Here is a 55,942-nt window from a genome sequence, read left to right as displayed (position 1 = left end):
CTGATCTCGACCGGCGGTACCGCAAAGGCGATCGCCGCGGCCGGCCTGAAGGTGAAGGACGTCTCCGAGCTGACCGGCTTCCCCGAAATGATGGATGGCCGCGTCAAGACGCTGCATCCGAAGGTGCATGGCGGCCTGCTCGCGATCCGCGACAACAAGGATCACGCGGACGCGATGGCGGCGCATGGCATCGCGCCGATCGATCTCCTCGTCGTCAATCTCTATCCGTTCGAGGCGACCGTCGACAAAGGCGCGGGCTTCGAGGATTGCATCGAGAACATCGACATCGGCGGCCCCGCGATGATCCGCGCCGCCGCGAAGAACCATGATGACGTCGCCGTCGTGGTCGAGGCGCAGGACTATCAGGCCGTGCTCGACGAGCTCGCGGCCAACAAGGGCGCGACCACGCTGAAGCTGCGCCGGCGCCTTGCCGCCAAAGCCTACGCGCGCACCGCGGCTTACGATGCCGCGATCTCGAACTGGTTCAATCGCCAGCTCGAGATCGACGCGCCCGACTTCCGCGCCTTCGGCGGCAAGCTGATCCAGTCACTGCGCTATGGCGAGAATCCGCACCAGATCGCGGCGTTCTATGCAACGCCCGACAAGCGGCCGGGCGTCTCGACCGCGCGGCAGCTCCAGGGCAAGGAGCTCTCCTACAACAACATCAACGACACCGATGCCGCCTATGAATGCATCGGCGAGTTCGACGCCAAGCGCACCGCGGCCTGCGTCATCGTCAAGCATGCCAACCCCTGCGGCGTCGCAGAGGGCTCCGACCTCGTCAGCGCCTACCGCAAGGCGCTGGCCTGCGATTCCACCTCGGCGTTCGGCGGCATCATCGCGATGAACCGCGCACTCGATGCCGACACCGCGCGCGAGATCACGAAGATCTTCACCGAGGTGATCATCGCGCCCGACGCAAGCGAGGAAGCGATCGCCATCATCGGCGCGCGCAAGAACCTTCGACTTCTGCTCGCCGGCAGCCTGCCCGATCCGCGCGCATCGGGCCTCACCGCCAAAACGGTGGCCGGCGGCCTGCTGGTGCAGAGCCGCGACAATGCGGTGGTCGACGACATGAGCTTCAGGGTTGTCACGAAGCGCGCGCCCACTGATGCCGAGATGCGCGATCTGAAGTTTGCTTTCCGTGTCGCAAAACACGTCAAGTCCAACACCATCATCTACGCCAAGGATCTCGCCACCGTCGGCATCGGCGCCGGCCAGATGAGCCGGGTCGATTCAGCGCGGATCGCGGCACGCAAGGCCCAGGATGCGGCGGCCGAGCTGAAGCTCGCCGAACCGCTCACCAAGGGCTCGGTCGTGGCGTCGGATGCGTTCTTCCCGTTCGCCGACGGCATGCTCGCCTGCATCGAGGCCGGCGCCACCGCCGTGGTGCAGCCCGGCGGCTCCATGCGCGACGATGAGGTCATCAAGGCTGCCGACGAGCACGGCATCGCCATGGTGTTCACGGGCACGCGGCACTTCAGGCACTAGATCTGTCGTGTACTAAACTCTTAACGGGTCGTCCCGGCGAAGGCCGGGACCCATAGCCCAGGAAGTAGTTTGGTGTGCGGTACTAGCCGCGTCGCGGCAACGAGAAATCACGCGGTATGGGTCCCGGCCTTCGCCGGGACGACACTAATTTTCCCGCACCCGCATCAATAGCGCCAGCCCCGCGACGAAGAACACCACCAGCACGGCCATGCCGGCCTTCTGGCTCGCCGTCACCGCGGTGATCACGCCGATCAGCAGCGGGCCGATGAAGGACGTCACTTTTCCCGTCAATGCGAACAGACCGAAATACTGCGCGATGCGGTCCTTCGGTGCGAGACGGATCAGGAGCGTGCGCGAGGCGGCTTGCAGCGGACCGCCGGCTGCACCGATCAGGCAGCCAAGCACCAGATAAGCGCGCTCTGACGCAGCGGCGAACAATGCACCGCCGGGCGTGGGCGGCGCGACCTTGATGAAGAAGATCGAATCCTTGTCGACCAGCAGGATCGCCGCTAGAGCCAGCAGCAGGATCAGCATGCTGCCGGCGATCACGCGCTTCGGCCCGAAGCGATCGTCCAGCTTGCCGCCAAACCACGCGCCGAACGCGCCGGCGATCGCGAGCATGATGCCAAAGGTGCCGATCTGGATCGTGTGCCAGCCGAACGTGCCCGCCGCATAGATGCCGCCGAAGGCAAACAGCGACACCAGACCGTCGGTGTAGATCATGTTGGCGAGCAAAAACGCCGCAAGCGATTTCTGCTGCGGCAGACCCTTGATCGATTTCTTCAGCTCCGACAGGCCTTCGTGCAGTGCCGCGCGCAGCGGACGCTTCGCCGGATAATCCGGCGTGAACAGGAACATCGGCGTCACGAAAATGATGAACCACAGCCCGGTCAACGGTCCGGCGGCGCGGTCGCCCTGATGGCTGACGGGATCGAGCCCGAACAGAGGCGTGAAGCCGAGCAGCGTGCGGCCGGTCTCGGGATTCGCGGCGAGCAGGCCAAGCACGATGATCAGGCTGACGATGCCGCCGACATAGCCCGTTGCCCAGCCGGTGCCGGAAAGGCGCCCGATGCGCTCTGGGGGCACCAATGTCGGCATCATCGCATTGTTGAACAGCGTGGCGAATTCCGCGCCGACGCTGGCGAGCGCGACCGCGATGAGCAGCGGCGGAATGATCGAGGGGTCGCCGGGCTTGCCGATCCACAGCGTGCAGGATGCCAGCACCAGCACTGCGCCGAATCCGGCGATCCATGGCTTCCTGCGGCCCGAAGCATCGGCGATAGCCCCGAGCACCGGCGACATCAGCGCGATCGCGAGGCCGGCGGCAGCCATCGCAAAGCCCCACAGCGATTGCCCGGTGGCGGGATTCGGCGCAATGCCGGTGGCGAAATAGGGCGCGAACACGAAGGTCGTGATCAGCGTGAAATAAGGCTGCGCGGCCCAGTCGAAGAAGATCCAGCTGACGACCGCGCTGCGCGGCGGATAGGTCCGCTGCGCGCCGGCGATGCGCGCATCCGGGGCGATCGTCGTCACTCCACAATCCTCATCACGAACAGTTTTGCCTCTGTCGGGGCGAACCGTATAGCATTGCAGCGCTGCATGTGAACTGCCCATGGCCATTACGGAAGTTTGATGATGTCGTCTTTTTCGACGCGGCGGACATTTTTCGCCTTCCTTGCCACTCTGGCGTTCGGACTTCCGACCGCGACCGCGCAGGATGCGCGGCGAGCCTATGTGCCGCCCGCGCTCGACACGGTGCATGCCGTTCCCGCCGAGCACGGCATGGTGGTGGCGCAGGAGAAAATCTCTGCGCAGGTCGGTGCCGACATCCTGCGGCGCGGCGGCAATGCCGTCGACGCCGCGGTCGCGACCGGCTTTGCGATGGCCGTGACCTATCCGCGCGCCGGCAATATCGGCGGCGGCGGCTTCATGGTGATTCATTCCACGGAGCGCAACGAAGACATCACGATCGATTATCGCGAGACCGCGCCGGCCGCGACCACACCGCAGATCTTTCTCGGGGCCGACGGCAAGCCAGATGCGGCGAAGTCACGGGATTCAGCGCTCGGCGTCGGCGTGCCCGGCACTGTCGCGGGTCTTGCGCTGGCCCTGGAAAAATATGGTTCGGGCCGGTTCACGCTAGCGCAACTACTCCAGCCCGCGATCGCGCTCGCCCGCGATGGCTTCCTTGTCGGCGACGACATCGCCGACACGCTGCCGGGCTGGCACAAGCGGCTGGTGCGCTGGCCCTCCTCAGCCAGGATCTTCTCGCGGCCTGATGGCACGTCGCTTAGTGAAGGCGACCGGCTGGTGCAGAACGACCTCGCCGAGACGCTGTCGGCTGTCGCCGCACAGGGCCCGCGCGGCTTCTATGAGGGGCCGGTCGCGGAGAAACTCGCCAAGGCCGTGGCTGACGCGGGCGGCATCATGACGCCGGCCGATTTGCAATCCTATCGGGCGGTGATCCGCGCGCCAGTGCGCGGCACCTATCGCGGCTATGACATCGTGTCGATGCCATTGCCGTCGTCGGGCGGCGTGGTGCTGGTGGAGACGCTCAATATCCTCGAAGGTTTTCAGCTCGCCGATCTAAAGCAGGGATCGCCGGCCTCGCTGCATCTGCTGATCGAGGCCATGAAGCGCGCCTATGCGGACCGTGCGCGCTATCTCGGCGATCCCGCCTTCGTCAACGCGCCGATCGGGACGCTCACCGCCAAAGACTACGCCGCCAAGCTGCGGGCAACCATCTCCGCCGATCGCGCCACGCCTTCGAAACAGCTCGTTTCCACCGCGACCTCACCGCATGAGGGCAGCAACACCACGCATTTTTCCGTCGTCGACGGCAGCGGTAACGCGGTCAGCAACACCTATACGCTGAACTTCAGTTACGGCCTCGGCCTCGTCGCCGAGGGCACCGGCGTGCTGCTCAACAACGAGCTCGACGATTTCACCGCGGCGGTCGGCGCGTCCAATGCCTATGGCCTCGTCGGCTTCGAGGCCAATTTGCCCGGGCCGGGCAAGCGGCCGCTGTCCTCGATGTCACCGACCATCGTCCTGAAGGACGGCAAGCCGGTTCTGGTGACGGGCTCGCCGGGCGGCAGCCGCATCATCTCGACCGTGCTCCAGGTGATCGTCAACGTCCTCGATTACAAGATGGACGTCGCGGCCGCCGTGGCGGCACCGCGGCTGCATCACCAATGGCTGCCCGACGAAGTCCGGGTCGAGAGCGGCTTTCCCGATAATGTGCTGCTCGAGTTGAAGGCGATGGATCATCTCATCGTCGCGCCGATGGGGCAGACATCGGCGAATTCAATCGCGGTGACCGCCAACGGTCCGCTCGGCGCGCCCGATCCGCGTAGCCGGGGTGCGGAGGCAGCGGGGCAGTAACTCTGTCCTTGCATGGCGCGAAGGCCGGGCGACCGGCTTGCGTGCGCCGCCGCGCGTGCTACCACCGCGAGACCAAAGAAACTACGAAAGAAAACACTGTCGGGAACGCACATGACCACCGTTGATCCGAACCAGCGCATCGAACGCGCCGAGATCGAGGACACCAGCCTTCTCGCCTTCTATCGCGACATGAACGCGCCGGAACGGCGGACGTTCTGGGCCTGCGCAGCAGGCTGGGCGCTCGACGGCATGGACTTCATGATCTATCCGCTGGTGATCGGCACCATCATCGCGCTGTGGAAGGTCGATGCAGGATCGGCCGGGCTCGCCGGCACCGTGACGCTACTGGCCTCCGCGATCGGCGGCTGGCTCGGCGGCTATCTCTCCGACCATATCGGCCGGGTCAGAACGCTCCAGATCACCATCATCTGGTTCTCGTTGTTCTCGCTGGTGTGCGCGGTCGTGCAGAACTTCGAACAGCTCCTGATCGCACGCGCGGTGCTGGGCCTCGGCTTCGGCGGAGAGTGGGCGGCGGGCGCCGTGCTGATGGGTGAAGCGATCCGGCCGCAATATCGCGGGCGTGCGGTCGGCTCGGTGCAGTCGGGCTGGGCGGTCGGCTGGGGCCTCGCGGTATTGTCGCAGGCGATCCTGTTCTCGGCGTTGCCCGCGGAGACAGCGTGGCGCTGGATGTTCGTGATCGGCGCGCTGCCGGCGCTGCTGGTGTTCTACATCCGCCGCTCCGTGACCGAGCCGGAGATAGCGGCTGAGGCTCGCGCCAGGCACGCCTCGAGCGGCAATCGCCCGGCGCTCTGGGAAATCTTTTCAGGCCCGATCCTGAAGACCACCATCCTGGCGTCGCTGATGGCGACGGGCTGCCAGGGCGGCTACTACGCCGTCACCTTCTGGGTGCCGCAGTTCTTGACCAAGGAGCGGCATCTGTCGATCGTCGGCTCGACCGGCTATCTCTCGACCCTGATCATCGGTTCTTTCATCGGCTATCTTACCGGCGCGTGGCTCGCCGACCGGATCGGACGGCGCAATCTGTTCCTGATCTTCTCGATTGGCGCCATCGCGATTGTGCTGCTCTATACGCAGCTGCCGCTGACCAACGAGGTCCTGTGGGTGCTCGGCTTCCCACTCGGCTTTTTCGCTTCGGGCTACTTCTCCGGCGTCGGCGCATTCCTGACCGAGCTTTATCCAACGCGACTGCGCGGCTCGGGCCAGGGATTCTGCTACAATTTCGGCCGCGGCATCGGCGCGCTGTTTCCGTTCCTGGTCGGAGCGCTGTCGGCGACGACGTCGCTTGCGAATGCGATCGCGATCTTCGCGGTGGTGGCGTATGCACTGTTCTTTATCGCCGCCTTCGCGCTGCCGGAGACGCGCGGGCGCGTGCTGCATGCGGACTGATGCAGGCTAACTATCGTCCGACCTGATACGGCCCGCCCTTTTCGAGGGCGCGGCTGTACGCCGGCCGCGCGTGAATGCGCTCCAGGAACGCCATCGCCTTGGGGTGGCCGAGCTCGAGCCCGCCACGCGCCTGGGCCGCTTCGAGCGGAAAGCTCATCTGGATGTCGGCGGCGGTGAACTCGTTACCGGCGAACCACTCGCTCTTGCCGAGCTCGCCTTCCCAATAGTCCATGTGCTGCTTGAGCTGCGGATTGACCAGCGCAGTCAGCGCCTGGTTCGAGACCTTGCGCACCAGCGGGCGGAGCAACGCGGGCGCGCGCTTCGGCATCAGCGTGAACAGCAGCTTGAGCAGCAGCGGCTGCATCGCCGAGCCTTCCGCATAGTGCAGCCAGTAGGTGAAGCGCAGCCGCTCGGGCGTGTTCGGTGGCGGGACCAACCGGCCGTTGCCGTAAGTGGCGATGAGATATTCGATGATCGCGCCGGATTCGGCGATGGTGTTGCCGTTGTCGGTGATGACGGGCGACTTGCCGAGCGGATGGATGGCGCGCAGCTCCTTCGGCGCGCGCATGTCCGGCTGGCGCTGATAGCGCACGATCTCGTAGGGCACGCCCAACTCCTCGAGCAGCCACAGCACGCGCTGCGAGCGGGAATTGTTGAGGTGGTGAACGGTCAGCATCGCGTGGTCCCCGGGGCTAAGCATGGTCGATCGGCCGCGCGTTCGTGCCAGCCCGGGAACACAATGTCGAGCCATCCGGTCGGATATTTTCATCCGGGTATATTGACCTTAGCAATTTACCCGGGTATTAAAGTCTCAAAATGATTCCAATGCAGAAGACTTTCACCGCCTTCCAGGGTTCACGCCGCCTGGTCTCCGGGCCAGCCGGAGAGGTCGCGCTGGTTATCAAGCGGATGGCGGAGCGGCCGGACCAGCCCATCATCATCTTCGAGGACGCCACGGGCCGGTCGATCGACTTCGATCTGCGCGGCGGAGACCGCGAGGTGCTGGCGCGGCTGGCGAAGCTTGTCCCACCCCCGGTTGAGGAGACCGCATCGGCGAGCGAACCGCGAGGTCGCGGCCGGCCGAAGCTCGGCGTGGTCGCGCGCGAGGTGACGCTGCTGCCACGGCACTGGGAGTGGCTCAGCGCGCAAGCTGGCGGCGCTTCGGTCGCGCTACGGAAACTTGTCGAAGAGGCGCGGCGTGCCAGCGGCGACAAGGATCGCGAGCGGCAGGCGCGCGATGCGGCCTATCACTTCATGTCGACCATGGCCGGCAATCTGCCGCAGTTCGAGGAAGCTTCACGCGCGTTGTTTGCGGATGACCGGCGGCGATTCACCGGACTGATCGCAGATTGGCCCGCTGACATCCGCGACCACATCGTCAAGCTCGCCTACAGCGACCGCGCTTGAGCTCAGGCGTTCGTACGTCCGACTCGCGCCCAACGTGTTCGCGCGCTCACAATATTATGACCGTCATTAAACGATGGACCCGCGGCGCGCGCTGCGCCACAATGCGAAAAAGCGACGTCAGGGAGGATGATTTTGACCCGCGCAGCCCCGCAATTCCTGTTCGATTTCGGCAGTCCGAACGCCTATCTCAGTCATCTCGCGATTCCGGCGATCGAGCAGCGCATCGACGTCAAATTCGAATATGTGCCGATCCTGCTCGGCGGCATCTTCAAGTCGACCAACAACAAGTCGCCGGCCGAGACGCTTGCCGGCATCAAGAACAAGCGGGAATTCCAGGCGGTCGAGACCGAGCGCTTCGTCAAGCGCTTCAAGGTGCAGCCCTATGTCTGGAATCCGTTCTTCCCTGTCAACACGCTGAACCTGATGCGCGCGGCAATCGCGGCGCAGCTCGAGGGCGTGTTCGAGCCATATGTCGAGGCCGCCTTCCACCACATGTGGCGCGAGCCGAAGAAGATGGACGATCCGGAAATCGCCGCGAAGGCGCTGGCGTCCTCCGGCCTCGACGCGCAAAAGCTGTTCACCCTCGCGGCGGAACCCGAGGTGAAGGGCAGACTGATCAAGAACACCGAGGAGGCTGTCGCGCGCGGCGCGTTCGGCTCGCCGACCTTCTTCGTCGGCAACGAGATGTTCTTCGGCAAGGAGCAGTTGCGCGAGGTCGAGGAGATGGTCTCGGGGAAGTGATTTTCGTATGATGGACAGAGCGAGCCATCATCTCTGATGTCGTCCTGGCGAAGGCCAGGACGACGGCAAGAAACAAGACGACGGCAAGAAGCAATCAAGAAACAACAAGGACAATCCCATGCGTATCCTCGTGGTCGGCGCTGGCGCCATCGGCGGCTATTTTGGTGGCAGGCTGTTGCAGGCCGGTCGCGACGTCACCTTCCTGGTCCGACCGCGGCGCGCCAGCGAGCTCGCGAGCGCCGGCCTCGTCATCAAGAGCCCGAACGGCGACGTGACCTTGAAAAATCCGCCGACCGTTCAGGCCGACGCGCTCAAGGACAAGTTCGACGTCGTGCTGGTCAGCTGCAAGGCCTTCGACCTCGACGACGCCATCAAGTCGTTCGCGGCAGCAGTCGGACCGAATACCGCGATCATTCCCATGCTCAACGGCATGAAGCATCTCGACATCCTCGACGACAAGTTCGGCAAGGAGCGCGTGCTCGGCGGCCTCTGCGCCATCGCCGCGACGCTCAACGAGAAGCGCGAGGTGGTGCAGCTGCAGCCGATGCAGTCGATCAACTACGGCGAGCGCGATGGCAAGCTATCGGATCGGGTCAAGGCGATCGACGAAGCCTTCAAGAGCGGCATCGCTGGCGCCACCGCGAGCCAGAACATCATGCAGGACATGTGGGAGAAATGGGTGTTCCTCTCCTCGCTGGCGGCGTCCACCAGCCTGATGCGCACCTCCGTCGGCAACATTCTCGCCGCTCCCGGCGGCAGGGATTTCCTGCTCGGCATGCTGGACGAGACCAGTGCGATCGCCGCCGCGTCGGGCTACACGCCGGGCGGGCCGTTCTTCGAGCGCGTGAAGGGCAACCTCACCACCGAGGGCTCACCGATGACGGCCTCGATGTTCCGCGACGTCAAGGCGGGCCTGCCGGTTGAGGCCGATCACGTCATCGGCGACCTCATCGCGCGTGCCGACGCCGCCAAGGTGCCGGTGCCGAAACTGCGCATCGCCTACACGCATTTGAAGGCGTATGAGAAGCAGCGGGCGGGGTAGGCGCACCCCGCGCTATTTGAAATACGCGAGATAGTGCGAGACGGCGGTGATTTCCTCATCGCTCATGTGATAGGCGACATCGGCCATCGCGGCGCCACCGCCGCCGACGCGCTGGCTGCTCTTGTAGTCGTGCAGCGCCTTGACCAGATATTCCTCGCGCTGGCCAGCGAGCCGCGCGACGGCCTTGGTGCCGGCAAAGCTATCCGTATGACATGAGGCGCAGCGGCGGCCGGCGGCAACTTGCGCGCCCTTTTTCGACAGGTCCGGATCCTTGTCCTCCGCCGCTGTCGGCGGCGTCAGCGCGGCGAAATAGGCGCCGAGATTGCGGACGTCCTCGTTGGTGATCTCCTCGGCGATCGGCTGCATCTGGTCGTTCTTGCGCGAGCCGGCGCGAAAAAACACCAGCTGCCATTGCAGGAATTGATCGGGCTGGCCGGCGAGCGAGGGAATGTTCTCGGTTTGCGAGATGCCGTTCTCGCCGTGGCAGCCGGCGCAAACGGCGGCCTTCTCCTTGATCGCGGCATTGTCGGCGGCGCTTGTGGGGAGAGAACCGAGCGCGAGAAGCGCAACCGCGCTGATTGCGTGCGAGATGAACTGCCGGCGCATGATTGGAATTCCGATCTATCGAACGCGTCGTTCCAGGGCAAAGAAGCGCGAGCTATGATGCGCAACTGCGCATCTGAGAACTCGATAACCCGCGTTGGTGGCCAAGGGTTCCGGACTGGCGCGCCAGCGGCGCGCGATCAGGAACGACAGCGTGCGAAACTGAAATGAGAAAGGCTGCGGCGCCCCTCGGCACCGCAGCCTCGTGTCGTCTTGCGCTACTTCTTGCTGTAGCTGATGCGGTAGATCGCGCCGGCCCAATCGTCTGCGACGAGGATCGAGCCGTCCTTCGCGAGGATGATGTCGTCGGGACGGCCGAGATAGCCCTGGTCGCCCTCGATCCAGCCGGAGGCGAACACCTCCTGCTTGGCGTTCTTGCCGTCGGGCCCGACGATCACGCGCATGATGCGGCCGCCTTGGTACTTGTGACGATTCCAGGAGCCGTGCTCGGCGATCAGGATGTTGTTCTTGTACTCGGCCGGAAATTGGTCGCCGGTATAGAACTTCATGCCGAGCGGAGCGACGTGAGCGCCGAGGTTCAGCACCGGCGGCGTGAACTCGGAGCATTTGTGGCCCATCGCGAACTTGGTATCCGGCAGGTCACCCTGGTGGCAGTAGGGATAGCCGAAGTGCTCGCCGATCTTGCTGATCATGTTCAGCTTGTCCGAGGGCAGATCGTCGCTGATCCAGTCGCGGGCATTCTCGGTGAACCAGTACTTGCCGGTGCGCGGATCGACGTCGCCGCCGACCGAGTTGCGAACGCCGAGCGCATAGATTTCCGCATTGCCGGTCTTGGGATCGACGCGGCGGATCTGCGACACGCTGGTCGGGGGCACGCCGATGTTGAAGGGCGGTCCGAACGGAATGTAGAACCAGCCTTCCTTGTCGACCGCGATGTATTTCCAGCCATGCGCGGCATAGGACGGCATGTCGTCATAGACGACCTTGCCCTCGCCGGGATTGTCGAGCTTGTTCTCGATGTCGTCGTAGCGGATCAGCTTGTCGACCGCGATGACGTAGAGCGCACCGTCCTTGACGGCCAGACCGGTGGGCATGTTCAGCCCCTTGAGGATGGTCTTGACCTCTTTCTTTCCGTTGTTGTCCTTGATGGCGTAGACGTTGCCGAGGCCGAACGAGCCAACGAACAGCGTACCCTTGTCACCCCAGGCCATCTGCCGCGCGGCCAGCACGCCGGACGCATAGACCTCCATCTTGAAGCCCGCCGGCAGCTTGACCTTCTTGACGATATTGGCGAGCTCGGCGTCCGACGCGCCGGTGGGCGGACCCGACGGCGGCGCCAGGCCCTTCTGCGCCTCGGTCTCGTCGCCGAGGAACCAGTCGTCCGGCGGATGGGTCCAGAACTCCTTGGTGCCGGATTCGTATTTCTTCAGCGGCTTGTTCTTGTCCTGCTGCTGCGCGTGACCGACGCTTGTCCCCGCGAGAAGGGCAATTGCTGCAAGCGCCAGGACGGATTGAAAGGCGGATTGAAAGACGGATCGATGGAATTTCATCGCGTCACTCCCCTAAGGCAGCCGTCAGGGCTGCACATTTATTTTGTTTTGCTAGTCGAGAGGCGAAGTTCGGACTCTGTCGAGAGGACAGACGCGGAAGGTTAGCACATCTGCGAGCGGTGAGAAGCGCGCCGCGTGCGCCGCGATAGCGCTCAGTAAAAATTGAGACGTAAAGTCAATGATGGCGAATGCGGCGACGACACCGCTCTCGCTGCAGCGCGGAATCAAGATCACGCGCGGCTAATTTGCAGACAGCAGGAAGCCCGGGACAAAAAAACGCGAAAACAACCCCATGCACAGTAGAACGGCTGTAGCCAGCTTGCTGCCGGTGACTCCGGGTAGACATCTGAGGCGTCGAGCGAATTAGCAAAGATCGCGACTACGGGGCGACGGGGTAGGGACCATCGTCGAAAATCGTCTCATGATAGCCTTTCGATCCGACAGCGCGCGCCAGGGTGCTGCGAAAATCGAGGTCATCGCGAAGACAGTTCAGGACATGCGCGAAGTCGAATTCGGGCCGCCAGCCCAGCTCGCGCCGCGCGCGCGCGTTGACATAGACGCGGTCGATCGCGGGGAACAGCCGCCAGCCGCGCGCAGCAAAGAGCTCCGCACAATCCGGATAGAGCTCGCGCACGACACCGGCCGCGTCACGTGCCAGCGCAGACAGGTGGCGCTGCTCAAACGGGCTCGTGGCCGACACGATGGTGCGGGCAAACCCGATGTCCGGCGCGCGCTCGGCGGCGAGCAGATGGGCGCTCACCGCGTCCGCGATATCCAGCCGGCGATAGAGCAGCTCGTTGGCGTGCGCGTTCTCCAGCGCGTAAGCCGACCGCACCGCCGGATCGTCATCGTCTTCCGGGAAGAAGCGCGAGGTCCTCAAGACCACGACGGGCAGGCCGCGCTCGCGACAGAACAGCTCGCAGAGAGTCTCGGCCATCAGCTTGGTCGTGCCGTAGATGTTCTTCGGGATCGGCGGCAGATCTTCGGTCACCCACACCGCAGCCTGTCCCGCGTCGGAGCGGAGCTGCGAGCCGAACGCGCTGGTGGTGCTGGTGAAGACAAAACTGCGCACGCCTGCCGCCATCGCCGCTTCAAGCAGATTGAGCGTGCCGGTGACGTTGGTGTCGATGAAGGCTTGCTTGCTGTGGGTCGCCACATGCGGTTTGTGCAGCGTCGCGGTGTGGATCACCGCGGTGACGCCGTCCATCTGGCGCCGCACGAAATCGAGATCGACGATTGAGCCGACGGCATCGGTGAAGGGCGATGGCTTCAGGTCGATGCCACGCGCAGGCGAACCCCGCCCGCGGAGCGTGCGGAGAACGGCCTCCCCGAGATGGCCCGCGCTGCCTGTGACGAGGATTGTCATGTGAGACCGTTGAACCCGCCCCTCAAAGACAGAAAACAATCCTCCGTTCCGAGGCATTTAGTCGAGGTTCGCCGCGATCTACCAATGCACGTAGAACAAACAGCAAGCAACTGAGTATAACCGTTGTCGGGGAGTGTAGATGTCCCCATTCACTGATGCGGAGGCTCGGGCGGAAAATGGAATAGATTCTCGGCCCGCGCATAGCCAGTTGCATCATAGAGCGCGTTGAAAAATTCCAGCAGGACGCCATTGATCTCGTCGCGGTCTCCCGCGCTCAAAGTCCGCCGGACCGTTACCCGATCCACACTAATAGGACGCCGGATGTCGTCCGTATCGACGGCCAATTTGGCGTCGGTCACCAGATCGGTGCAGCGGGGCGAACGACGGCCAGCCTCGGACTTCTCTTCGGTTTCTTTTCTTTCCGGCCCTTCCGTTTCATGAGCTTGCTCCGAGTACACGTCGCGCGTTGAGCCTGTTCGCGCACTCGCGCGACGCGTCCCACAAAGCCGAGGTTGGGTCTACTTGTCTTTCAGCGCAGCACCTTGCCTGCCCTTGCGCTTAACTTCTTGTGCTTCGTATTGCGCCTTGACCTTTGGATCGGCTGTGTCGCCCGCGACGGTGTCGGCCTCAGTGCCATCCAAACCCGGCGCGGCCTTGATAGCCCCAGCAATGTCTTTCATCTGCGAGCCCTTGCGGATGCACGGCTTCAGATACGTATCCAGCTTGCCCTTGCCCGGCGCTTCGAGTTCTTCGGTCAAAGCGGCGAGGTATTTGTCTTTATCCGTCGCGGCCCAGTCGATCCCGATGCCCGCACGGCGCGCAAGTTCCGCATGGATCAGCATGATGGTGCGGCCATTGCCGTCGAGGAACGGGTGACCATAAGCGAGATAGCCCATCACTTCGCCGGGTTTTTCCGCCATGAAGGCCTTGTCTTGTCCCTTTTCCAGCGCGTAGTCGATCGGTCTGCGAATGTCATTGGGGTGAGCGAAGAAGATTGCGCCCTTTTTCACGTGGATGTGGGACGCGTTTGTGTGTCGGTCTTCTCCAGCCCATGGGAATACGGCCTCGAAGAGCGTTTCATGCGTTTTCAGAACGTCGTCGTAACTCACGGAAGCCCGCGCCTTGAGATGATCCAAGGCCGCGTCGATGCCGGTCAGGAAAGAATTGTGCAGGAGGCGCTGAACGATTACCGGATCTTTGGCTTTTGCGACGTTGCGCAAATAGCCGCGCGTCGCAAAATCCCCGAACGGATCAAACGTCACGGACGGCTTTCGCGAAGATAGCGCGCCTGAAGCCGCACGGCCTGGACACGATCCAAAACCCCGGCGCGCTGAAGCGCGACGATAGTATTCTCGATAGGATCGAAATTCACGTCATCACCGGAGAGCCGCGTCACGTGATGGGCAAAGACATCACTCGGGGTCACGACCACCGTTACGTTGTTGGCGGTCGCCAACCTCTGGATCACCCCAGCCGTATAGTGGGACTTGGTCGCGGATTGTTGGGCGGACATGGCTTCTCCTCGTCCTCCAATATAGTACGCCAAGGCCTGAAAATCCATTAACCTGCAGCGCTTTTGAAGCGTCTAGAGGACCTGTAAGCCACTGAAAATTCAGTACAATTTGTCCTGTCTCGCGCAAGCGAAATTCCGTGCCGGCACGATGGGATCGTTACCCGAAGGGCGGAGACGCCGGACCCCTTTTATCCGGCGGCTCGGTGCGCGTGAGCGCATAGAGCTCGCTCGCGCCGTGCGCGACGTACCCTAAGCGAGAGCGGGCTCCGATGGTTTACGGTGGAGCCTTCGGGTTCGAGAGACCGCGCGGGCAGTTGTCAACGTACCGCCTTCGCCTCGGATGACCGTCGCCAGCACTTTCTCCGGTGTGGCGAGCCGGAATCGGCTTTGTACTTTGCCCGTGGTGTCCCGCCACATTGATCGGCTGGGCGTGCTGCTGCCCCTTCGAAGTACGGCTAACCGAACTTCAAGCTCGCGAGGGCACGAAAGATCGTGCCCGTCGCTTGCTTGAGTCCTATAGCCGCGCGGGACACGCGAAGGCGATTTCAAGCCGGTGTTAGACGTTTGTTGGCCGTTTTGTTAGACGCCGCGAAAGCGCGGACGGCAAAAGGCCGAACGAGACGGCCCAAGCCTAATAGTGGCTTGCGCTTTCCCATTGGAATATTTGGTAATTTCATACGATGCTCTCCGGGGCTGGAGAGCGCTTCTGACGACCAGTCTAGAAAATTGGAGCGGGCGAAGGGGCTCGAACCCTCGACCCCGACCTTGGCAAGGTCGTGCTCTACCACTGAGCTACACCCGCATCCTGTGTCGGTCGCATGACTGCGCCGGCAACGGCTGTCGTATGCCAAAAGCGGGAGGGGAATGCAACAGCTACCGGCGGCATAGATTTGCAATCGGAGGCCCGATACGGACCCGAACGCGGCCAAATGACCCAAAAATGCCCCGGAACCGGCGAATCGGCCCGCATGGATTGAAATTCGGCCGTCCCGGCCCAATTTAGGGCCAACAGCGAAGCATATGAATTGGCGACGTGCTAAAGACCCGCCAATTCCAGACATCAGACGAGGGGATCCCGTGACGATCATCGACCAGGGTAACGGAGCAGCGGGCCCGGCTGCCGCCGATCTGATCAAGGACACGACCACCCAGACCTTCGTGAAGGACGTTATCGAGGAATCGAAGCGCCAGCCGGTGCTGATCGACTTCTGGGCGGAGTGGTGCGGCCCCTGCAAGCAGCTCACGCCTTTGCTGGAAAAGGCGGTCAAGGCCGCCAAGGGCAAGGTCAAGCTGGTCAAGATGAACATCGACCAGCACCCGGCGATCCCGGGCCAGATGGGCATCCAGTCGATTCCGGCGGTGATCGCCTTCGTCAACGGCCAGCCGGCCGACGGCTTCATGGGTGCGGTCCCGGAGAGCCAGCTCAACGCCTTCATCGAAAAACTGACCAAGGGCGTGACCGCGCCGGGTGAGCCGAATATCGCGGAAATCCTCCAGGAAGCCGAGGCCGTGCTCGCCGAGGGCGATGCCGCCGCGGCCGCCCAGATCTACGCGGAAGTGCTGCAGCTCGAATCGACCAATATCGCAGCCCTTGCCGGGCTGGCGAAATGCTACGCCGTCTCCGGTGCGATGGAGCAGGCCAAGCAGACGCTCGCCATGGTGCCGGAATCCAAGCGCAACGACCCGGCTGTGAAAGCCGTGCAGACCGCGATCGATCTCGCCGAGCAGGCGGAGCAGCTCGGGCCCGTCGCCGAGCTGGAACAGAAAGTCGCCGCAAACCCGCTCGATCATCAGGCCCGCTTCGACCTTGCGATCGCGCTCAACGCCCAAGGCAACCGGGCAGCGGCCACCGAGCAACTGCTCGCGATCATCAAGCGCGACCGCAAATGGAACGACGACGGCGCCCGCAAGCAGCTGGTGCAGTTCTTCGAAGCCTGGGGCGGCACGGACGATGCAACCATCGAGGGACGCAAGCGCTTGTCGATCATCCTGTTTTCCTGACGATGATTGATCCATCACAGCCGGCGGAGCGTTAGGCATCGTGACTTGATGCGGACAATGGGGACCAGATGCCGATCAACATCGAATATCGCGGGCCCGCCGACCTTCCGGAGATCCTTCCGGTGTTTCCGTTGCCGGGCGCGCTGCTGCTGCCGCGCGGGCAGATGCCGCTCAACATCTTCGAGCCGCGCTACCTCGCGATGATCGACGATGCCTTCCGCGACGGCCATCGCCTGATCGGCATGATCCAGCCCGACATCGCGCATTCGGCCAAGAACTCCGACAAGCCCTCGCTGTTCAGCGTCGGCTGTGTCGGCCGCATCACCCAGCTCGCCGAATCCGGCGACGGCCGCTACATCCTCGAGCTTACCGGTGTCTCGCGCTTCAAAGTGCTCGAGGAGCTCGAAGTGCTCACCGCCTACCGCCAGTGCAAGGTGGACTTTTTCACCTTCGTCGACGACTTCACGCCGCGCATGGGCGAGGACGAGGTCGATCGCGAGGCACTGCTGACGGTGCTGGCGGATTTTTTGAAGGCCAACAACCTCAAGGTCGACTGGGAGGGCGTCGAGACCGCTCCCAACGAAGCGCTCGTCAACGCGCTGGCGATGATGTCGCCCTATGGCGTGGCCGAGAAGCAAGCGATGCTGGAAGCGCCCGACCTGAAGACCCGCGCCGAAATTTTGATCGCGGTCACCGAGATGGACCTCGCGAAGAAGCGCACCAGCGGCGATCCGCCGCTGCAGTGAGGGCGCGCGTCGTCACGTCAGAAACGCCGTCATGCCCGGGCTCGTCCCGGGCATCCACGTTCTTCGTGCAACAGGTAAGGCGTGGATGGCCGGGCCAAGCCCGGCCATGACCGACAGTGTGCTTGCGCGTTACGAATGACCCCGGATGCGCTTGCGGCCGGTGATCATCGCGCTGATCAGGTTCTCGCGCTGGAGACGTCCCATCATCAGCACGCCCAGGACGTGCAGCACGACCAGGACGATGACCGCGTCCGACGAATAGTGGTGGGTGTCCTCGACCCACCAGACGCCGAAAAAGGTCACCGTCACCGACATCGCGCCTGATATCGTCGAGACCGCGAGCGAGACCAGCAGCGCCACCAGCATCAACGTGCCGGCGGGATTGAGCCCGATATAGCGGCCGGTGATGCCGCGGCGCAGATTCCAGAGATAACCTGGCGCGGCCCGAAGCCTGACGCCGACCATGCGGAAGCGCGAATAGCGGCTTCCCCAAAAACCCCAGACCAGACGGAACGCAACAAGCCCGAGTACGGTATAACCGATGATGCGGTGAAGTCCGTCATAGACGGTCGGCGTGAACCACGCGGCCAGGACGCAAGCCGCGAGCAGCCAATGCCAAAGCCGCAGCGGGAGGTCCCAGACCGCGACTATCCGCGAAGCGGTGCGATCCGCGGGGGTCCGGTTGGCCCCCCCGCGCGCTTGCGGTACCGTTTCTTCGATCAAGCGAGGACCACCCTCAGGCATGACTTTGCGCAGACGTTTGCGCGCAGACCATCGCGCGGCCTACTTTGCAATCGTTTGCTTCAGGCTGAGATCTTCGGGGCTGTAGAACAGCTCGTAAAGCTTGCCTTCCTTGACGCCGTAGACCTCGTAGCACGAGCCTTCGATCTTGGAGCGCCGCACCTCGTAGCCGAGCGCCTTGGCCTTGGCTTCGGCTTCGCTCGCCGGCTTCCACGACGCCTTGTCGAGCTTGGTGCAGTCCTTGAACCCATCGGCCAAGGCCGCCGATCCCATGCCAATCCCGATCGTCAATGCAACGGCAACAACACGAATAACCTTCACGAACTTCTCCTCTTCTGTCGTGGGCGCTACGCCCTAGGGCGAAGCGGGACCGAAGGAAGCAAAGCACATGATGAAGTCAATCCGCAGCTACGGCGGAAGCCTTTAGAGATATTCTAACGATCCGAAAAAGCTCAGCGCCCTCTGTGCGCAACGTGTATTTGGCGCGTCGATGCGGCCTTACGCCTCACAACAGGCATGACTGCAATATGCCGCGCCTAGTAGCCGGCAGCCGCCATCGCGACGACAGCACTGAGCGCCATCCAGCCGAAGTGCCGACCGCGCGTCGCCCATGCGTTGGCGAGAGCGGCGAAGCCGAACACACAGGCCATGGTGACGACGATCCAGTGGCGCGCCGGCTCCGATTGCATCCAGGGCGCCGCGATCAGGAGCACACCCCCGCCGATCCAGGCGACGGTCGAAGCCTGCCAGACCAGGCGGATCAGGGTGCGGAGCCGTTCCGGCTCGATGCGAGCGCGGGCAAAGACCTTGGTCTCGCCGAGAATGCCATGAATGAGGGCCACGGCGATGGTCAGGACCCCGGCGCACTGGAGCAAGAGATCACGCATCGTCAAAGCTCCCTGCAAATCTCATCCATACAGTTATGTATGGTGAGATAGGCGCTGGCCTGTCGGTTGTCAATACACTAGTGTATGGCTTGCATCCGGAACCGGACATGGCCGAACAGCTGAACGCCGACGATTGGATCAAGCAAGGCCTGAAGGCGCTCGCGCGAGACGGCTTCACCGCGCTGAAGGCCGATCCGCTGGCGAAAGCCATTGGGGTCTCGCGCGGCAGCTTCTATTGGCATTTCGCCGATCTCGGCGCGTTCCATGCTGCTCTCTTGAGGCGTTGGCGCGAGATCGCGGCCGAGCAGATCATCGCCGATGTCGAGGCGGACGGCGACGAGCCGCTGAAAGCGCTGCTGCGCAGGACTTTTGGCGCGCGGCTCGACCTCGAGCGCGCGGTCCGGAACTGGGCGGCCTTCGATGCGGCGGCACAATCGGCGGTGCGTGCCATCGACCGGCGCAGGCTCGATTATATCGAGGAGCTGCTGAGGAAGCGCGGGTTCGAGGCGGCGACGGCGCGAGCCCGCGCGCAAATCCTGTACTGGACGTTTCTCGGCTTCGCCCTGTCGGGCCCGCCATCGCCCACCGCGCGGCTCGAGGGTCTGCTCGACGAGACACTGCGGATGGTTTCCGCTTGAGGCGACGCGATGGGCTGCTACGATTCTTTATGCTAGAGGCAACCGACCGCCGGAGACCCCCATGAACGCGCCCACCGAACGCCCCGAAGCCAGCGTCGATCCCAAATTGCTGGAGATTCTGGTCTGCCCGCTGACCAAGGGCCCGCTGGAGTTCGATTCTGCAAAGCAGGAGCTGATCTCGCGCAGCGCCAAGCTCGCCTATCCGATCCGCGACGGCATCCCGATCATGCTGCCGGAAGAGGCGCGTAAGATTGATTGAGGGACTTGTAGCGCGCCGGTCGTTTGGCGTGATGACCGCGCCACACTCCCGCTGTCGCCCCGGCGAAGGCCGGGGCCCATAACCACCGAATTGGGTTGTTGCGCGAGCTGCTCACTCCGAGTCTTCGCAAAACGATTGCTGCGGCGTATGGGTCCCGGCCTTCGCCGGGACGACCGCGGAGAGCTAGTCGGCAGCGAGAACTACAGCGCCTCGCCCTTCAACAGCCGCGGTATCTCGCCGGTCAAACCCGCGGCCTGGCGGATGAACAGGTTCTTCAGCGGCGGGGCGCGGTCGACGAGGCCGAGGCCGATGTCGCGCACGGTACGCAGCAAGGTCGACTGATTGGAGAACAGGAAGTTCAGCGAGTTGGTGGCAACGCCCATGGCCATCGTGTCGAAGCGGCGCCAGCGCTGGTAACGTTCGAGCACGTCGGCAGCGCCGAGATCCATGCCGAGCCTGGCGGCATCGACCACGACCTCGGCCAGCGCGGCGACGTCCTTCAGCCCCATGTTGAGACCCTGGCCCGCGATGGGATGGATGACGTGGGCGGAATCGCCGACCAGCGCGAGGCGCTGGGCAATGAAGGAGCGTGCGACGAAATAGGACAGCGGAAACGCGCGCGGCTTGTCGAGCGCCTTCACCTCGCCGAGATGCAGGCCGAAGCGCTGCTCGAGCTCGCCGTGAAATTCCTCCTCGCTCAACGCAACGATACGCGCGGCTTCGCTGCGGCGCTCGGTCCAGACCAGCGAAGAGCGCTTACCGGAAAGCGGCAGGATCGCGAACGGACCCGCCGGCAGAAAATGCTCTTCGGCGCGGCCCTCGTGATCGCGCTCATGGCCGACGGTGACGACGATGCCGGACTGATCGTATTCCCAGCCATGGGTGGCGATGCCGGCGCGCTCGCGCAGTTTCGACTTCGCACCGTCGGCCGCGACCAGGAGGCTCGCGGCAATCACGCTGCCGTCACCGAGCGTCACGTCAATGCCTTCGGCCCGCGCGTCGTAAGACGACACTGTGGTCGCGCGGAGATCGATGCCCTCGGCCTCGGCGCGCACCACCAGCGCATCGATCAGGCGGCGGTTCTCGACCATGTGCGCGAAGGGCTCGCCCGGCGCGACGTCGCCGGCAAAGTTGAGGAACGCCGGACGGGTGGCGTCTTCCAGCTTTGAATCGGTGACGACCATGTCGAGGATCGGCTGCGCTTCGCCCCTGACCTCGTCCCAGGCGCCGATCGCCTCGAACAGGCGACGGCAGGCTGCCACGATCGCGGTGGCGCGCGGGTCCCGGCTCGGACGTGTGCCGAGCGCGGGGTCGGCGACGATGACGGGGATCTCGGGCCCGAGCCCCTGGCGCAGCGCCAGGGCCAGCGCCAGGCCCGCAAACGCGCCGCCACCGATGACAATGCTACCCTGTACCGACATACCCAATTCCCGGCTAAGTCTTCGCGTTTTCTTGGTCTTGCTACCAGACTTGAGGTGGGCGAAACAGTGCGGTGAAACAAGGGCCGTTTCCTGCTGTCATTCCGGGGCGCGTAAAGCGCGAACCCGGAATCCAGAGGTTTTGGTTCGAGATCCCGGGTTCATCGCTGCGCGATGCCCCGGAATGACGACAATGCGGAAGCACCAGCATGTCCAAGAGCCTGATCGACCTCATCTCGATCCTCGACCTCGAACAGCTCGAGGTGAATCTGTTCCGCGGCAACAGTCCGAAGACCAGCTGGCAGCGGGTGTTCGGCGGCCAGGTGATCGGGCAGGCGATGGTTGCAGCGTGCCGCACCGTCGATGGCCGGCTGCCGCATTCGTTGCATTGCTATTTCATCCTGCCGGGCGATCCGCAGATCCCGATCATCTATCAGGTCGAGCGCCTGCGCGACGGCAAGAGCTACTCGACGCGACGCGTCACCGCGATTCAGCACGGCAACGCGATCTTCTCGATCATGGTGTCGTTCCATGCCGAGGAGGAGAGCGCGTTCGATCACCAGGACAAGATGCCCGACGTGCCGCCGCCGGAAAAGCTCACGGCCGAGGAGGTGGCGAAGCAGCCGATGTTCAAGGAAATGCCGGAGTTCATCCGCCGCTATTACGAATCCGACCGTCCGATCGAGCTGCGCCCGGTCGAGCTCGGCCGCTATTTCGGCCAAAAGATCGAGGACGGCCGCATCCATGTCTGGATCAAGACCGCGGCGACGCTGCCGGACGATCCGGCGCTGCACATGTGCGCGCTGGCCTACGCGTCCGACTTCTCGCTGCTCGACGCGATCATGGCGCGCTACGGCCGCACCCTGTTCGACAAGCGCATGATGCCGGCGAGCCTCGACCACGCGATGTGGTTTCACCGTCCGTTCCGCGCCGACGAATGGCTGCTGTACGCACAGGATTCACCGAGTGCCCGAAGCGGCCGTGGCTTGACCCGCGGTTCGATCTTCAAGCCTGACGGCACGCTGGTGGCCTCGGTGGCGCAAGAAGGCTCGGTACGCGAGCGGAGAGCCTAGGAGGCATAAGCACGATCGATCGCGCTTATGCCTCTCGAGGTCATGCCCTGAGCGATCCGCGCGGAGCCAGAACGGTCTCCGACGCGAACCAGTTCATGATCCAGCGATATACCCACGGGATCGGGATGATGAAGCCGCACAGGAATGCGGCCACGATGCCCCGCCAGAGAATTCCGAGACCGCTGCCGTTGAAGACGATCTCGCGCCGCGTGCCTTCGATGCTGCGGCAGAACCAGCGCATCTGAGCCGCGGCGACCCAGGCCCAGCCGATGATGGTGATGATGGAGATCGCAAACAGCAGGCTATAGCCGACATAGGCCCAGACCGTGCCGGTGAAGCTCAGGCCGAGCGGCTGCCCGTTGGAGGCGAGGTTCGCGACCATCCATTTGATCAGGAGCCAGTACAGAACGATCTGGGCAATGAACAGCAAATTGCTCAGCAAGGGGACGCCGATCAACCCGATCACGATCGCCAGAACGATGAAGCCGAAATACCAGGGCACCAGCGCCATCGCATTGCCGGTGAAGCTGAGATTGGGCCGCCCGGGGACCTTCACGCAGGACACGATCCATTTCGTGTACCAGACGAACACCCACGGCACCGGGATGATGAAGCACATGCCGATCAGCATCACGATGCTGCGCCAGGTGAACTCGAGGATGCCGAAATCGACCGCCAGCGATCCTCCGCCGCCACCGCCGCCGTAGCCCCCGGAGCCCATCATCGGTGGGCCGCCAGCCGGCATCATCGGGGGTGCACCGCCGCCGCTGATCAGGCCGGGGATTTCGGCCGCCTTCTGCCAGCCGGCCATGCCCTCCGACCACACCAGCGTATCCGGGCGCACGACTCCCTGGGCGACGAGGTCGCGGAATTGCCCTTCCTGATAGGGCCCCTGCTGCTTGCCCTCGGATGCGTAGAACCAACTCGCCATGAAGCGTCCCCCTCGAACATAGTTTTGTACCGGCCGCGACGCTTGGGTTCATCGCATCCATGCCAAAAACGCATTGTGGAGGATGAACGGCTGCCCTGTACAGAGGCGGCCGTTCACATGGCCCAACGATTTTCCGCTTCAATCTGCAACTTTTTTATGCCATTTGCCCGGAAAGATGCCAGATTGACGCAGCGCCGGGGACATACGGCGCGGCGCATCCCGGGGAATAGGCCTGACCATGAAACTCGTCGTCGCGATCATCAAACCCTTCAAGCTCGATGAAGTCCGCCAGGCGCTGACGGCGATTGGCGTCCACGGCATGACCGTGACCGAAGTGAAGGGCTATGGCCGCCAGAAGGGCCACACCGAGATCTATCGCGGCGCCGAATATGTCGTGAATTTCCTGCCGAAGCTGCGGATCGAGATCGCGGTTGCCTCCGATATCGCGGAGAAGGCCGTCGCCGTCATCACCGCGACCGCGCGCACCGGCCAGATCGGCGACGGCAAGATCTTCGTCACGCCGATCGATCACGCGACCCGCATTCGCACCGGCGAGACCGACAGCGACGCGCTCTAGATTTTTGCCTTGACGCGTTTTCGTTTCGCGAAGCGGTATCCGCTTCGCTCGAAAACGCTCTTCTTCGATCGCACCGGGCAACGGCGCCACAGCGTGCGACGCAATCAATAGCTGGGGGAAACGACATGGCGGGATTGTTGCGCCGCGCGGCTGCTATTGCCGCGCCGATCGGGCTTGTGTCGATCATGGCTTCGCCGGCGCGTGCCGCGGGCTCCGAGATCAACACCGCCGACACCGCCTGGATGATCGTCGCCACCGCATTGGTGCTGATGATGACGATCCCGGGGCTCGCGCTGTTCTATTCCGGCATGGTGCGCAAGAAGAACGTGCTCGCGACCATGGCGCAGAGCCTCGCCGCGGTGACGATCATCTCCATTCTCTGGGTCGCGTTCGGCTATTCGCTGTGCTTCGTCGGCGACGGCCCGTGGATCGGCACGCTCGACCGCTGGTTTCTCGCCGGCATGACCATGGACAGCGTCAACCCGGCGGCGAAGACGATCCCGGAAGCGCTGTTCATGCTGTACCAGATGACGTTTGCGATCATCACGGTGGCGCTGGTCGCGGGTGCGGTGGCCGACCGGATGCGGTTCTCCGCCTATCTGCTGTTCTCGGTGGCTTGGTTCATCTTCGTCTACATTCCGCTGGCGCATTGGGTCTGGGGCGGCGGCTTCCTCGCCAGCATGGGCGTGCTGGATTTCGCCGGCGGTCTCGTGGTGCATCTGTCGGCCGGCACCGCCGGCCTCGTCGCAGCGAAGGTGATGGGACGCCGCCACGGCTACGGCACCGAAAATCTCTCGCCGTTCGATCTGTCGCTCGCGGTGATGGGCACCGGCCTGTTGTGGGTCGGCTGGTTCGGCTTCAACGGCGGCTCGGCGGGCGCAGCCAATTCGCGCGCGGTGCTGGCGATCATCGCGACCCATCTCGCCGCCTGCTCCGGCGCGCTGACCTGGGGCGCGATCGAATGGTCGACGCGGCGCAAGCCATCCGTGCTCGGCATGATCTCCGGCGCGGTCGCCGGCCTCGGCACCATCACGCCGGCCTCGGGCTTCGTGGCGCCCTGGCACGGCATCGTCATCGGCGTGATCGCGGGCCTCGTCTGCTACTGGGCCTGCACGTGGCTGAAGCATCGCTTCGACTATGACGATTCGCTCGACGTGTTCGGCGTCCACGGCATCGGCGGGCTGACCGGCACCCTGCTGGCGGGCGTGTTCGCAACCAGCGCGATCGGCGGCACCGCCGGCCTGCTCGAAGGCCATCCGCAGCAGCTTCTGAGCCAGCTCTACGGGGTCGCCGTCACGTTCGTCTGGTCGGCGGGCGTGAGCTTCATCCTGCTCAAGCTGGTCAGTCTTTTCGTGCCCCTGCGCGTCTCGCGGGAGCACGAGCTCGAAGGACTGGATATTTCGCAGCACGGCGAGGCGCTGCAGTAATTGGGCTTGCGCAACACATAAGCGTATGCTTATGTGTTGCCATGATCGAAGCCGACATCTTCAAGGCGCTGGCCGACCCGACCCGCCGCAAGGTCTTTGAGAAGCTTGCCGGCGGAAGCCTGAATGCCAGCGCTTTGCGCGACGGATTGGAGATCAGCCAGCCGGCGATGTCGCAGCATCTCGCGGTGCTGCGCGGGGCAGGCCTGGTGCGCGAACAGCGGCAGGGCCGCTTTGTGAATTACGAAGTCGATCCCGAAGGAATCTCCGCCATCGGGACCTGGCTTGCGCGCTACCGCGCCTATTGGCCGAAACGCATGGATGCCCTCGCCGATCTCTTGAAGGAGATGGATCAATGAGTGACGCCGTGAAGCCTGATCCCTCCGACGCAGCGCTCGTGCTCGAATATCAATTCGATGCGCCGCCGGCCAAGGTCTGGCGCGCGGTGACCATTCCGGCTTTGCGCGAGCGCTGGCTGCCGGATTGCGATCTTGCGGGCGCCGAGCCTGAGACATCGGTCCCGGGCCAGGAGGTGCGCTACCGGCTTCGCGATTCCGAGCCGCCGTTTCGCGAAAGCCATGTCATCTTCCGGATCGAGCCGAACGAGGACGGCGGCACCCGCTTCCGCATCATCCAGCAAGCCTGCGAGATCCGCATGAAGCTGCCGCAGCCGGCCAACAGCAATGGCTGCCTGATGCGCGCGGCCGCCTGACACCAACACCACTTCATCACCCGCAGACATGGAGGTCGCCGATGCGCGACATGCTTCAGCTCGTTCCTATGGTCGTCGAACAATCCGCCCGCGGCGAGCGATCCTTCGACATCTATTCGCGCCTGCTGCGCGAGCGCATCATCTTCCTCAACGGCGAGGTCAATGATGCGATGTCCGGACTGGTCTGCGCGCAGCTCTTGTTCCTGGAGGCGGAGAATCCGAACAAGCCGATCAATCTCTACATCAATTCCTATGGCGGCGTGGTCACCAGCGGCCTCGCGATGTACGACACCATGCAATTCATCAAGGCGCCGGTGCATACGCTGTGCATGGGCACCGCGCGCTCGATGGGCTCGTTCCTGCTGATGGCCGGCGAGCCCGGTCACCGCGCCGCCCTGCCCAATGCGAGCCTTCACGTGCATCAGCCGCTCGGCGGCTTTCAGGGCCAGGCGTCCGACATCCTGATCCACGCCACCGAAATGCAGGAAACCAAGCGGCGCCTCATCCGGCTCTATGCCCAGCATTGCGGGCGCCCCGAGCCGGACGTGGAACGGACCCTGGACCGCGACCACTTCATGACCGCACAGCAGGCGGTCGACTGGGGGCTGATCGACCGGGTCTTCGCGGAACGCAGCGCCGCCTGACGGTCTCTGCCGGCGGCCGTCCGGCAAGCCTCGCCCCGCCCAAGCTGTTTGGCCGGTTGCGCGCATTCCGTGAGCACAAGTGCGAGGGGTCCGATATTTCGCAGCACGACAAGCCCTGCAATAGGCGTCCGCCCTACGAAAATACCATTCTGCTGCCCGACGCATGAGCACCAATGTGTCGGCAGCTTGTCATGCCTTTATTTTAATCAGGCATGGTCAGGTATTGAGCGCGACGTAATGGCGCAATGCACCGCAATACGCGTCAAACGTGAAAACACCCGTTTTCATAGTCCGTTAGGCAACACGCCCGATCTGGCACGGCATTTGATTCTATGGGTCCTGGCTGTGCCCGCGTAGTGAACTTTCTCCCTCGTGGCGAACCAGTCGAGAAACGCCCGGCCACGTCCGGACCGGGCCCAAGCGGGGATAGGACCCATGAAAATTGTTATGGCGATTATTAAGCCATTCAAGCTGGAAGAAGTCCGTGACGCCCTGACCGCCATCGGCGTTCACGGTCTCACGGTGACGGAAGTCAAGGGATATGGCCGCCAGAAGGGCCATACGGAAATCTATCGCGGCGCCGAATATGCCGTGAGCTTCCTGCCCAAGATCAAGATCGAGGTCGCTGTCGCCTCCGACCAGGTCGACAAAACCATCGACGCCATCACGACCGCCGCGAAAACCGGACAGATCGGCGACGGCAAGATCTTCGTCATCAATCTCGACCATGCGGTTCGCATCCGCACCGGCGAGGCCGATGCTGCGGCCCTTTGATTTCGCGCTCAATCAAAATTCAATCAGGAGTAAATGAAATGACGTTTAAGCGTCCCTATGGCGCGGGATTGGCGGCTCTCGCAGTCGGCCTGTTCGCTGCGACCGCAGCCTACGCCGAGCCAACGGTCAACAAGGGAGACAACGCCTGGATGCTGACATCGACAGTGCTCGTGCTGTTGATGACGATCCCCGGTCTCGCGCTTTTCTACGGCGGCCTCGTCCGCTCCAAGAACATGCTCTCGGTCCTGATGCAGGTGTTCTACACCGTCTGCGTCGTCACCGTGATCTGGGCCGTGTACGGCTACAGCCTCGCCTTCACCGGCGGCTCCGACTTCATCGGCGGCTTCTCCAAGGCCTTCATGATGGGCGTTACCACCGACTCGAAGGCCGCGACCTTCTCGGTCGACGCTAACATCTCGGAGCTCATCTATATGTGCTTCCAGATGACCTTCGCGGCGATCACGCCCGCCCTCATCGTCGGCGCCTTCGCCGAGCGCATGAAGTTCGCCGCGCTCGCGCTCTTCGTTCCGCTCTGGGTCACGCTGATCTACTTCCCGATCGCGCACATGGTCTGGTACTGGCCCGGCCCGGACATGATCCAGGACGCAGCCAAGGCTCTGGCTGCTGCGGCTGATGGCGCGGCGAAGACCGCGGCGCAGGCCAAGCTCGACGAGATCAACGCCGACGCAGGCTGGATCTTCAAGAAGGGTGCGATCGACTTCGCGGGCGGCACCGTGGTGCACATCAACGCCGGCATCGCAGGCCTCGTCGGCGCCCTGCTGATCGGCAAGCGCGTCGGTTACGGCAAGGAGCTGATGGCTCCGCACTCGCTGACCATGTCGATGATCGGCGCCTCGCTGCTCTGGGTTGGCTGGTTCGGCTTCAACGCCGGCTCCAACCTCGAAGCCAACGGCGGCGCGGCCCTGGCTATGACCAACTCCTTCGTCGCCACCGCAGCCGCCGCGCTGTCGTGGATGTTCGCGGAGTGGATCATCAAGGGTCACCCGTCGGTGCTCGGCGTCATCTCCGGCGCTGTCGCGGGCCTCGTGGCCGTCACGCCTGCCGCGGGCTTCTCCGGCGTGATGGGTGCGATCGTCCTCGGCCTCGTGGTCGGCGTGGTCTGCCTGTTCTTCTGCACCGTCGTGAAGAACGCGCTCGGCTACGACGACTCCCTCGACGTGTTCGGCGTGCACTGCGTCGGCGGCATCATCGGCGCCCTCGGCACCGGCATCCTCGTCAATCCGGCGTTGGGTGGTGCGGGCATCATCGACTACACCGCGATCCCGCCGAAGGTTGCCGATTACGACTTCGCGGCGCAGATGATCTCCCAGGTCTGGGGCGTCGGCACCACGCTGGTCTGGTCGGGTATCGGTTCGGCGATCCTCTACAAGGTCGTCGATGTGATCGTTGGCCTCCGCGCCAATGTCGAGAGCGAGCGTGAAGGCCTCGACATCACCGAGCACACCGAGCGCGCCTACAACATGTAAGTCTCCTCCCGGGCGCGGCCTCCTCGGGGGTCGCGCTCACAACTACGGTTTGGGGCACATACCCGGCAATGTCCCGACCGTTGAGGGGCTCCAGCGCAAGTTGGAGCCCCTTTCTTTTTGTCCGGCTGGGCGGAAAGAAGCGCGAAGAAAAGGATTGCCATTCCGGATAACCGGCGCAGAAATATCGACCACAACAAACAACAAAAGGGAGGTCGTCATGCGTTTGGAAGGCGGATGCTATTGCGGCGAAGTGCGCTATGTCGCCGAGGGCGACCCGATGATGCAGGCGCAGTGTCATTGCCGTGAGTGCCAGTACATCTCGGGCGGCGCGCCCAACACTTTCATCGCGATGCCGGCGGCCGGCTTCAGCTACATCACCGGGCAACCCAAGCAGTTCACGCGCGAGGACCTCGAACGCGCCGTCACGCGCGAATTCTGCGCCGAATGCGGGACCCATCTGGTGACCAAGGTTCCCGGCCTGCCGGCCGCAATCCTGAAGGTCGGCACGCTGGACGACCCTGCGCAGTTCCATCCGCAGATGGCGATCTACACCTGCGACAAGCAGGACTTCCACGCGATCCCCGCGGGCATGGCGACATTCGAGAAGCTGCCGGCGCATTAAAGGCCGCGATGACGGCGCGCTCCCTCCCCCGCATGCGGGGAAGGGCTGGGGAGAGGGTGTCTCAACATCGGGACAGTCCCTGGATGGAGAGAACCCTCACCCGGCGCTACGCGCCGACCTCTCCCGCAAGCGGGAGAGGTGCAAGAACCAGCTCCCCCCGTGGCCCGCATCCCGTATGTTATCCGGCCTCATTATTCCTGCTCTGGACGGCGCCGGCGACCGATGGTTAATCGCGTCTTAACCTCGCCCTATCTATGGTGAACTGAACCGCTTCCCGCCGGCGCCTTGGTCGCGACCGGCTGTTCCAAGAGTGCTGGCGTCCAGAATGGCTATGACCGCTTCATCCCGTGCGCCGCAGGACAGTGGAAGCTCCGATAGTGAACGCTCTCCCTTCGTCCGGCTGAACGAACTGCTGGCGCCGCATCAGCCCGGCAAGCCTTTGATTTCGCTTGCCGTCGGCGAGCCGCAGCATCCTGTGCCCGACTTCGTCGGCCCGGTGCTGGCCAAGCATATCGCCGATTTCGGCCGTTACCCCGCGAACAAGGGAACCGACCCGTTCCGCAAGGCTGCGGGCGCCTGGCTGTCGTCGCGTTTCAAGCTGCCGCGCGCCCTCGATCCCGAGAGCGAGATTCTCGTCCTCAATGGCAGCCGTGAAGGCCTGTTCCTCGCCGCGATCGCGGCGGCGCGCTATGTCGGTCCGCGTCCCGGCAAGCCGGCGATCCTGATGCCGAACCCGTTCTATCCGGTCTATGGCGCCGGTGCCCGCGCCGCCGCCTGCGAGCCGGTCTACCTGCCGACGACGGCCGAGAACGGCTTCCTGCCCGATCTTGACGCCATCGACGAGGCGACGCTGGCGCGCACCGTGGCATTCTATCTGGCCTCGCCCGCCAACCCGCAGGGCTCGGTCGCCTCTCGCGATTATTTCACGCGCCTGAAGCAGCTCGCCGACCGCTACGGCTTCGTGATCCTCAGCGACGAGTGCTATTCGGAGATCTACACCCGCGAAGCGCCCGGCAGTGCGCTCGAATGCGCCGGCCCTGATTTCACCCGCGTGGTTGCGTTCCAGTCGCTGTCGAAGCGCTCGAACCTGCCGGGCCTGCGCGTCGGCTTCGCCGCCGGGGACAAAAAACTCATCGGCATGTTCCTCGAGCTGCGCAACATCGCGGCGCCGCAGGTGCCAGTCCCGTTGCAGCATGTCGCGACCGTCGCCTATGGCGACGAGGCGCATGTCGAGGAGAACCGCAGGCTCTACCGGATCAAGTTCGATCTCGCCGACCAGATCATCGGCAATCGTTACGGCTATCACCGGCCCGACGCCGGCTTCTGCGTCTGGCTCAACACGTCAGAAATCGGCGACGACGTGTCCGTGTGCCTGAAACTCTTCACGGAAGCAGGCGTGCGCGTGGTGCCCGGCAGCTACCTGGCGCGGCTCCAGCCCGACGGCTTCAATCCCGGCGCAGGCTACATTCGCCTTGCGCTGGTGCAGGATGGCGAGACCACGGCGCAGGCGCTGCACCGCCTGGTCGAGACTCTGGGTTAGGCGGGGCCCGTGAGCATGTCGACAATCGAACGTGTCATTCCCCTGGTCGGCCATCTGCCGCCCTCGATCCGCGAGGGTCTGGCGCGGCGTGTGCGCGAGCTCAGCGGGCTCGGCCTGATCGCTTTGTCGGGCGTCGCCTCTGCGGCTCTGATGACCTGGTCGGTGCAGGATCCCAGCCTCAGCCATGCAACGTCGCGGCCGATCCGCAACATTCTCGGCTATGCCGGCGCAATCGGCGCCGACCTTGCGATGCAGATCCTCGGGCTCGGCGCGATCATGCTGGTCCTGACGGTCGCGGTCTGGGGCTGGCGCATGCTGACCCATCGCCCGTTCGACCGCGAGGCGCTGCGGCTCGGCTCCTGGATTCTCTGCACGGTGATCGCGGCGGGCTTCGTCAGCTGCTGGCCCCATGGCGGCGCCTGGCCGCTGCCGACAGGCCTCGGCGGCGTGGTCGGCGATGCGCTGGTTCGCGCGCCCGCGGTGATCTTCGGACCGCCGGGCATGATCTATCGAATCGTGCTCGGCATGATCCTGTTCGCCGCGATGGCGGCGACTTTCCTGATCGCCTGCGGCCTCGGCGCACGCGAGCATGACGACGAACTCGCGGAGATCGAGGACGACGACAAGCCGCTCGACCAGGACGAGGAGAGCGATCGCGGTTCGGTATCGCTAGGCTGGCTGTTCCACGCCTTGATGAGCACGAAAGCACGGCTGATCTGGCTGCTTGGCGCGGCCTACCGCTCGCTGGTCTCGAGCGGACCGAAGACCAAGGCCGTTGCATTCAGCCGCCAGGAGCCGAAGCTCGGTGGCGGCCGCGCCGCGCCGTCGATCTCGCCGCAGGCTCAGGACGAGGACTACGACGACGAGCACGAAGAGGTCGAAGAAGACGAGGAAGAGGAGGAGGAGCCCGCCGCCCGCGCGCCGCGCAAGAAGGCTGCGCCCAAGGCCGCTTCCAAGAAATCCTCCGACAAGTTCGAGCTTCCGTCCGTGTCGGTGCTGGCCGCACCGAAGGCCGGCGATCGCCAGCCGCTCAGTAAGGCCGAGCTGGAAACCAATTCGCGCGCGCTCGAAGGCGTGCTGCAAGATTTCGGCGTTCGCGGCGAGATCGTGAAATCCAATCCTGGTCCTGTGGTCACGCTGTACGAGCTGGAGCCGGCGCCGGGGATCAAATCGTCGCGCGTGATCGGACTGTCCGACGACATCGCGCGTTCGATGAGCGCGCTGTCGGCGCGCGTCGCCGTCGTGCCCGGCCGCAACGCCATCGGCATCGAGCTGCCGAACGCCCATCGCGAGAAGGTCTATCTGCGCGAGCTGCTGGTCGCCAAGGAGACCGTCGATTCGGTTGCGAAGCTGCCGCTCTGCCTCGGCAAGACCATCGGCGGTGATCCCGTCATCATCGACCTCGCACGCACGCCGCACATGCTGATCGCCGGTACCACCGGCTCCGGCAAGTCGGTCGCCATCAACACCATGATCCTCAGCCTGGTCTACCGGCTGCGCCCGGACCAGTGCCGCCTGATCATGGTCGATCCGAAGATGCTCGAACTCTCAGTCTATGACGGTATTCCCCATCTGCTCACGCCCGTCGTGACCGACCCGAAGAAGGCGGTGGTCGCGCTGAAATGGGCCGTGCGCGAGATGGAAGAGCGCTACAAGAACATGGCCAAGCTCGGTGTGCGCAACATCGACGGCTACAACACGCGCTTGCTCGAATTGAAGGCCAAGGGCGAAGAGCCGACCCGCACGGTGCACACCGGCTTCGACAAGGAAACCGGCAAGGCGATCTACGAGGAAGAGAAACTCTCGCTCGACCCGCTGCCCTACATCGTCATCATCGTCGACGAAATGGCCGACCTGATGATGGTTGCCGGCAAGGACATCGAAGGCGCGGTGCAGCGCCTCGCGCAGATGGCGCGCGCCGCCGGGCTGCACGTGATCCTCGCAACGCAGCGTCCATCGGTCGACGTCATCACCGGCACCATCAAGGCGAACTTCCCGACCCGCATCGCCTTCCAGGTGACATCCAAGATCGACAGCCGTACGATTCTCGGCGAGATGGGCGCCGAGCAGCTGCTCGGCCAGGGCGACATGCTCTACATGGCCGGCGGCGGTCGCATCAGCCGCGTGCACGGACCTTTCGCCTCGGACGAGGAAGTCGAGAAGGTGGTGCGCCACCTCAAGACTCAGGGACAGCCGGAATATCTCGAAGCCGTCACGGCCGAAGAACCCAGCGAGGACGAGGACGGCGCGGTGTTCGACGCGTCCGCCATGGGCGCGGATGGCGGCGGCGATTTGTTCTCGCAGGCCGTTGCGATCGTCAAACGCGACCGCAAGGCTTCGACCAGCTACATCCAGCGCCGCCTGCAGATCGGCTATAACCGCGCCGCATCGCTGATGGAGCGCATGGAACTGGAGGGCATCGTCGGACCCGCCAACCACGCCGGCAAGCGCGAGATTCTGGTCGAGGAAGAAGACAGCCATATGTGAGGCGAGCCGCCCCAGACCACCATTTCACGCAAAAACGTTATCTGCTTTTGGCCGAAATCACGCTAAAAGGGCGCCCAGCCACACAGGACGACGCGTTGATCAGACATCCGGACATTCGATTCGCTGCCATCGTCGCCGCGCGAAGCGCGCGCATGGCCGGCGTGATTCTAGTCACCGCCGCGATGGTGAGTGCAGCGTCCTTTGCGCAGACCGTTCCCGTGCCGAAGCCCGCGCCGAAGGGCCGCGATGGTGGTCCGGCAGGTGGAGGGCCCGCGGTCACCGGCGCGACCCAGACGCCGCCGAATCCGGTGATCCCGGATCCGCGCCGCAATGTGCCGAGCAGCATCTTCCAGACCTTCGATGCGAACCAGAAGGCCCAGGCCGCCAAGGTCAGCGCCTATTTGTCGTCATTGTCGACGCTGGTCGGAAATTTCGTCCAGGTCGGCCCCGACGGCAGCAAGACGCAAGGCGACTTCTACATCCAGAAGCCGGGCAAGGTGCGCTTCGAATATGACGCGCCTAGCCCGATCGACATCGTCGCCGACGGATCGTCGCTGGTGGTGCGCGACCGCAAGCTGGCGACGCAGGACGTCTATCCGCTGTCGCAAACACCGCTGCGTTTCCTGCTGTCCGACCGCATCGACCTGATGAAGGACACCAACGTCGTCAACGTCTCGGCCGACGACGTCTTCGTCAGCGTCACCATCGAGGAGAAGCAGGCGCTGGTCGGCACCAGTCGCCTTCTGCTGATGTTCGGCGCCAAGGACGGCCAGTTGAAGCAGTGGACCGTCACAGATCCGCAGGGCTACGACACCACGATCGCGGTCTATAATCTGGATACGAGCAAGAAGCTCGATCCCGGCATGTTCAAGATCGACTTCACCAATTACGGCCCGTCGCCGGGCTAGGTGCCGTAGGGTGGGTTAGCCGAAGACGTACCCACCATCTCGGTCCGCAAATGTGGAAGCATGGTGGGTTACGCTGCGCTAACCCACCATACGATTCCGCCCCTGTGGACAAGCATTTTCCCCACGCCAATCCATGCTAAGACGCATCCCTCATGCGTTTTTCCCTGACAACCTGGAACATCAATTCGGTGCGGCTACGCATCGATCTGGTCGCAAAATTTCTCAAGAGCGCACGGCCGGACGTGCTGTGTCTCCAGGAGACCAAGTGCATCGACGACGCTTTTCCGCTGAAGCGCTTCAAGCGGCTCGGCTACGAGCATGTCGCGTTGAACGGTCAGAAGGGTTATCACGGCGTCGCCATCGTCTCGAAGATACCGTTCGAGTCGAAGGACATCCGAACCTTCTGCGACAAGGTGGATTCACGCCACATCTCGGTATCGTTCGGTGAGAAGGCCGGGATCGCGAAGCCCCTGGTGGTGCATAATTTCTACGTGCCGGCCGGCGGCGACATTCCCGATCCCGCGCTGAACGAGAAATTCGATCACAAGCTCCGCTTCCTCGACGAGATGAAGGCGTGCGAGCCGTTGCATCCGCGCGGCGAGGATCGCCACATCCTGGTCGGCGATCTCAACGTCGCCCCGCATGAGAACGACGTCTGGTCGCACAAGCAGCTTCTCAAAGTGGTGTCGCACACGCCCGTCGAAACCGAGAAGCTGCAAGCCGCGCTCGCCGCCGGCGAGTGGGTCGACGTCGCGCGCGAGCGCATTCCAATGTCGGAGAAGGTCTACACCTGGTGGAGCTACCGCTCCGCCGATTGGACCGTCGGCGACCGCGGCCGCAGGCTCGACCACATCTGGGTCTCGCGCGCGCTGAAAGATGCAGTCAGTGATTTCAGGATTTTGCGCGATGCGCGCAGCTGGGAGCGGCCGTCGGACCATGTGCCGGTGACAGTGACGCTCGAGGTGTGATCTGTAGCCCAGATGGAGCGCAGCGTAATCCGGGGCAGTTTTTCCGTAGGCGAGAATCCCGGATTACGCTGCGCTCCATCCGGGCTACTGCACTGCTAGCTCGTCAACTTCGCACCAGCCATCAATATATCGCTGGCGATCTGGCTGGAGCGCACCGCGAACTCGTCGCGCAGGCGAACGGCGGCGGGCGGGTCGCTTTCGAGCACGCGCTGAAACAGGCTGCGCGCGACGCGGATGACGGAGGCGTGCTCGATCGCGATCGCGCTCGACGGCCGCTTCATCGGCACGATCAGCGCGAGCTCGCCGATCAGCGCACCGGGACTTGCGATCATCTCCGCGCCGGCGCCGTCGTCGACCCGGAAGGCGCCGCGCTGGACCACGAAGCCGGCATCGGCATCGTCGCCGAGATTGAACAAGACGTCGCCGCGGACGAAGTTACGCTGCTCGGAACCGATCGCCAGCATGCGCAACGAAGCGTCTCCCAACAGGCGCAGTGTCGGGACACGCTCGAGAAGCGCTACATCGTCGTCGATTGACATTCAGGTCCGGGGCTCAAGGGCACGCAATCTAAAACGATTCGCACGCCCCAAAGCGTATCACGGCACCAGCTTGTAGCCACCGGCTTCCGTGACCAGGATCTCCGGGTTGGCGGCGTCCTTCTCGATCTTCTGGCGAAGCCGGTAGATGTGGGTTTCCAACGTGTGGGTGGTGACGCCGGAATTGTAGCCCCAGACCTCCTGGAGCAGGGTCTCGCGTGAGACCGGCATCTGGCCGGCCCGGTAGAGGAAGCGAAGGATGGCGGTTTCCTTCTCCGTCAACCGGACCTTGCGCGCATTGGCGGCGGTCAGCATCTTGGAGCCGGGCCGGAAAGAGTAGGGGCCGACCGAGAACACCGCGTCCTCGCTGGCTTCGTGCTGCCGGAGCTGGGCGCGGATGCGCGCCAGCAGCACGGCGAAGCGGAAGGGTTTTGCGACATAGTCGTTAGCGCCGGATTCCAGCCCCAAAATCGTGTCGGAATCGGTGTCATGCCCGGTGAGCATGATGATCGGAGCCTTGAACCCGCCCTTGCGCAATGAACGGACCACTTCGCGGCCATCCGTGTCGGGCAGGCCAACATCCATCAGAACGAGATCGGGGGCATTGGCCTTCGCGGCGCTCGCGCCCTTGGCGCCGGTATCGACCGCGGAGGCTTCAAACTCTTCGTGCAGCGACAATTGCTCCACCAACGTATCGCGCAGATCGGTATCGTCATCCACGATCAGGATCTTGCGGGCATTGGCCATAGGGGGTCATCCTTTTGGGGTCCGGCGCGGCGCGCATCCATGCTGCACCCAGCCGAGAGGGAAGTTTAGGGGTCGCAATTATTATTGTTGTTCGTCTTGAAGTAGTGGGCTGTTACCGATTCACAAGCCAGAACCACTCTAACCCAGAATAGCAGGCCGTTTTGATGAATGTCCTGTAATGAATTCGACATCGCACGTTCATATGAAAAATAAAGCTGCTTCAGCTAGTTACACCATGAACCGAAGCGCCGGGCCGCTCTCGGCGATCCGCGTTAAGGCTGCCGCCGGGAATCCGCGCCGGGGCTGGCTGACCGCCGGAGCGCTGACGATTCCGGTGGCGCTCGGACGTGGCGGCATTCTGGCGAACAAGCGCGAGGGCGATGGCGGCACCCCGAGGGGCAGCTTCCGTCCCAGGCGATTGTGGTGGCGGGGCGACCGGTACAGCCGCCCGCAGACCTTCCTGCCGGCCCGGATCATCACCGGCGAGGACGCCTGGTGCGAGGATCCCAAGGACCGTCACTACAATCAGGGAATCCGCCTCGGCGAGGGGCAGGGCGGCGACAGGCTGAAGCGGGCCGACCATCTCTATGACTTCATCATCGAAATCGACCACAATACGAGGCCGCGGATCGCCGGCCGGGGCAGCGCGGTGTTCTTGCATCTCGCGCGCGACAATTTCGGCCCGACCGCAGGCTGCGTCTCGATGACCCAAGCGGCGATGCGACAATTGCTGCGGCGGCTGGGACCAAAAACAAAAATCATCATCGGGTGAGGACACATGCTCGACAGGGATCAGATCGCCGCCGCATCGCGCGTCCTCATCCGACATTGGCGCGACGGCACCAAGATTGACGCGCTGGAGGCGGGGTTGCGGCCTCAGAACCGGACCGAGGGTTACGCCGTACAGGCAGCGCTCGGCGGGACCTTGTTCGGCTGGAAGATCGCGGCGACGAGCGAGTCCGGACAGAAGCACATCAATGTCGCGGGACCGCTGGCCGGTCGGATCATGAGCGACACCGTGATCGCCGATGGCGGCACCGCCTCGATGAAGGGCAACGCAATGCGCGTCGGCGAACCCGAGTTCGCTTTCCGCATGGGACGCGATCTGCCGCCGCGCACGGCACCTTATACTGTCGACGAGGTGCTCGCCGCCGTGGACAGCTTGCATCCCGCGATCGAGATTCCCGATTCACGCTTTGCCGATTTCGCCAGCGCCGGCGAGGCGCAGCTGATCGCCGACAACGCCTGTGCGCATCTGTTCGTGCTGGGCGCAGCGACGAACGCGAACTGGCGCGCCATGGATCTCGTCGAGCAGCGGCCGCAGATCACGCTGCGTGGCCAGCGCTATCTCGGCCACGGCAAGAACGTGCTCGGCGATCCCCGCATTGCGCTCGCCTGGCTGGCCAACGAGCTGCGTGGGCTCGGCATCAGCTTGCGGGCAGGAGAGGTGGTGACCACGGGCACGTGCCATCCGCCGCTGCCGATCCAGGCCGGCGATCATCTCGCCGCGGATTTCGGCGTGCTGGGGACGGTGTCGGTGAGGTTCGAATAGGCTCATCCCCACTGTCGTCCTGGCGAAAGCCAGGACCCATACCGCGTGATCTACGCAAAGGGCAGAACGGTCGTTGCCACGGTCTTGGTCAAACAGACTATCGGGGTAATGGGTCCTGGCTTTCGCCAGGACGACCAAAAACAAATTCGCCTATGATCACCGGTGCCCGAAGATCGCACTGCCCACGCGCACATGAGTGGCGCCGAGCATGATCGCGGTCGCATAATCCGCGCTCATGCCCATCGAGAGCTTCTTCAATCCATTGCGCGCGGCGATCTTGGCGGTCAACGCGAAATGCGCGGCCGGCGGCTCGTCCACCGGCGGGATGCACATCAACCCCGAGATCGTCAGCCCGTAGGTGTCGCGGCAGCTCGCGATGAAGGCATCGGCCTCGCCGGGGGCGATGCCCGCCTTCTGCGGCTCCTCACCGATATTGATCTGGACGAACAATTCCGGGTGCTTGTTCTGGGATTTGATTTCCTTGGCTAACGCCTGGCAAATGCTCGGGCGGTCGACCGAATGGATGGCATCGAACAGCGCGACCGCCTCTTTCGCCTTGTTGGATTGCAGCGGCCCGATCAGATGCAGCGCGATTTCGGAGTAAACAGACGTTAACGCGGGCCATTTGGCTTTGGCCTCCTGCACGCGATTTTCACCGAATACGCGCTGTCCGGCGTCGATGACCGGGGTAATTGCATCCGCGGCGAAAGTTTTCGACACCGCGATCAAGGTCACGGAGCCACGTTCGCGCCGCGCATCCTTGCAGGCGCGCGCGATTTCGGCTTCGACCGCGGCGAGCGCGTTTGGTGAATGGCCGGTTAGCGGCGCGGCGTTGGCTTCGGTCATGATGTCGCATCGGAGCTGATTGTTGCGGAGGTAGTTCTAATTTTACCGAGTTCAAGAAAGAGTTTTTGAACCCTTCGCTTTACCTTAGCCGCGGGGTGGGCAGCGAAGATGGCAAACGTCAGTTTCAACCGCAAACGAGTGAAACTCAAGCAGGTTCTCGGAATCCGGGCGCGGCTTGCGTTGCTCGCGGTCATTCTGGTGACGCCTTTGATGTTCGAGCGCATCCGTTCGCTCGAAGACACGCGCACGCGGCAGATCGCGCAGGCCACGGCCGAATTCACCACCGTCGCAAGACACAGCGCCGACGCGCAGCGCGAGGTGATCTCGTCGGTCGAGACCATCCTGAAATCGGAAGCTTTCATCCGCGCCTCCGCCGGCGGCATCAGCAAAAGCTGCGACGTGCTGCGCGCGAGCCTGCCGTCGAATCTCCCCTGGATCCGCACGCTTCTGATCGCCGGCCAGGACGGACGCATCCAGTGCGCCACCAACAACATGTATGTCGGCCTCGACCTCAGTGACCGGCCGTACTTCCAGCAGGCGCAGGAAACCGGCCGCTTCGTGCTGAGCGACTTCATCATGTCGCGCCCGGTGCCGACACCGACCGTCATGGCGGTTTACCCGGTATCCGCCTTCAGCGGCGCAGCAGATGCCGTCGTGCTCGCCACCGTCAACCTCGACTGGATGTCGAAGGTCATGAGCAATCTGGGGGGTCGCGCCGGCATCACGGCCGTGCTGGTCGACAGCACCGGCACCGTGCTGGCCGCACCGGCCGACCAGCATAGTGCAATCGGACGTCCACTCGACAACATGCCGCTGATGTCCGCGATCGCCGACAAGGCGCTGAGGTCGGATCAGGACGAAGGTTCCCTCTCTTTCCTCGCTGCCGACGGCTCCCGCCGCGCGGTCAGCTATATCCGCATTGCCGGAACCAATGCCCGCCTGATCGCCAGCATCGACGAGGACAAGGTGTCCGCCGCCGTGAGCCGCGACATCCGCACCGCCTATCTCCAGCTTGCTTTCGTCGTCGTATTCGTGCTGCTCGGCGCGCTGATCGCAGCCGAGAAACTGGTGATCAAGCCGATCAGGATGCTCGCCGACATGGCCAAGCGTCTGGGCGAGGGCGATCTCTCGGCGCGTGCCGCGCGCAACCGCCTGCCGTCCGAGTTCGTGCCGCTGGCCCGTGCGTTCAACGCGATGGCCGCGCAGCTCAGCCAGCGCGAACGCGAGCTGATGGCGAGCAATGACCGGCTCACGGTGATGGCCTCGATCGACATGTTGTCGGGACTTGCCAACCGCCGCGGCTTCCAGAGCCGCCTCGACTTCGAATGGATGCGCGCGCAGCAATATGGCAGCGACCTCGCACTGTTGATGATCGACGTCGACCATTTCAAGCTGTTCAACGACACCTACGGCCATCTCGAAGGCGATTCCTGCCTGACCAGGCTCGGCGAATCGCTGTCCGGCATCGCCGCCGACACGATGGGCTTCGCGGCCCGCTACGGCGGCGAGGAATTCTGCCTGTTGTTGCCGAACACCGACGTCGCGCGCGCCGTCGAAATCGGCGAACAGGCGCGCGCGGCCGTGCTGAAGCTGTGCCTGCCGCACATCACCTCCGACCACATGATCGTCACCGTCTCGATCGGCGTTGCCGCGACAAAGCCCAACGAGAGCTTGCGCCCGGGCGATTTGATCGAAGCCGCCGACGCCGCGCTCTACGCCGCCAAACATCGCGGCCGCAACAACGTCGTCGAGCACGGCATCACGGTGATCGACAACGGCGCGGCGGAAATGATGATGGCGGGCTGAGGGGTAACCCGTAGCAACCTTTTAATCACACCCCAATGGCGGCCCCACTATTTACCCGGGACGGTCGCGGAGGTTCCCAAATTGCGGCAACCCATTGACCCCTTGAGGACTTCTATGGCCTAGTCCGCCGTCTTTAGCCGGCCCAGATCCACGAAAACCCAACGATTCCATGACCTCCGAACGCTACAACGCCCGCGACGCCGAACCGCGCTGGCAAGCCGCCTGGGACCAACAGGCGATCTTCGTCTCCAGGAACGACGATCCGCGGCCGAAATATTATGTGCTCGAGATGTTCCCCTACCCGTCGGGGCGCATCCATATTGGCCATGTCCGCAATTACACGCTCGGCGACGTACTGGCCCGCTTCATGCGCGCCAAGGGTTTCAACGTGCTGCACCCGATGGGCTGGGACGCTTTCGGCCTGCCGGCCGAGAACGCCGCGATCGAGCGCAAGGTGGCGCCGAAGGCCTGGACCTACGACAACATCGCCGCGATGAAGAAGCAGCTCCGTTCGATCGGGCTGTCGCTGGACTGGAGCCGTGAGATCGCGACCTGCGATCCCTCCTATTACAAGCACCAGCAGAAGATGTTTCTGGACTTCCTGCGCGAAGGCCTCGCCGAGCGCGAGAAGCGCAAGGTGAACTGGGACCCCGTCGACATGACCGTGCTCGCCAATGAGCAAGTGATCGACGGGAAGGGCTGGCGTTCGGGTGCCGTTGTCGAACAACGGGAAATGAACCAGTGGGTCTTCAAGATCACGAAGTACTCGCAGGAGCTGCTGTCGGCACTGGATACGCTGGATCGCTGGCCCGACAAGGTGCGGCTGATGCAGCGCAACTGGATCGGCCGGTCCGAGGGGCTGCTGATCCGCTTCGCGCTCGATACGGCGACAACACCGGCCGGTGAGAGCGAGCTGAAGATTTTCACGACGCGCCCGGACACGTTGTTCGGCGCGAAGTTCATGGCGATCTCGGCCGATCATCCGCTGGCGCAGGCCGCCGCCGCCAAAAACCCTGCGCTCGCCGAGTTCATCGGCGAGATCAAGCGGATGGGCACGGCGCAGGAGATCATCGACACCGCCGAGAAGCAGGGATTCGATACCGGCATCCGCGCGGTTCACCCGTTCGATCCGAGCTGGAAGCTGCCGGTCTATGTCGCCAACTTCGTGCTGATGGAATACGGCACCGGCGCCATTTTCGGCTGTCCCGCACACGACCAGCGCGACCTCGACTTCGTCAACAAGTACGCTCTCGGCAACACGCCGGTGGTGTGCCCTGAGGGCCAGGATCCGAAATCGTTCGTCATCACCGATACCGCCTATGACGGTGACGGCCGCATGATCAATTCGCGCTTCCTCGACGGCATGACAATCGATCAGGCCAAGGACGAGGTGGCGAAGCGTCTCGAGACCGAGCTGCGCGGCAACGCGCCGGTCGGCGAGCGTCAGGTCAATTTCCGCCTGCGCGACTGGGGTATTTCGCGCCAGCGCTATTGGGGCTGCCCGATCCCCGTCATCCATTGTCCCAAATGCGATGTGGTGCCAGTGCCTGACGCAGACCTGCCGGTGAAGCTGCCGGACGATGCAACCTTCGACAAGCCCGGCAACGCGCTCGACCATCACCCGACCTGGAAGCACGTCAGCTGCCCCAAATGCGGCGGCAAGGCGCAGCGTGAAACCGACACCATGGACACCTTCGTGGATTCGTCCTGGTACTTTGCGCGCTTCACCGATCCCTGGAACGAGAACGCGCCGACGACGCCAGAGGTCGCCAACCGGATGCTGCCGGTCGACCAGTATATCGGCGGCGTCGAGCACGCGATCCTGCATCTGCTCTACAGCCGCTTCTTCACGCGCGCCATGAAGGCGACCGGTCACATCGCACTGGACGAGCCGTTCGCCGGCATGTTCACGCAGGGCATGGTGGTGCACGAGACCTATCAGAAGGCCGACGGCACCTACGTCCAGCCGGTCGAGGTGAAGGTCGAGACCGGCGCCAACGGCCGCCGCGCGACGCTGCTGACGTCAGGCGAAGACATCCAGATCGGCCCGATCGAGAAGATGTCGAAGTCGAAGAAGAATACGGTCGACCCCGACGACATCATCGAGACCTATGGCGCCGACGTCGCCCGCTGGTTCATGCTGTCGGACTCCCCGCCCGAGCGCGACGTGATCTGGAGCGATGAGCGCGTCCAAGGCGCCTCGCGCTTCGTGCAGCGGCTGTGGCGGCTGGTGAACGACTCTGTCGAAGGCGGCAAGGCCGCGCCGGCGGCCCGGCCCGCCAGCTTCGGCCCGGACGCCACCGCCTTGCGCAAGGCCGCCCATGGGGCGCTGGACAAGGTCACCACCGGAATCGAGCGGCTGCACTTCAACGTCTGCCTCGCCCATATCCGCGAATTCACCAATGCGTTTGCGGAGATCTTGCAGCGTCCCGGCCAGCCGGCTCCAGATTTGGCCTGGGCGATCCGGGAGGCCAGCCAGATCCTGGTCCAGCTGTTCTCCCCGATGATGCCGCATTTGGCCGAGGAGTGTTGGCAGGTTCTCGGCCACGGCGGGTTGGTTTCCGAGGCCAATTGGCCCCAAATCGAACGCGATTTGCTGGTTGAAGACAGTGTGACCCTGGTGGTCCAGGTCAACGGCAAGAAGCGGGGCGAGGTCACAGTTGCAACAGGGGCCGAGAATCCGGAAATCGAGGCTGCCGTTTTGGCCCTCGATGCGGTAAAACTGGCGCTGGACGGCAAGCCCGTCCGCAAGGTGATTATCGTCCCCAAGAGGATCGTGAATGTTGTCGGCTAGGATCCGCATCGCAGCCCGCTTGCTGGCGGTCGCCGCACTGGCGGCCATGACGGCCGGCTGCTTCCAGCCGATGTATGCCGAGCATACCGACGGAACCCCCGGCCTGCGCGAGAAGCTGATGGGGGTCGAGCTGCCTCCTGTCGACAAGCCAAATGCCTCCCGCGAGGCCCGCGTCGGCGTCGAGGTCCGCAATGCTCTGGCCTTCAAGCTCTATGGCACCGCCACCGGCATGCCGCCGACCCACCGCCTGGTGATCCGCTTCAACTCGAGCAAATCGTCCCTGATCGTCGATCCCAGCACCGGTCTGCCGAGCAGCGAAAACTACGGCATCGACTGTCAGTACAATCTGGTCGAGGTCGCGACTGGCAAATCGGTGATGACCGGCACCACGTTCTCGCGCGTGTCCTATGACATGCCCGGCTCCTATCAGCGCTTCTCCCGCAACCGCGCGGTGCGCGATGCCGAGGATCGTGCCGCCAACGAGATCGCCGAGAACATCAATACCCGGCTCGCCTCGTTCTTCACCGCGGGCACTTAATTCATCCCGCCCTTCCGGTTCGCCCGGAATGACGATTCCCAGGCACCATGGTCGCGCTGCGCGGAAAAGAGATCGACGCCTTTCTCGCCCGCCCCGATGTGGGCCGTCCGATTATCCTGCTCTATGGTCCTGACGCCGGCCTGGTCCGCGAACGCGCGGATGCGCTGATCGCCTCGGCCGTCGACGATCCCAACGATCCGTTCTCACTGGTCAAGGTCGATGGCGACGAGCTCTCCGCCGAGCCGTCGCGCCTCGTCGACGAAGCCATGACGGTGCCGCTGTTCGGCGGCCGTCGCGCCATCCGCGTGCGCGCCGGCTCGCGCAGCTTTGCCAGCGCTATCGACACGCTGGCGGAGATGGGCGTGAAGGATTGCCGCATCGTGATCGAGGCCGGCGAGCTGCGCCCGGAATCGCCACTGCGCAAGGCTTGCGAACGCGCCAAGACGGCCGTCGCGATCGCCTGCTATCCCGATACCGAGCGCGACCTCGCCAAGCTGATGGAAGACGAGCTCCGCATCGCCAATTTGCGCATCGCGCAGGATGCCCGCGCGGCGCTGATGTCGTTCCTCGGCGGCGACCGCCAGGCCTCCCGCAACGAGCTGCGCAAGCTCACGCTCTATTCCCACGGCAAGGGCGAGATCACGCTGGATGACGTGATGGCCGTGGTCGCCGATGCGTCGGAGCTGAAACTCGATCCGATCGTCGATGGCGCCTTCGCCGGCCGACCCGAGATCGTCGAGAACGAGTTTGCCAAGGCCATGATCGCCGGCACCTACCCCGGGGTGATCATCTCCGCGGCGCAGCGTCAGGCGGCGTGGCTGCACAAATCGGCGCTCGCGATCGCCGACGGCACGCCCGCTTCCGCGGTGCTCGACAGCGGCTATCCGCGCCTGCATTTTTCGCGGAAACCCGCGGTCGAAACCGCACTGCGCAATTTCAGCGTGGCGAGGCTCGCCGCCATCATCGAGCAGCTCGCGACCGCCGCGCTCGACACCCGCAAGCAATCGACGCTAGCCGCCGCCATCGCCCAGCGCACGCTGATGGCGATCGCGGCGAACGCGAAGCGGCGGGGCTGAGTCTCCCAATGTCGTCCTGGCGAAAGCCAGGACCCATTACCCCAAGGAGAGGTTTGGGGAAGATTCGTAGTCCGGTATTGCGACCAGCTCCAATCGAGACAACACGCGGTATGGGTCCTGGCCTTCGCCAGGACGACATCGAGGGTGCGTCTAGATCGCGCCCTTCGCCAGCCGCCGCATCACCTCATCGAGTTGATCGAGGTTGCGGTAGTTGATCTGCACGGAGCCACCGGGGTCGCGGTGACTGACGGCGACCTTGAGTCCCAGCGCATCGCTGACGCGCTTCTCGAGGTCGACCGTGTCGGGGTCCTTTTCCTTCGCCCCCGTGCGCGCCTTCTGCGGCTTGCGCTCCGGCACGCCCTCTTCATGCGCCAGCGCCTCGGTCTGGCGGACGTTGAGGCCTTCTTCGACGATGCGCTTGGCGGCCGCGAGCGGATCAGGCACGCCGATCAGCGCGCGGGCGTGACCGGCGGTCAGCTTCCCGCTCGTGATCAAGGCTTGCACCTCCGCGGGAAGCTTCGTCAGCCGCATCATGTTGGCGATGTGGCTGCGGCTCTTGCCGACGACCTTGGCGATGTCGTCCTGGCTGCGTTTGAACTCGTTGGCGAGCGCGTGATAGCCGAGCGCCTCTTCCATCGGGTTGAGGTCTTCGCGCTGCACGTTCTCGACGATCGCGAACTCCAGCGCATCGCTGTCGCTGATGTCGACGGGAACGATCGGCACTTCGTGCAGGCCGGCCATTTGCGAGGCGCGCCAGCGCCGCTCGCCGGCGATGATCTCGAAGCGGTCCTGCGCCCCCTTCACCGGGCGGACCACGATCGGCTGGATCACGCCGTGCTGCCTGATCGAATCGCTGAGCTCCCTAAGCTCGCCTTCCGAAAAGGTGCGGCGCGGGTTGCGCGGATTGGGCTTGATGAACTCGATCGGCACCTTGCGTTGCGCGCGCGGGCGATCGACATGCTGGGCCTCGCCACCGACATCACCGATCAGACTCGCAAGACCCCGGCCCAATCGCGAACGCGCTTCGTCGGCCATCGCCAGCTCCCTTGGATTCACGCTGCAGCACTCCAGAACTGAATTGTCGTAGGGTGGGCAAAGCGAAGCGTGCCCACCAGTTAGTTATGTGCGGAAGATGGTGAGTACGGCGAGACGCCTTTGCCCACCCTACAGCACCTCTAATGCGTCGTTCGCAGCTCGCGCTCGCGCTGGATAACTTCGGTGGCGAGCCGCAGGTAAGCTTCGCTGCCGACGCATTTGAGATCGTAGACCAGCACCGGCTTGCCGTAGGACGGTGCCTCCGAGATGCGCACGTTGCGCGGGATCATGGTCTTGTAGACCTTCTCGCCCATGAACTGCCGGACGTCGGCAACGACCTGGTTCGAGAGATTGTTGCGCGAGTCGAACATGGTCAGCACGATGCCGTGGATCGACAGGTTCGGATTAAGCGTCGAGCGCACCTGCTCGACCGTCTGGAGCAATTGCGACAGACCTTCGAGCGCGAAGAATTCGCACTGCAGCGGCACCAGGATCGCGTCGGAAGCCGCCATCGCGTTCACGGTGATCAGATTGAGCGAGGGCGGACAGTCGATCAGCACGTAGGTGTAATCGGCGTCGGGCGAGACGTTGTTGTTGAGCGCGCTGATCGCGTCACGCAGCTTGTACGCACGACCGGGCGTGGTGCCGAGCTCGAGCTCGAGGCCGGAGAGATCCATGGTCGAGGGCGCGATATGCAGCCGCGGCACTGCCGTCGACACTACCGCTTCCCGCAGGCTCGCCTCGCCCACCAGAACGTCATAGGTCGAGCAGGAGCGGTTGCGGCGATCGATGCCGAGTCCGGTCGAGGCGTTGCCCTGCGGATCGAGATCGACGATCAGGACACGTTCGCCGATCGCAGCGAGCGCCGTGCCGAGATTGATCGCCGTGGTTGTTTTTCCCACGCCGCCCTTCTGATTCGCCAGCGCCAGGATGCGCGGATGGCCCTGCGGGACGGCGGCGGTCTGTTCCTGCTGCGGTTCGTCAATCACGCTCATCGCAAATTCCCCACTCGGCCCCTGACGCCTCACCCGCGCCGTTCGACAGAAGCCAGCTCAACGATCCAACCGTCGCCTGTTCGGCTTCGGTGGAGCTGCGGCTGAACATTCCAATATTTAGTGGCTTCGGTCAATTCAGACTCTACATCTTGACCCTTGAGAAACAACGCCTTTGCGCCTTGGCGCATCAGCGGCTCCGCAAAGCCGATGAGTTGGTGTAGCGGAGCCAGCGCACGCGCGGTGACGCAATCGACCGGGCCGGTGATTCTATCCACATTATCCCCGATCTCAGCGAGATGTACGACTCCTGGAGATGTCGTGACGCGGACGGCTTCGCGCAGGAAGGCGGCCTTTTTGGCGATTCGCTCGACCAGATGGACGCTCGCCCCGGCCGTTCCTGCCATAGCGCAGGCCAGCACTACGCCGGGGAAGCCGCCGCCGCTACCAAGGTCGGCCCAGCGTTTGGCCGACGGGGCAAGAGCGACGAGCTGAAGTGAATCGGCGATGTGCCGGGTCCAGAGATGCGGCAACGTCGAGGGCGCGACCAGGTTGGTCTTGGCCTGCCACTCCCGGAGCAGTGCGATGTAGCGATCAAGCCGGGCCTCCGTTTCATGTGAAACGGGTGCGAGCTTGAGCGCTGCAATCTTGTCGGCCGCGATGACGGAGTCCAAAGACCGGTCGTTGGCGCTGGCCTTGTCGATCTTCGGTCTGGTCGGCGCCGGTTCGGGGCGACCGCCGGCGCCCTCACCCGCCGAGGATTTTCTCGATGACGATCCGCCGCCGCCCGGCGCGCGCTGTTTCACGTGAAACCTATGCGATTGCTTTGGAAGTCTTCCGCGCTTCGCGGCGGAGATAGGCCGCAAGGATGCCGAGCGCGGCCGGCGTCATGCCGTCGATTCGGCCGGCTTGGCCAACAGTGAACGGACGTGCGTTCTCCAGCTTGGCCCGGACCTCATTGGAGAGACCGGGGACCTGCTGGTAATCGACGTCCGACAGCACCATCCCCTCGTCCCGCCTGAAGGCTTCAACGTCGGCGCTCTGGCGCTCCAGATAGACGTCGTACTTCGCGTCGATCTCGAGATGGGTGGCAATGGCGGGATCAATGGCAGCGAGCTCCGGCCAGATCGCACGGACCTGGCTCCAGCCGATCTCGGGATACGCCATCAGCTCGAAGGCCGAGCGACGCTGACCATCCCGGTTCAGGGTGAGACCCTGCTTGATAGCCTCGTTCGGGGTGATCGTCAGCGACTTCGACAGCGCTCGAGCCGCATTCAGGGCATTCATCTTGGCGCGATGATGCACGGTCCGGGCGCTCCCAACACATCCCAGGGCGATGCCCTTCTCGGTCAAACGCTGATCGGCATTGTCCGCCCGCAGCGTCAGCCGGTACTCGGCCCTGGAGGTGAACATCCGATAGGGTTCGCTGATGCCGCGGGTGACAAGGTCGTCGATCATCACACCAAGATAGCCATCGGCCCGGTCGAACACCGTCAACGGGGACCCGCTCGCAGCCAAAGCCGCGTTCAGGCCGGCCACGATGCCCTGGCCGGCGGCTTCCTCGTATCCGGTCGTGCCGTTGATCTGCCCGGCCAGGAAGAGGCCGCGCAGACGCTTGGTCTGGAGGGTCGGATCGAGCTCACGCGGATCGATGTGGTCGTATTCGATGGCATAGCCCGGCCGGACCATCTTCACCCGCTCCAGGCCGGGAATGGTTGCGAGGATGGCGAGCTGGACCTCCTCCGGCAGCGAGGTCGAGATGCCGTTGGGATAGACTGTGCTGTCGTCGAGCCCTTCCGGCTCCAGAAAGATCTGGTGACCGTCGCGATCGCCGAAGCGAACGATCTTGTCCTCGATCGAGGGGCAATAGCGCGGTCCGGAGCTCTTGATCTGGCCGGAGTACATCGGAGAGCGATGGACGTTGGCCCGGATCACCTCGTGGGTCGCTGAATTGGTTCGGGTGATCCCGCACTGGATCTGCGGGGTCGTGATCCGCTGGGTCATCACCGAAAACGGCTCCGGGGGCTCGTCCCCCGGCTGCATTTCGACCGCGGACCAGTCGATCGTCGAGCCGTCCAGTCGCGGCGGGGTCCCTGTCTTGAGCCGTCCAAGGGTGAACCCGGCACGCTCGAAGGAGGTCGAAAGACCCATCGCAGGCGCCTCGCCAGCCCTGCCGGCCGGCCAGTTCTTCTCTCCAAGATGGATCAGACCGCGGAGGAAGGTGCCGGTGGTGACGACGACAGCCCCTGCCCGAAGTTCGCGGCCATCTGCCAGGCGCAGGCCGATCACCCGTCCCTCGACCACGATCAGCTCGTCGGCCTCGCCTTCGATCACCGAAAGACCGTCGGTCTCCCGAATCGCCGACTGCATCGCGGCGGCATAGAGCTTCCGGTCGGCCTGCGCGCGCGGACCACGGACCGCGGGGCCCTTACGGCGATTGAGGACGCGAAACTGGATGCCGCCGGCATCGCCGACCCGGCCCATCAGACCATCGAGCGCGTCGACCTCGCGAACCAGATGGCCCTTGCCGAGGCCGCCGATGGCGGGATTGCAGGACATCGCGCCGACCGTGGAGAAACGGTGCGTCACCAGGGCCGTGGCCGCGCCCATCCGGGCAGACGTAGAAGCGGCCTCACAGCCGGCGTGGCCGCCGCCAATCACGATGACGTCGAAGCTCTCTCGCTCTGTTCGCATGGGCGGACTTCTAACTCAGAGGCGGGCAAGCCGGAAGTGGAAACTGGAGAGGCGGCTGTTTCACGTGAAACGGGGCAAGCGATGCCCGAGTGTTTTCGCGAAAACAACCCCATGCACAGTAGAATGGCCCTTGGAAAGATTGCGGTTTTCAGTGCGAGAAAACGGGACTCTCGAAGGATAAGGACATGGACCGGAGGTCGTAATGCCCAGATGCCGGCCGGTCTCCGAAGCGATGGCAGCGGCATACCCCTATCGGCGCGAGAGGGGTGATCCCGGATCTCTCCGCTCACCCGCTCCTTAGCTGCCACGTTTCACGCCAGAAGGTCTTGGTGATGGTGCCACGTTTCACGTGAAACATCCCGGAACCGACCCAGTGTGTTTCACGTGAAACGCCAAGAAGTGGAACAAAGGCTAATTCTACAATGAAGAACTAGCGCTACTTTCCAACACAGAATTTCTGGAAAATAGCCCCCAGGACGTCCTCAACGTCCACCCGACCCAGCAGCCGGCCCAAGGCATAGGCGGCAGCCCGCAGCTCTTCGGCGGCAAGCTCCTCGCCGTGTTCTACAAGCTCCAGACTCCGACGCAAGCTGTCCGACGCCCGGCGCAGCAGATCCCGCTGCCGGGCCCGGGTCACCAATGCCCCCTCGGTCGTTCCGAAGAAATCGGCAGCGAATTTCACGAGGGCATCGACCAGTTCGGGAATGCCGTCGCCCCGGCTCGCTGCGATTCGGAACTCACCGCGCGGTCCGACGTCCTCGACCCCGCCGAGATCGACCTTGTTGCGCACGGTCCAGACCGAGCCGGAGCGATTGCCTGCGTTGCCGGACTTCCCCGGCAACGGTATCGCAGCCGGATCGACAGCGCGCCTCGCCTCCACCAGCCACAACACGAGGTCGGCGTCTTCGGCTCGGGCTCGCGCCCGGCGTACACCCTCCTGCTCGACCGGATCGTCGGTCTCCCGAATGCCGGCGGTGTCGATCACCGTGACGGGATAGCCGTCGAGATCAAGCTGCACCTCGATTACATCGCGTGTCGTGCCGGCATGCGGCGAGACGATTGCCACGTCGCGACGCGCGAGCTGGTTGATCAGCGTCGATTTGCCGACATTCGGCTCGCCCGCGATCGCAACCACGAGGCCGTCGCGCAAGCGTTCAGCTTGTCCCTGTGCCGCAAGGACTTCTGCGATTTCGTCGTGCAGCGCACTGATCGCCTTGACCGCAGGCGCCATCAACTCGGCGGGCACATCGCCCTCATCGGAGAAATCGATGCCGGCCTCGATCAAGGCCGAGGCCTCGATGATGCGCTCGCGCCAGTCGCGCGCGCGATCGCCGAGCAGACCCTGCAGCTGCCGTAACGCCTGGCGGCGCTGCCGGTCGGTGTCGGCGTGAATGAGATCGTCGAGGCCCTCCGCTTCGGTCAGGTCGAGCTTGCCGTTCTCGAAGGCACGCCGGGTGAATTCGCCGGGCTCGGCGGTACGCGTATTCGGAATTGCGGAAATAGCGGCGAAGAGTGCCGCCAGCACCGCGCGGCCGCCATGGACGTGGAATTCGGCGACGTCCTCGCCGGTCGCGCTGGCGGGGCCTGGAAACCACAACACCACCGAATCGTCGATCGGCTGGCCCGCGTCGTCATGAAGGAGCCGGCGACTGGCCTGCCTCGGCGCCGACAGCTTGCCCGCCAGCGTCGTCAGCACCAGGCTGGCGCCTGGCCCGGAGACGCGCACCACCGCGAGCGCGCTTGGCGGACGGCCGGACGACAGCGCAAAGATGGTGTGGTCTCGCGGATGCATGACCTATTTGTCCGGCTGAAAGCGAAAAGGCAAACATCTGTTTCGGCAGACAAATCGCGCGATTTGCTGCACCGATTCCCGCAGCAAAACCTATAGTGCGATGCAATAAACTCGCGAGCGTCTGCTGCAAAAAGCACTTCCCACGGAATGAGCGGCGTCCCTCGGTCCAGATATTCATAAATAATATCGAAGTCTTATACGGCCCCTACTCCAGACGACAAACGCCGCACCATGCTGCAGCTCCGCTGCAACAAAGCCGCACAAAGAAAAGGGCGCCCGAAGGCGCCCTTTGATCATGCTGCACTGCAATCAGGTGTTCATCGAGTCGAAGAACTCGGAATTGCTCTTGGTCGAGCGCAGTTTGTCGAGCAGGAAGTCGATTCCGTCCATCGTTCCCATCGGATTCAGGATGCGGCGGAGCACGTACATTTTCTTCAGGACTACCGGATCGGTGATCAGCTCTTCCTTCCGGGTGCCGGAGCGCGAAATGTCGATCGCCGGGAAGGTCCGCTTGTCCGAAACCTTGCGATCGAGGATCAGCTCGGAATTACCGGTGCCCTTGAACTCTTCGAAGATGACTTCGTCCATGCGGCTGCCGGTATCGACCAGCGCGGTCGCGATGATCGTCAGCGAGCCGCCCTCTTCGATGTTGCGGGCGGCTCCGAAGAAGCGCTTCGGCCGCTGCAGCGCGTTGGCGTCGACACCGCCGGTCAGCACCTTGCCGGATGACGGCACCACCGTGTTGTAGGCGCGGCCGAGGCGCGTGATGGAGTCGAGCAGGATCACGACGTCGCGGCCATGCTCGACCAGACGCTTGGCTTTCTCGATCACCATCTCGGCGACCTGAACGTGACGCACCGCCGGCTCGTCGAAGGTCGAGGAGACGACCTCGCCCTTCACCGAGCGCTGCATGTCCGTGACTTCTTCCGGACGTTCGTCGATCAAGAGAACGATCAGATAGCATTCGGGATGATTATGCGCGATCGAGTGCGCGATGTTCTGCATCAGCACGGTCTTGCCCGTGCGCGGCGGCGCCACGATCAGAGCGCGCTGGCCCTTGCCGATCGGCGCCACGATGTCGATCACCCTTGCAGAAAGGTCTTTTCTGGTCGGATCGTCGATTTCCATACGGAAACGCTGATTCGGAAACAACGGCGTGAGGTTGTCGAAATTGACCTTGTGCTTGGCCTTTTCCGGGTCCTCGAAATTGAGCGTGTTGACCTTCAGCAGCGCGAAATAGCGCTCGCCTTCTTTCGGGCTGCGGATGTGGCCTTCGATGGTATCGCCGGTGCGCAGGCCGAAACGGCGGATCTGCGACGGCGAGACGTAGATGTCGTCCGGGCCCGGCAGATAATTGGCATCGGGCGAGCGCAGGAAGCCGAAGCCGTCGGAGAGCACCTCGACGACGCCTTCGCCGACGATGTCGGTCTCGGCGAGCGCAAGCTGCTTGAGGATGGCGAACAGCAGCTCCTGCTTGCGCATGGTGCTGGCATTCTCGACCCCGTTCTCTTCCGCGAACGAGACGAGCTCGGCCGGCGTCTTCGACTTGAGGTCCTGGAGTTTGATTTCCCGCATTGGGGTGGTCCTGTGGGGTAACCTGGGAGGGGGTGCGAGGAGGCTCTGAAATGCGGACGCGAAAAGGTGAGGTCCGCAGGTCTGGCAAGGAAAGCGCCGGTGAGGCTTCAAACCTGATGGGGTGTCCGGCCTCTGGAAAGCTCAGACACGACCACATCCGCCTGCGTTGGGTGGGATATTGCTAATATAGAAAATCGCCTCTCACTCCGCAAGCAGAAGCACTGAGCGATTGTTCGCGACCCCTGCCTAGAACGGCTTCACGATCACCATGATGACGATCAGAATCATCAAGGCAGTAGGTACCTCATTGATAATTCGATAGAATTTTTGGCTCCGGGGGCGCCGGTCCGCCGCGAAATCCTTCAGCCAGCGCGAAAAAAAGCCGTGGACCGCGGACATCGCCAGGACCAGTGCCAGTTTTACGTGCAGCCAGCCGAAACTGAACCAGTGTCCAGCCCAGGCGAGATAGAGCCCGGCGAGCCAGGTCACGATCATGGCGGGGTTGATGATCGCCTTGAACAGCCGCCGTTCCATGATCTTGAACGTTTCCGACTGCTTCGAGCCGATTTCGGCCTCGCAATGATAAACGAACAGCCGCGGCAGATAGAGCATGCCGGCCATCCAGGAGATGACCGCGATCACATGCAGCGCCTTGATCCAGAGATAGACGTCTTCAAACATGTCTGGGGTCCGGATTTCTACCCAGCCGAGGGGGAACGCTGGGGATAGTAAGAACTCGTTAAGGTCTTGCCTGCACACATATCCGTCCGTAGCGCCCTTCTCCAATAAGAATCTTAGATTCTTAAGGTTTGAGTCTATGTGACGGTGAATTGGACTCACACAATTCCGTCCGCCCGTTCACACGCGCTTGTTCACATCCATCAACATATCCCTGATTGCGCTGGCCGCTTTCGATAAGGCGGTCAGCTTCAAAGGCTTGCGCGTTTCTGTCGGCAGCTTATCAAGAGGGTTATCGGCACAATCCCGTTTCTCTTTCGACGGGGCGCCGAACTTGTTCTCACGGGCAGTGGTGTGAAGAAAATTGGCACTTGTCCCGCCCGCGGTGTCGCACATCCCTTTCCGAGGGGTTAAGGTCCACAGAAATCCACAAACCACACGGGTTTCATACAAAGGTCTTTTGTGCCGACCTCGAGCAATTATTTCCATCTGCACCTCGTGTCCGACTCCACCGGTGAGACGCTGATCACGGTCGCGCGGGCCGTTGCCGCCCAATACGCCAACGTGACGCCGGTCGAGCACGTCTATCCGCTGGTGCGCAGCCAGAAACAGCTCGATCGTGTGCTCGACGAGATCGAGGAAGCGCCGGGAATCGTGCTGTTCACGCTGCTCGAGAAGGATCTGGTCTCCAGGCTCGAGGACAAGTGCAAGGGGATCAATGTTCCGAGCCTGTCGATCATCGGCCCGGTGATGCAGCTGTTCGAGGCGTATCTCGGAGCTGCCACGACCGGCCGGGTCGGCGCCCAGCACGTGCTCAATGCCGAATACTTCAAGCGCATCGACGCGCTGAACTACACGATGATCCATGATGACGGCCAGCATGTCGAAGGGCTCGACGACGCGGACGTGGTGCTCGTCGGTGTCTCCCGCACCTCCAAGACCCCGACGTCGATCTACCTTGCCAACCGTGGCATCCGCACTGCCAACGTGCCGCTGGTTCCAGGCATTCCGGTGCCGTCGCAGTTGGAAACGTTGACGCGACCGCTGGTGGTGAGCCTGCATGCGACGCCGGAACGCTTGATTCAGGTGCGCACGAACCGCCTGCTCTCCATGGGCGCCGATTCCAGCGGCGACACCTACACGGACAAGCAGTCGGTCGCCGAGGAGGTCGCATTTGCCCGCAAGCTGAGCGCCAAGCACGATTGGCCGCTGCTTGACGTGACGCGGCGCTCGATCGAGGAAACCGCCGCGGCGATCATGAAACTCTACAGCGATCGCCAGCGTAACCGGCCGTCTGAATAAATTTGAGAACAGTCTTTGGAATATCCTTGGGAATAGTCTTGGGAATAGTTTCGCAATGGGTCTGTGGCTCGGCAAATCCTCGTTGATCCTGGCCTCGCAGAGCAGCGCGCGAAAGATGCTGCTGGCCAATGCCGGGCTCGAGTTCAAGGCGATCACGGCTGATATCGACGAGCGCGGTATCCAGGCCGCCTCCGGGCTTTCAGATCCGCGCGAGATTGCGTTGCTTTTGGCGCGCGAAAAGGCCAGAGCGGTCTCGGTCCATCACGCTGGAAGCACCGTCATCGGTGCGGATCAAACGCTGGCGCTTGGCGATCGGCTCTTCAACAAGCCTGCGGGCCGTGCCCAGGCGTTGGCGCAACTGCGCGATCTCTCCGGCCAATGCCATGAGCTGAATTCCGCCGTGGCGATAGCACGTAATGGTGAGATCATCTTCGAGGAGGTCTCGGTCGCCCGCCTCACCATGCGGCAGATGACCGAGGCCGAGCTTTCGGCCTATCTCGACATCGCCGGCGATGCCGTCACCACCAGCGTCGGCGGCTATCAGCTCGAAAGCCTGGGCATTCATTTGTTCGAGCGTATCGAGGGCGACCACTTCACCATTCTCGGCTTGCCGTTGCTGCCGCTGCTTGCGTTCCTGCGGCGCGAGCGGCTAGTTGCAGTGTAATTGGCAGAGATGG

The 55,942-nt window shown here is 63.6% G+C and carries 55 protein-coding genes and 1 tRNA gene (1 of these 56 cut by a window edge); 31 read left to right on the top strand and 25 right to left on the bottom strand.

What is annotated here, in order from left to right:
* Nucleotides 1-1,491, top strand: the 3' portion of a protein-coding gene (gene purH / locus AC0L3S_RS24090) for a bifunctional phosphoribosylaminoimidazolecarboxamide formyltransferase/IMP cyclohydrolase (protein ID WP_473265596.1). Its footprint begins 102 nt before the window's first position; the window shows 1,491 of its 1,593 coding nt (coding positions 103-1,593); its start codon lies beyond the left edge, outside the window; it ends in the stop codon at nt 1,489-1,491.
* 144 nt (nt 1,492-1,635) lie between these two features.
* Here the strand turns inward: purH and AC0L3S_RS24085 are convergent, their stop codons facing one another.
* Nucleotides 1,636-3,024, bottom strand: coding sequence for an MFS transporter (locus AC0L3S_RS24085; protein WP_473281706.1), 1,389 nt, complete (start codon nt 3,022-3,024; stop codon nt 1,636-1,638).
* 99 nt (nt 3,025-3,123) lie between these two features.
* Here AC0L3S_RS24085 and ggt point away from each other — a divergent pair, with 99 nt between their 5' ends.
* Together ggt and AC0L3S_RS24075 are read left to right on the top strand one after the other, a co-directional pair.
* The gene (gene ggt / locus AC0L3S_RS24080) at nt 3,124-4,875 is read left to right on the top strand and encodes a gamma-glutamyltransferase (RefSeq protein ID WP_473281704.1); all 1,752 of its coding nucleotides are present in this window, start codon (nt 3,124-3,126) and stop codon (nt 4,873-4,875) included.
* A gap of 111 nt (nt 4,876-4,986) precedes the next feature.
* Nucleotides 4,987-6,282 carry an MFS transporter gene (locus AC0L3S_RS24075; protein WP_473281702.1) on the top strand — a complete coding sequence of 432 codons (1,296 nt, stop codon included), beginning with the start codon at nt 4,987-4,989 and terminating at the stop codon, nt 6,280-6,282.
* Between the two features lie 10 nt (nt 6,283-6,292).
* Here the strand turns inward: AC0L3S_RS24075 and AC0L3S_RS24070 are convergent, their stop codons facing one another.
* Nucleotides 6,293-6,958 (bottom strand): glutathione S-transferase family protein, encoded by a 666-nt coding sequence (locus tag AC0L3S_RS24070; RefSeq protein ID WP_063992271.1) that lies wholly within the window; start codon nt 6,956-6,958, stop codon nt 6,293-6,295.
* Nucleotides 6,959-7,107: 149 nt separating this feature from the next.
* On the opposite strand from AC0L3S_RS24070, the gene AC0L3S_RS24065 reads away from it, so the two are divergent.
* The 3 genes from AC0L3S_RS24065 (at nt 7,108) to panE (ending at nt 9,472) form a co-directional block, all read left to right on the top strand.
* Nucleotides 7,108-7,689, top strand: coding sequence for a DUF2239 family protein (locus AC0L3S_RS24065; protein ID WP_473281700.1), 582 nt, complete (start codon nt 7,108-7,110; stop codon nt 7,687-7,689).
* Nucleotides 7,690-7,815: 126 nt separating this feature from the next.
* Complete coding sequence (locus AC0L3S_RS24060) at nt 7,816-8,430, top strand: 2-hydroxychromene-2-carboxylate isomerase (protein WP_473281698.1); 615 nt, start codon at nt 7,816-7,818, stop codon at nt 8,428-8,430.
* A 118-nt stretch (nt 8,431-8,548) separates the two neighbouring features.
* On the top strand, nt 8,549-9,472 hold the full coding sequence (panE, locus tag AC0L3S_RS24055; RefSeq protein ID WP_473281696.1) for a 2-dehydropantoate 2-reductase: 924 nt from the start codon (nt 8,549-8,551) through the stop codon (nt 9,470-9,472).
* A 12-nt stretch (nt 9,473-9,484) separates the two neighbouring features.
* Here the strand turns inward: panE and AC0L3S_RS24050 are convergent, their stop codons facing one another.
* From AC0L3S_RS24050 to AC0L3S_RS24020, 7 genes are all read right to left on the bottom strand, one after another.
* Nucleotides 9,485-10,078, bottom strand: a complete 594-nt coding sequence (locus AC0L3S_RS24050) for a c-type cytochrome (protein WP_018459679.1) — start codon at nt 10,076-10,078, stop codon at nt 9,485-9,487.
* A 215-nt stretch (nt 10,079-10,293) separates the two neighbouring features.
* A complete protein-coding gene (locus AC0L3S_RS24045) occupies nt 10,294-11,586 on the bottom strand; it encodes a PQQ-dependent sugar dehydrogenase (protein ID WP_473265605.1) in 1,293 nt (430 codons plus the stop codon).
* Nucleotides 11,587-11,965: 379 nt separating this feature from the next.
* Nucleotides 11,966-12,952 carry an NAD-dependent epimerase/dehydratase family protein gene (locus AC0L3S_RS24040; RefSeq protein ID WP_473281693.1) on the bottom strand — a complete coding sequence of 329 codons (987 nt, stop codon included), beginning with the start codon at nt 12,950-12,952 and terminating at the stop codon, nt 11,966-11,968.
* A gap of 149 nt (nt 12,953-13,101) precedes the next feature.
* On the bottom strand, nt 13,102-13,410 hold the full coding sequence (locus AC0L3S_RS24035) for a hypothetical protein (RefSeq protein WP_473281691.1): 309 nt from the start codon (nt 13,408-13,410) through the stop codon (nt 13,102-13,104).
* A 60-nt stretch (nt 13,411-13,470) separates the two neighbouring features.
* Nucleotides 13,471-14,214 (bottom strand): Fic/DOC family protein, encoded by a 744-nt coding sequence (locus tag AC0L3S_RS24030; protein ID WP_473281689.1) that lies wholly within the window; start codon nt 14,212-14,214, stop codon nt 13,471-13,473.
* Nucleotides 14,211-14,465: a hypothetical protein gene (locus tag AC0L3S_RS24025; RefSeq protein ID WP_473281687.1), complete on the bottom strand. Its 255-nt coding sequence runs from the start codon at nt 14,463-14,465 to the stop codon at nt 14,211-14,213. The genes AC0L3S_RS24030 and AC0L3S_RS24025 overlap by 4 nt, the downstream gene beginning before the upstream one ends.
* Nucleotides 14,466-15,192: 727 nt before the next feature.
* Nucleotides 15,193-15,267, bottom strand: a tRNA-Gly gene (locus tag AC0L3S_RS24020).
* 275 nt (nt 15,268-15,542) lie between these two features.
* Between AC0L3S_RS24020 and trxA the strand changes: the two genes are divergently transcribed.
* Both trxA and AC0L3S_RS24010 read left to right on the top strand, forming a co-directional pair.
* Nucleotides 15,543-16,466, top strand: a complete 924-nt coding sequence (gene trxA / locus AC0L3S_RS24015) for a thioredoxin (RefSeq protein ID WP_473265607.1) — start codon at nt 15,543-15,545, stop codon at nt 16,464-16,466.
* 68 nt (nt 16,467-16,534) lie between these two features.
* Nucleotides 16,535-17,212 carry an LON peptidase substrate-binding domain-containing protein gene (locus AC0L3S_RS24010; protein ID WP_473281685.1) on the top strand — a complete coding sequence of 226 codons (678 nt, stop codon included), beginning with the start codon at nt 16,535-16,537 and terminating at the stop codon, nt 17,210-17,212.
* A 129-nt stretch (nt 17,213-17,341) separates the two neighbouring features.
* Here the strand turns inward: AC0L3S_RS24010 and AC0L3S_RS24005 are convergent, their stop codons facing one another.
* The 3 genes from AC0L3S_RS24005 to AC0L3S_RS23995 all read right to left on the bottom strand — a co-directional run bounded on the left by AC0L3S_RS24005 (nt 17,342) and on the right by AC0L3S_RS23995 (nt 18,840).
* Nucleotides 17,342-17,935: a cytochrome b/b6 domain-containing protein gene (locus AC0L3S_RS24005; protein WP_473281683.1), complete on the bottom strand. Its 594-nt coding sequence runs from the start codon at nt 17,933-17,935 to the stop codon at nt 17,342-17,344.
* Nucleotides 17,936-17,995: 60 nt separating this feature from the next.
* Complete coding sequence (locus tag AC0L3S_RS24000; protein WP_473281681.1) at nt 17,996-18,274, bottom strand: PepSY domain-containing protein; 279 nt, start codon at nt 18,272-18,274, stop codon at nt 17,996-17,998.
* A 215-nt stretch (nt 18,275-18,489) separates the two neighbouring features.
* A complete protein-coding gene (locus tag AC0L3S_RS23995; protein ID WP_473281679.1) occupies nt 18,490-18,840 on the bottom strand; it encodes a hypothetical protein in 351 nt (116 codons plus the stop codon).
* 107 nt (nt 18,841-18,947) lie between these two features.
* Between AC0L3S_RS23995 and AC0L3S_RS23990 the strand changes: the two genes are divergently transcribed.
* Nucleotides 18,948-19,478, top strand: coding sequence for a TetR/AcrR family transcriptional regulator (locus tag AC0L3S_RS23990; RefSeq protein ID WP_473281677.1), 531 nt, complete (start codon nt 18,948-18,950; stop codon nt 19,476-19,478).
* A gap of 61 nt (nt 19,479-19,539) precedes the next feature.
* The gene (locus tag AC0L3S_RS23985) at nt 19,540-19,737 is read left to right on the top strand and encodes a Trm112 family protein (protein WP_007598651.1); all 198 of its coding nucleotides are present in this window, start codon (nt 19,540-19,542) and stop codon (nt 19,735-19,737) included.
* Between the two features lie 200 nt (nt 19,738-19,937).
* Here the strand turns inward: AC0L3S_RS23985 and AC0L3S_RS23980 are convergent, their stop codons facing one another.
* A complete protein-coding gene (locus tag AC0L3S_RS23980) occupies nt 19,938-21,158 on the bottom strand; it encodes a ubiquinone biosynthesis hydroxylase (RefSeq protein WP_473281675.1) in 1,221 nt (406 codons plus the stop codon).
* A gap of 206 nt (nt 21,159-21,364) precedes the next feature.
* On the opposite strand from AC0L3S_RS23980, the gene tesB reads away from it, so the two are divergent.
* The gene (tesB, locus tag AC0L3S_RS23975; protein WP_473281673.1) at nt 21,365-22,228 is read left to right on the top strand and encodes an acyl-CoA thioesterase II; all 864 of its coding nucleotides are present in this window, start codon (nt 21,365-21,367) and stop codon (nt 22,226-22,228) included.
* 40 nt (nt 22,229-22,268) lie between these two features.
* Here tesB and AC0L3S_RS23970 read toward each other — a convergent pair whose 3' ends face one another.
* Nucleotides 22,269-23,159, bottom strand: a complete 891-nt coding sequence (locus AC0L3S_RS23970) for a DUF4339 domain-containing protein (RefSeq protein ID WP_473264264.1) — start codon at nt 23,157-23,159, stop codon at nt 22,269-22,271.
* 238 nt (nt 23,160-23,397) lie between these two features.
* Here AC0L3S_RS23970 and AC0L3S_RS23965 point away from each other — a divergent pair, with 238 nt between their 5' ends.
* The 12 genes from AC0L3S_RS23965 (at nt 23,398) to xth (ending at nt 35,302) form a co-directional block, all read left to right on the top strand.
* Nucleotides 23,398-23,736 carry a P-II family nitrogen regulator gene (locus tag AC0L3S_RS23965; protein ID WP_007598647.1) on the top strand — a complete coding sequence of 113 codons (339 nt, stop codon included), beginning with the start codon at nt 23,398-23,400 and terminating at the stop codon, nt 23,734-23,736.
* A 125-nt stretch (nt 23,737-23,861) separates the two neighbouring features.
* Nucleotides 23,862-25,163, top strand: a complete 1,302-nt coding sequence (locus AC0L3S_RS23960; RefSeq protein WP_473264265.1) for an ammonium transporter — start codon at nt 23,862-23,864, stop codon at nt 25,161-25,163.
* 41 nt (nt 25,164-25,204) lie between these two features.
* Nucleotides 25,205-25,519, top strand: a complete 315-nt coding sequence (locus tag AC0L3S_RS23955; protein WP_247285017.1) for an ArsR/SmtB family transcription factor — start codon at nt 25,205-25,207, stop codon at nt 25,517-25,519.
* Nucleotides 25,516-25,872 (top strand): SRPBCC family protein, encoded by a 357-nt coding sequence (locus tag AC0L3S_RS23950; RefSeq protein WP_473281671.1) that lies wholly within the window; start codon nt 25,516-25,518, stop codon nt 25,870-25,872. The genes AC0L3S_RS23955 and AC0L3S_RS23950 overlap by 4 nt, the downstream gene beginning before the upstream one ends.
* Before the next feature lie 41 nt (nt 25,873-25,913).
* On the top strand, nt 25,914-26,516 hold the full coding sequence (locus AC0L3S_RS23945) for an ATP-dependent Clp protease proteolytic subunit (protein WP_473281669.1): 603 nt from the start codon (nt 25,914-25,916) through the stop codon (nt 26,514-26,516).
* 435 nt (nt 26,517-26,951) lie between these two features.
* Entirely contained in the window at nt 26,952-27,290 is a 339-nt protein-coding gene (locus tag AC0L3S_RS23940; protein ID WP_007598642.1) for a P-II family nitrogen regulator, read from the top strand.
* A gap of 38 nt (nt 27,291-27,328) precedes the next feature.
* A complete protein-coding gene (locus AC0L3S_RS23935) occupies nt 27,329-28,777 on the top strand; it encodes an ammonium transporter (RefSeq protein ID WP_473248850.1) in 1,449 nt (482 codons plus the stop codon).
* A 217-nt stretch (nt 28,778-28,994) separates the two neighbouring features.
* Nucleotides 28,995-29,399 carry a GFA family protein gene (locus tag AC0L3S_RS23930; RefSeq protein WP_473281667.1) on the top strand — a complete coding sequence of 135 codons (405 nt, stop codon included), beginning with the start codon at nt 28,995-28,997 and terminating at the stop codon, nt 29,397-29,399.
* 325 nt (nt 29,400-29,724) lie between these two features.
* Complete coding sequence (locus AC0L3S_RS23925; RefSeq protein ID WP_473281665.1) at nt 29,725-30,939, top strand: aminotransferase class I/II-fold pyridoxal phosphate-dependent enzyme; 1,215 nt, start codon at nt 29,725-29,727, stop codon at nt 30,937-30,939.
* 9 nt (nt 30,940-30,948) lie between these two features.
* Nucleotides 30,949-33,426: a DNA translocase FtsK gene (locus tag AC0L3S_RS23920; RefSeq protein ID WP_473281663.1), complete on the top strand. Its 2,478-nt coding sequence runs from the start codon at nt 30,949-30,951 to the stop codon at nt 33,424-33,426.
* 152 nt (nt 33,427-33,578) lie between these two features.
* The gene (locus tag AC0L3S_RS23915; RefSeq protein WP_456769767.1) at nt 33,579-34,334 is read left to right on the top strand and encodes an outer membrane lipoprotein carrier protein LolA; all 756 of its coding nucleotides are present in this window, start codon (nt 33,579-33,581) and stop codon (nt 34,332-34,334) included.
* A gap of 152 nt (nt 34,335-34,486) precedes the next feature.
* On the top strand, nt 34,487-35,302 hold the full coding sequence (xth, locus tag AC0L3S_RS23910) for an exodeoxyribonuclease III (RefSeq protein WP_473264270.1): 816 nt from the start codon (nt 34,487-34,489) through the stop codon (nt 35,300-35,302).
* A gap of 95 nt (nt 35,303-35,397) precedes the next feature.
* Here the strand turns inward: xth and AC0L3S_RS23905 are convergent, their stop codons facing one another.
* Entirely contained in the window at nt 35,398-35,841 is a 444-nt protein-coding gene (locus tag AC0L3S_RS23905; protein ID WP_473264271.1) for a cyclic nucleotide-binding domain-containing protein, read from the bottom strand.
* Nucleotides 35,842-35,898: 57 nt separating this feature from the next.
* On the bottom strand, nt 35,899-36,585 hold the full coding sequence (locus tag AC0L3S_RS23900; RefSeq protein WP_007598630.1) for a response regulator transcription factor: 687 nt from the start codon (nt 36,583-36,585) through the stop codon (nt 35,899-35,901).
* Between the two features lie 235 nt (nt 36,586-36,820).
* On the opposite strand from AC0L3S_RS23900, the gene AC0L3S_RS23895 reads away from it, so the two are divergent.
* On the top strand, nt 36,821-37,357 hold the full coding sequence (locus AC0L3S_RS23895) for a L,D-transpeptidase family protein (RefSeq protein ID WP_473281661.1): 537 nt from the start codon (nt 36,821-36,823) through the stop codon (nt 37,355-37,357).
* Nucleotides 37,358-37,363: 6 nt separating this feature from the next.
* Nucleotides 37,364-38,137 carry a 2-keto-4-pentenoate hydratase gene (locus AC0L3S_RS23890; RefSeq protein WP_473264273.1) on the top strand — a complete coding sequence of 258 codons (774 nt, stop codon included), beginning with the start codon at nt 37,364-37,366 and terminating at the stop codon, nt 38,135-38,137.
* 156 nt (nt 38,138-38,293) lie between these two features.
* Here the strand turns inward: AC0L3S_RS23890 and AC0L3S_RS23885 are convergent, their stop codons facing one another.
* Nucleotides 38,294-38,983, bottom strand: a complete 690-nt coding sequence (locus AC0L3S_RS23885) for a YggS family pyridoxal phosphate-dependent enzyme (protein WP_473281659.1) — start codon at nt 38,981-38,983, stop codon at nt 38,294-38,296.
* Between the two features lie 108 nt (nt 38,984-39,091).
* Here AC0L3S_RS23885 and AC0L3S_RS23880 point away from each other — a divergent pair, with 108 nt between their 5' ends.
* The 4 genes from AC0L3S_RS23880 (at nt 39,092) to holA (ending at nt 45,197) form a co-directional block, all read left to right on the top strand.
* The gene (locus tag AC0L3S_RS23880; RefSeq protein ID WP_473264275.1) at nt 39,092-40,789 is read left to right on the top strand and encodes a diguanylate cyclase domain-containing protein; all 1,698 of its coding nucleotides are present in this window, start codon (nt 39,092-39,094) and stop codon (nt 40,787-40,789) included.
* Between the two features lie 169 nt (nt 40,790-40,958).
* Nucleotides 40,959-43,583 carry a leucine--tRNA ligase gene (gene leuS / locus AC0L3S_RS23875; RefSeq protein WP_473281657.1) on the top strand — a complete coding sequence of 875 codons (2,625 nt, stop codon included), beginning with the start codon at nt 40,959-40,961 and terminating at the stop codon, nt 43,581-43,583.
* Entirely contained in the window at nt 43,570-44,121 is a 552-nt protein-coding gene (gene lptE, locus AC0L3S_RS23870) for an LPS assembly lipoprotein LptE (protein WP_473264277.1), read from the top strand. The genes leuS and lptE overlap by 14 nt, the downstream gene beginning before the upstream one ends.
* 47 nt (nt 44,122-44,168) lie before the next feature.
* Nucleotides 44,169-45,197, top strand: coding sequence for a DNA polymerase III subunit delta (gene holA, locus AC0L3S_RS23865; protein WP_473281654.1), 1,029 nt, complete (start codon nt 44,169-44,171; stop codon nt 45,195-45,197).
* A 150-nt stretch (nt 45,198-45,347) separates the two neighbouring features.
* On the opposite strand, the gene AC0L3S_RS23860 is transcribed toward holA, so the two are convergent.
* The 8 genes from AC0L3S_RS23860 to AC0L3S_RS23825 all read right to left on the bottom strand — a co-directional run bounded on the left by AC0L3S_RS23860 (nt 45,348) and on the right by AC0L3S_RS23825 (nt 54,359).
* Nucleotides 45,348-46,232: a ParB/RepB/Spo0J family partition protein gene (locus AC0L3S_RS23860; protein ID WP_473281652.1), complete on the bottom strand. Its 885-nt coding sequence runs from the start codon at nt 46,230-46,232 to the stop codon at nt 45,348-45,350.
* Nucleotides 46,233-46,372: 140 nt separating this feature from the next.
* A complete protein-coding gene (locus AC0L3S_RS23855) occupies nt 46,373-47,227 on the bottom strand; it encodes a ParA family protein (protein WP_007598621.1) in 855 nt (284 codons plus the stop codon).
* A 29-nt stretch (nt 47,228-47,256) separates the two neighbouring features.
* Nucleotides 47,257-48,030, bottom strand: coding sequence for a 16S rRNA (guanine(527)-N(7))-methyltransferase RsmG (gene rsmG, locus AC0L3S_RS23850; RefSeq protein ID WP_473281650.1), 774 nt, complete (start codon nt 48,028-48,030; stop codon nt 47,257-47,259).
* Nucleotides 48,031-48,037: 7 nt separating this feature from the next.
* Nucleotides 48,038-49,918, bottom strand: coding sequence for a tRNA uridine-5-carboxymethylaminomethyl(34) synthesis enzyme MnmG (gene mnmG, locus AC0L3S_RS23845; RefSeq protein WP_473281648.1), 1,881 nt, complete (start codon nt 49,916-49,918; stop codon nt 48,038-48,040).
* A 436-nt stretch (nt 49,919-50,354) separates the two neighbouring features.
* Nucleotides 50,355-51,710 (bottom strand): tRNA uridine-5-carboxymethylaminomethyl(34) synthesis GTPase MnmE, encoded by a 1,356-nt coding sequence (gene mnmE, locus AC0L3S_RS23840; RefSeq protein ID WP_473281646.1) that lies wholly within the window; start codon nt 51,708-51,710, stop codon nt 50,355-50,357.
* A 309-nt stretch (nt 51,711-52,019) separates the two neighbouring features.
* Nucleotides 52,020-53,285, bottom strand: a complete 1,266-nt coding sequence (rho, locus tag AC0L3S_RS23835) for a transcription termination factor Rho (protein WP_007598612.1) — start codon at nt 53,283-53,285, stop codon at nt 52,020-52,022.
* Between the two features lie 246 nt (nt 53,286-53,531).
* Nucleotides 53,532-53,966, bottom strand: a complete 435-nt coding sequence (gene hemJ, locus AC0L3S_RS23830; protein ID WP_473264284.1) for a protoporphyrinogen oxidase HemJ — start codon at nt 53,964-53,966, stop codon at nt 53,532-53,534.
* A gap of 177 nt (nt 53,967-54,143) precedes the next feature.
* Nucleotides 54,144-54,359 (bottom strand): hypothetical protein, encoded by a 216-nt coding sequence (locus tag AC0L3S_RS23825; protein ID WP_473264285.1) that lies wholly within the window; start codon nt 54,357-54,359, stop codon nt 54,144-54,146.
* Between the two features lie 66 nt (nt 54,360-54,425).
* Here AC0L3S_RS23825 and AC0L3S_RS23820 point away from each other — a divergent pair, with 66 nt between their 5' ends.
* Both AC0L3S_RS23820 and AC0L3S_RS23815 read left to right on the top strand, forming a co-directional pair.
* Nucleotides 54,426-55,265, top strand: coding sequence for a pyruvate, water dikinase regulatory protein (locus tag AC0L3S_RS23820; RefSeq protein WP_473264286.1), 840 nt, complete (start codon nt 54,426-54,428; stop codon nt 55,263-55,265).
* Between the two features lie 55 nt (nt 55,266-55,320).
* Entirely contained in the window at nt 55,321-55,929 is a 609-nt protein-coding gene (locus tag AC0L3S_RS23815) for a Maf family nucleotide pyrophosphatase (RefSeq protein WP_473264287.1), read from the top strand.
* Nucleotides 55,930-55,942: the final 13 nt, after the last annotated feature.

The organism is Bradyrhizobium sp. Ken01 (genome assembly GCF_055807355.1).
This window is presented reverse-complemented; position numbering and strand designations above follow the sequence as displayed.

What these genes read in the sequence shown, in the direction of transcription:
- AC0L3S_RS24045 (WP_473265605.1), bottom strand. Translation starts at nt 11,586, where the DNA reads ATGAAATTCCATCGATCCGTCTTTCAATCCGCCTTTCAATCCGTCCTG.
- mnmG (WP_473281648.1), bottom strand. Translation starts at nt 49,918, where the DNA reads ATGCGAACAGAGCGAGAGAGCTTCGACGTCATCGTGATTGGCGGCGGC.
- lptE (WP_473264277.1), top strand. Translation starts at nt 43,570, where the DNA reads ATGTTGTCGGCTAGGATCCGCATCGCAGCCCGCTTGCTGGCGGTCGCC.
- AC0L3S_RS23935 (WP_473248850.1), top strand. Translation starts at nt 27,329, where the DNA reads ATGACGTTTAAGCGTCCCTATGGCGCGGGATTGGCGGCTCTCGCAGTC.
- AC0L3S_RS23960 (WP_473264265.1), top strand. Translation starts at nt 23,862, where the DNA reads ATGGCGGGATTGTTGCGCCGCGCGGCTGCTATTGCCGCGCCGATCGGG.
- tesB (WP_473281673.1), top strand. Translation starts at nt 21,365, where the DNA reads ATGTCCAAGAGCCTGATCGACCTCATCTCGATCCTCGACCTCGAACAG.
- rho (WP_007598612.1), bottom strand. Translation starts at nt 53,285, where the DNA reads ATGCGGGAAATCAAACTCCAGGACCTCAAGTCGAAGACGCCGGCCGAG.
- AC0L3S_RS23860 (WP_473281652.1), bottom strand. Translation starts at nt 46,232, where the DNA reads ATGGCCGACGAAGCGCGTTCGCGATTGGGCCGGGGTCTTGCGAGTCTG.
- AC0L3S_RS24010 (WP_473281685.1), top strand. Translation starts at nt 16,535, where the DNA reads ATGCCGATCAACATCGAATATCGCGGGCCCGCCGACCTTCCGGAGATC.
- AC0L3S_RS24040 (WP_473281693.1), bottom strand. Translation starts at nt 12,952, where the DNA reads ATGACAATCCTCGTCACAGGCAGCGCGGGCCATCTCGGGGAGGCCGTT.
- leuS (WP_473281657.1), top strand. Translation starts at nt 40,959, where the DNA reads ATGACCTCCGAACGCTACAACGCCCGCGACGCCGAACCGCGCTGGCAA.
- holA (WP_473281654.1), top strand. Translation starts at nt 44,169, where the DNA reads ATGGTCGCGCTGCGCGGAAAAGAGATCGACGCCTTTCTCGCCCGCCCC.
- AC0L3S_RS23990 (WP_473281677.1), top strand. Translation starts at nt 18,948, where the DNA reads ATGGCCGAACAGCTGAACGCCGACGATTGGATCAAGCAAGGCCTGAAG.
- AC0L3S_RS23900 (WP_007598630.1), bottom strand. Translation starts at nt 36,585, where the DNA reads ATGGCCAATGCCCGCAAGATCCTGATCGTGGATGACGATACCGATCTG.
- AC0L3S_RS24050 (WP_018459679.1), bottom strand. Translation starts at nt 10,078, where the DNA reads ATGCGCCGGCAGTTCATCTCGCACGCAATCAGCGCGGTTGCGCTTCTC.
- AC0L3S_RS23890 (WP_473264273.1), top strand. Translation starts at nt 37,364, where the DNA reads ATGCTCGACAGGGATCAGATCGCCGCCGCATCGCGCGTCCTCATCCGA.
- AC0L3S_RS24065 (WP_473281700.1), top strand. Translation starts at nt 7,108, where the DNA reads ATGCAGAAGACTTTCACCGCCTTCCAGGGTTCACGCCGCCTGGTCTCC.
- AC0L3S_RS23825 (WP_473264285.1), bottom strand. Translation starts at nt 54,359, where the DNA reads ATGTGCGACACCGCGGGCGGGACAAGTGCCAATTTTCTTCACACCACT.
- mnmE (WP_473281646.1), bottom strand. Translation starts at nt 51,710, where the DNA reads ATGCATCCGCGAGACCACACCATCTTTGCGCTGTCGTCCGGCCGTCCG.
- AC0L3S_RS23950 (WP_473281671.1), top strand. Translation starts at nt 25,516, where the DNA reads ATGAGTGACGCCGTGAAGCCTGATCCCTCCGACGCAGCGCTCGTGCTC.
- panE (WP_473281696.1), top strand. Translation starts at nt 8,549, where the DNA reads ATGCGTATCCTCGTGGTCGGCGCTGGCGCCATCGGCGGCTATTTTGGT.
- AC0L3S_RS23915 (WP_456769767.1), top strand. Translation starts at nt 33,579, where the DNA reads ATGGCCGGCGTGATTCTAGTCACCGCCGCGATGGTGAGTGCAGCGTCC.
- AC0L3S_RS23885 (WP_473281659.1), bottom strand. Translation starts at nt 38,983, where the DNA reads ATGACCGAAGCCAACGCCGCGCCGCTAACCGGCCATTCACCAAACGCG.
- AC0L3S_RS23955 (WP_247285017.1), top strand. Translation starts at nt 25,205, where the DNA reads ATGATCGAAGCCGACATCTTCAAGGCGCTGGCCGACCCGACCCGCCGC.
- AC0L3S_RS24060 (WP_473281698.1), top strand. Translation starts at nt 7,816, where the DNA reads ATGATTTTGACCCGCGCAGCCCCGCAATTCCTGTTCGATTTCGGCAGT.
- AC0L3S_RS23925 (WP_473281665.1), top strand. Translation starts at nt 29,725, where the DNA reads ATGGCTATGACCGCTTCATCCCGTGCGCCGCAGGACAGTGGAAGCTCC.
- AC0L3S_RS23980 (WP_473281675.1), bottom strand. Translation starts at nt 21,158, where the DNA reads ATGTCGGTACAGGGTAGCATTGTCATCGGTGGCGGCGCGTTTGCGGGC.
- AC0L3S_RS23895 (WP_473281661.1), top strand. Translation starts at nt 36,821, where the DNA reads ATGAACCGAAGCGCCGGGCCGCTCTCGGCGATCCGCGTTAAGGCTGCC.
- AC0L3S_RS23970 (WP_473264264.1), bottom strand. Translation starts at nt 23,159, where the DNA reads ATGGCGAGTTGGTTCTACGCATCCGAGGGCAAGCAGCAGGGGCCCTAT.
- AC0L3S_RS24070 (WP_063992271.1), bottom strand. Translation starts at nt 6,958, where the DNA reads ATGCTGACCGTTCACCACCTCAACAATTCCCGCTCGCAGCGCGTGCTG.
- ggt (WP_473281704.1), top strand. Translation starts at nt 3,124, where the DNA reads ATGATGTCGTCTTTTTCGACGCGGCGGACATTTTTCGCCTTCCTTGCC.
- AC0L3S_RS23985 (WP_007598651.1), top strand. Translation starts at nt 19,540, where the DNA reads ATGAACGCGCCCACCGAACGCCCCGAAGCCAGCGTCGATCCCAAATTG.
- AC0L3S_RS23855 (WP_007598621.1), bottom strand. Translation starts at nt 47,227, where the DNA reads ATGAGCGTGATTGACGAACCGCAGCAGGAACAGACCGCCGCCGTCCCG.
- AC0L3S_RS23815 (WP_473264287.1), top strand. Translation starts at nt 55,321, where the DNA reads ATGGGTCTGTGGCTCGGCAAATCCTCGTTGATCCTGGCCTCGCAGAGC.
- AC0L3S_RS24025 (WP_473281687.1), bottom strand. Translation starts at nt 14,465, where the DNA reads ATGTCCGCCCAACAATCCGCGACCAAGTCCCACTATACGGCTGGGGTG.
- AC0L3S_RS23940 (WP_007598642.1), top strand. Translation starts at nt 26,952, where the DNA reads ATGAAAATTGTTATGGCGATTATTAAGCCATTCAAGCTGGAAGAAGTC.
- xth (WP_473264270.1), top strand. Translation starts at nt 34,487, where the DNA reads ATGCGTTTTTCCCTGACAACCTGGAACATCAATTCGGTGCGGCTACGC.
- AC0L3S_RS23930 (WP_473281667.1), top strand. Translation starts at nt 28,995, where the DNA reads ATGCGTTTGGAAGGCGGATGCTATTGCGGCGAAGTGCGCTATGTCGCC.
- AC0L3S_RS23945 (WP_473281669.1), top strand. Translation starts at nt 25,914, where the DNA reads ATGCGCGACATGCTTCAGCTCGTTCCTATGGTCGTCGAACAATCCGCC.
- AC0L3S_RS23965 (WP_007598647.1), top strand. Translation starts at nt 23,398, where the DNA reads ATGAAACTCGTCGTCGCGATCATCAAACCCTTCAAGCTCGATGAAGTC.
- AC0L3S_RS23880 (WP_473264275.1), top strand. Translation starts at nt 39,092, where the DNA reads ATGGCAAACGTCAGTTTCAACCGCAAACGAGTGAAACTCAAGCAGGTT.
- AC0L3S_RS23995 (WP_473281679.1), bottom strand. Translation starts at nt 18,840, where the DNA reads ATGCGTGATCTCTTGCTCCAGTGCGCCGGGGTCCTGACCATCGCCGTG.
- AC0L3S_RS24075 (WP_473281702.1), top strand. Translation starts at nt 4,987, where the DNA reads ATGACCACCGTTGATCCGAACCAGCGCATCGAACGCGCCGAGATCGAG.
- AC0L3S_RS23905 (WP_473264271.1), bottom strand. Translation starts at nt 35,841, where the DNA reads ATGTCAATCGACGACGATGTAGCGCTTCTCGAGCGTGTCCCGACACTG.
- hemJ (WP_473264284.1), bottom strand. Translation starts at nt 53,966, where the DNA reads ATGTTTGAAGACGTCTATCTCTGGATCAAGGCGCTGCATGTGATCGCG.